At 41.8% G+C, this 57,671-nt stretch carries 54 protein-coding genes and 3 tRNA genes; 27 read left to right on the top strand and 30 right to left on the bottom strand.

What is annotated here, in order from left to right; all coding sequences use genetic code 11:
* Positions 1-284: 284 nt before the first annotated feature.
* Positions 285-1,466, top strand: coding sequence for a hypothetical protein (locus AOB57_RS09165; RefSeq protein ID WP_054298336.1), 1,182 nt, complete (start codon positions 285-287; stop codon positions 1,464-1,466).
* Between the two features lie 61 nt (positions 1,467-1,527).
* Here the strand turns inward: AOB57_RS09165 and AOB57_RS09170 are convergent, their stop codons facing one another.
* The 4 genes from AOB57_RS09170 to AOB57_RS09185 form a co-directional block, all read right to left on the bottom strand.
* Positions 1,528-2,655, bottom strand: coding sequence for an isocitrate/isopropylmalate dehydrogenase family protein (locus AOB57_RS09170; RefSeq protein WP_054298335.1), 1,128 nt, complete (start codon positions 2,653-2,655; stop codon positions 1,528-1,530).
* 73 nt (positions 2,656-2,728) lie between these two features.
* Positions 2,729-3,238 carry a 3-isopropylmalate dehydratase small subunit gene (locus tag AOB57_RS09175; protein ID WP_054298377.1) on the bottom strand — a complete coding sequence of 170 codons (510 nt, stop codon included), beginning with the start codon at positions 3,236-3,238 and terminating at the stop codon, positions 2,729-2,731.
* Positions 3,239-3,432: 194 nt separating this feature from the next.
* Positions 3,433-4,764: an ATP-binding protein gene (locus AOB57_RS09180; protein WP_054298334.1), complete on the bottom strand. Its 1,332-nt coding sequence runs from the start codon at positions 4,762-4,764 to the stop codon at positions 3,433-3,435.
* Between the two features lie 382 nt (positions 4,765-5,146).
* A complete protein-coding gene (locus AOB57_RS09185) occupies positions 5,147-6,217 on the bottom strand; it encodes a formate--phosphoribosylaminoimidazolecarboxamide ligase (protein ID WP_054298333.1) in 1,071 nt (356 codons plus the stop codon).
* A 189-nt stretch (positions 6,218-6,406) separates the two neighbouring features.
* On the opposite strand from AOB57_RS09185, the gene AOB57_RS09190 reads away from it, so the two are divergent.
* Both AOB57_RS09190 and truA read left to right on the top strand, forming a co-directional pair.
* A complete protein-coding gene (locus tag AOB57_RS09190; RefSeq protein ID WP_054298332.1) occupies positions 6,407-7,327 on the top strand; it encodes an ArsR/SmtB family transcription factor in 921 nt (306 codons plus the stop codon).
* Between the two features lie 8 nt (positions 7,328-7,335).
* The gene (truA, locus tag AOB57_RS09195; RefSeq protein WP_054298331.1) at positions 7,336-8,145 is read left to right on the top strand and encodes a tRNA pseudouridine(38-40) synthase TruA; all 810 of its coding nucleotides are present in this window, start codon (positions 7,336-7,338) and stop codon (positions 8,143-8,145) included.
* 173 nt (positions 8,146-8,318) lie between these two features.
* On the opposite strand, the gene AOB57_RS09200 is transcribed toward truA, so the two are convergent.
* The 9 genes from AOB57_RS09200 to AOB57_RS09240 form a co-directional block, all read right to left on the bottom strand.
* Positions 8,319-9,401, bottom strand: a complete 1,083-nt coding sequence (locus AOB57_RS09200; RefSeq protein ID WP_054298330.1) for a TRM11 family SAM-dependent methyltransferase — start codon at positions 9,399-9,401, stop codon at positions 8,319-8,321.
* Positions 9,402-9,689: 288 nt separating this feature from the next.
* Positions 9,690-9,977, bottom strand: a complete 288-nt coding sequence (locus tag AOB57_RS09205; protein WP_054298329.1) for a YunC family protein — start codon at positions 9,975-9,977, stop codon at positions 9,690-9,692.
* Between the two features lie 27 nt (positions 9,978-10,004).
* A complete protein-coding gene (locus tag AOB57_RS09210) occupies positions 10,005-10,799 on the bottom strand; it encodes a hypothetical protein (protein ID WP_167829588.1) in 795 nt (264 codons plus the stop codon).
* Between the two features lie 176 nt (positions 10,800-10,975).
* Entirely contained in the window at positions 10,976-11,866 is an 891-nt protein-coding gene (gene map, locus AOB57_RS09215; protein WP_054298327.1) for a type II methionyl aminopeptidase, read from the bottom strand.
* Between the two features lie 274 nt (positions 11,867-12,140).
* Positions 12,141-13,310: a M24 family metallopeptidase gene (locus AOB57_RS09220; protein ID WP_054298326.1), complete on the bottom strand. Its 1,170-nt coding sequence runs from the start codon at positions 13,308-13,310 to the stop codon at positions 12,141-12,143.
* 11 nt (positions 13,311-13,321) lie between these two features.
* Positions 13,322-13,981 carry a hypothetical protein gene (locus tag AOB57_RS09225; RefSeq protein ID WP_054298376.1) on the bottom strand — a complete coding sequence of 220 codons (660 nt, stop codon included), beginning with the start codon at positions 13,979-13,981 and terminating at the stop codon, positions 13,322-13,324.
* Positions 13,982-14,232: 251 nt separating this feature from the next.
* Positions 14,233-14,305, bottom strand: a tRNA-Asp gene (locus AOB57_RS09230).
* Positions 14,306-14,417: 112 nt separating this feature from the next.
* Positions 14,418-14,533: transfer RNA gene (locus AOB57_RS09235), tRNA-Tyr, on the bottom strand.
* Positions 14,534-14,879: 346 nt separating this feature from the next.
* Positions 14,880-16,076, bottom strand: coding sequence for a methionine adenosyltransferase (locus AOB57_RS09240; protein ID WP_054298325.1), 1,197 nt, complete (start codon positions 16,074-16,076; stop codon positions 14,880-14,882).
* A gap of 479 nt (positions 16,077-16,555) precedes the next feature.
* On the opposite strand from AOB57_RS09240, the gene hisG reads away from it, so the two are divergent.
* From hisG to AOB57_RS09260, 4 genes are all read left to right on the top strand, one after another.
* Positions 16,556-17,425, top strand: coding sequence for an ATP phosphoribosyltransferase (gene hisG, locus AOB57_RS09245; protein ID WP_054298324.1), 870 nt, complete (start codon positions 16,556-16,558; stop codon positions 17,423-17,425).
* 83 nt (positions 17,426-17,508) lie between these two features.
* Positions 17,509-18,246, top strand: a complete 738-nt coding sequence (gene hisA / locus AOB57_RS09250) for a 1-(5-phosphoribosyl)-5-[(5-phosphoribosylamino)methylideneamino]imidazole-4-carboxamide isomerase (protein WP_054298375.1) — start codon at positions 17,509-17,511, stop codon at positions 18,244-18,246.
* Positions 18,247-18,292: 46 nt separating this feature from the next.
* Positions 18,293-18,868, top strand: coding sequence for an imidazoleglycerol-phosphate dehydratase HisB (gene hisB / locus AOB57_RS09255; protein ID WP_054298323.1), 576 nt, complete (start codon positions 18,293-18,295; stop codon positions 18,866-18,868).
* A 362-nt stretch (positions 18,869-19,230) separates the two neighbouring features.
* Entirely contained in the window at positions 19,231-19,872 is a 642-nt protein-coding gene (locus tag AOB57_RS09260) for an NAD(P)H-dependent oxidoreductase (protein ID WP_054298322.1), read from the top strand.
* Between the two features lie 154 nt (positions 19,873-20,026).
* On the opposite strand, the gene AOB57_RS09265 is transcribed toward AOB57_RS09260, so the two are convergent.
* The 3 genes from AOB57_RS09265 to AOB57_RS09275 all read right to left on the bottom strand — a co-directional run bounded on the left by AOB57_RS09265 (position 20,027) and on the right by AOB57_RS09275 (position 22,140).
* Entirely contained in the window at positions 20,027-20,710 is a 684-nt protein-coding gene (locus tag AOB57_RS09265) for a type IV pilin (protein WP_054298321.1), read from the bottom strand.
* Positions 20,711-20,806: 96 nt separating this feature from the next.
* On the bottom strand, positions 20,807-21,670 hold the full coding sequence (locus AOB57_RS09270; protein ID WP_054298320.1) for a DUF5803 family protein: 864 nt from the start codon (positions 21,668-21,670) through the stop codon (positions 20,807-20,809).
* A 212-nt stretch (positions 21,671-21,882) separates the two neighbouring features.
* Positions 21,883-22,140: a hypothetical protein gene (locus AOB57_RS09275; RefSeq protein ID WP_054298319.1), complete on the bottom strand. Its 258-nt coding sequence runs from the start codon at positions 22,138-22,140 to the stop codon at positions 21,883-21,885.
* A gap of 183 nt (positions 22,141-22,323) precedes the next feature.
* On the opposite strand from AOB57_RS09275, the gene AOB57_RS09280 reads away from it, so the two are divergent.
* A complete protein-coding gene (locus AOB57_RS09280; protein WP_054298374.1) occupies positions 22,324-22,629 on the top strand; it encodes a signal recognition particle protein Srp19 in 306 nt (101 codons plus the stop codon).
* Positions 22,630-22,763: 134 nt separating this feature from the next.
* Here the strand turns inward: AOB57_RS09280 and AOB57_RS09285 are convergent, their stop codons facing one another.
* The 3 genes from AOB57_RS09285 to AOB57_RS09295 form a co-directional block, all read right to left on the bottom strand.
* Entirely contained in the window at positions 22,764-23,096 is a 333-nt protein-coding gene (locus AOB57_RS09285; protein WP_054298318.1) for a ribonuclease P protein component 4, read from the bottom strand.
* A 64-nt stretch (positions 23,097-23,160) separates the two neighbouring features.
* Complete coding sequence (locus tag AOB57_RS09290) at positions 23,161-23,823, bottom strand: MBL fold metallo-hydrolase (RefSeq protein WP_054298373.1); 663 nt, start codon at positions 23,821-23,823, stop codon at positions 23,161-23,163.
* A gap of 202 nt (positions 23,824-24,025) precedes the next feature.
* Complete coding sequence (locus AOB57_RS09295; RefSeq protein ID WP_054298317.1) at positions 24,026-24,796, bottom strand: TrmB family transcriptional regulator; 771 nt, start codon at positions 24,794-24,796, stop codon at positions 24,026-24,028.
* A gap of 239 nt (positions 24,797-25,035) precedes the next feature.
* Between AOB57_RS09295 and AOB57_RS09300 the strand changes: the two genes are divergently transcribed.
* From AOB57_RS09300 to AOB57_RS09315, 4 genes are all read left to right on the top strand, one after another.
* Positions 25,036-27,396: an efflux RND transporter permease subunit gene (locus tag AOB57_RS09300; RefSeq protein WP_054298316.1), complete on the top strand. Its 2,361-nt coding sequence runs from the start codon at positions 25,036-25,038 to the stop codon at positions 27,394-27,396.
* Positions 27,397-27,425: 29 nt separating this feature from the next.
* Entirely contained in the window at positions 27,426-28,532 is a 1,107-nt protein-coding gene (locus AOB57_RS09305; protein ID WP_226999461.1) for a COG1361 S-layer family protein, read from the top strand.
* Positions 28,525-29,583, top strand: coding sequence for a COG1361 S-layer family protein (locus AOB57_RS09310; protein ID WP_054298314.1), 1,059 nt, complete (start codon positions 28,525-28,527; stop codon positions 29,581-29,583). Before AOB57_RS09305 ends, AOB57_RS09310 begins: the two co-directional genes overlap by 8 nt.
* A gap of 256 nt (positions 29,584-29,839) precedes the next feature.
* Positions 29,840-30,304: a universal stress protein gene (locus AOB57_RS09315; RefSeq protein WP_054298313.1), complete on the top strand. Its 465-nt coding sequence runs from the start codon at positions 29,840-29,842 to the stop codon at positions 30,302-30,304.
* Positions 30,305-30,319: 15 nt separating this feature from the next.
* Here the strand turns inward: AOB57_RS09315 and AOB57_RS09320 are convergent, their stop codons facing one another.
* Complete coding sequence (locus tag AOB57_RS09320; RefSeq protein WP_054298312.1) at positions 30,320-30,907, bottom strand: molybdenum-dependent transcriptional regulator; 588 nt, start codon at positions 30,905-30,907, stop codon at positions 30,320-30,322.
* Between the two features lie 419 nt (positions 30,908-31,326).
* A complete protein-coding gene (wtpA, locus tag AOB57_RS09325) occupies positions 31,327-32,415 on the bottom strand; it encodes a tungstate ABC transporter substrate-binding protein WtpA (protein ID WP_054298372.1) in 1,089 nt (362 codons plus the stop codon).
* Between the two features lie 442 nt (positions 32,416-32,857).
* Between wtpA and AOB57_RS09330 the strand changes: the two genes are divergently transcribed.
* Complete coding sequence (locus tag AOB57_RS09330) at positions 32,858-34,777, top strand: sodium:solute symporter family protein (RefSeq protein ID WP_054298311.1); 1,920 nt, start codon at positions 32,858-32,860, stop codon at positions 34,775-34,777.
* On the opposite strand, the gene AOB57_RS09335 is transcribed toward AOB57_RS09330, so the two are convergent.
* Positions 34,713-35,633 (bottom strand): sugar phosphate isomerase/epimerase family protein, encoded by a 921-nt coding sequence (locus AOB57_RS09335; RefSeq protein ID WP_082384147.1) that lies wholly within the window; start codon positions 35,631-35,633, stop codon positions 34,713-34,715. The two genes, AOB57_RS09330 and AOB57_RS09335, sit on opposite strands and share 65 nt — an antisense overlap.
* Before the next feature lie 778 nt (positions 35,634-36,411).
* Between AOB57_RS09335 and mtrE the strand changes: the two genes are divergently transcribed.
* From mtrE to AOB57_RS09380, 9 genes are all read left to right on the top strand, one after another.
* On the top strand, positions 36,412-37,326 hold the full coding sequence (mtrE, locus tag AOB57_RS09340; RefSeq protein WP_054298310.1) for a tetrahydromethanopterin S-methyltransferase subunit E: 915 nt from the start codon (positions 36,412-36,414) through the stop codon (positions 37,324-37,326).
* The gene (mtrD, locus tag AOB57_RS09345) at positions 37,323-38,075 is read left to right on the top strand and encodes a tetrahydromethanopterin S-methyltransferase subunit D (protein ID WP_054298309.1); all 753 of its coding nucleotides are present in this window, start codon (positions 37,323-37,325) and stop codon (positions 38,073-38,075) included. Before mtrE ends, mtrD begins: the two co-directional genes overlap by 4 nt.
* Position 38,076: 1 nt before the next feature.
* Entirely contained in the window at positions 38,077-38,880 is an 804-nt protein-coding gene (gene mtrC, locus AOB57_RS09350) for a tetrahydromethanopterin S-methyltransferase subunit MtrC (protein ID WP_054298308.1), read from the top strand.
* Entirely contained in the window at positions 38,877-39,203 is a 327-nt protein-coding gene (locus tag AOB57_RS09355; RefSeq protein ID WP_054298307.1) for a tetrahydromethanopterin S-methyltransferase subunit B, read from the top strand. Before mtrC ends, AOB57_RS09355 begins: the two co-directional genes overlap by 4 nt.
* Position 39,204: 1 nt before the next feature.
* Complete coding sequence (gene mtrA, locus AOB57_RS09360; RefSeq protein WP_054298306.1) at positions 39,205-39,927, top strand: tetrahydromethanopterin S-methyltransferase subunit A; 723 nt, start codon at positions 39,205-39,207, stop codon at positions 39,925-39,927.
* Between the two features lie 5 nt (positions 39,928-39,932).
* Positions 39,933-40,148, top strand: a complete 216-nt coding sequence (locus tag AOB57_RS09365; protein ID WP_054298305.1) for a tetrahydromethanopterin S-methyltransferase subunit F — start codon at positions 39,933-39,935, stop codon at positions 40,146-40,148.
* Between the two features lie 11 nt (positions 40,149-40,159).
* A complete protein-coding gene (mtrG, locus tag AOB57_RS09370; RefSeq protein WP_054298304.1) occupies positions 40,160-40,378 on the top strand; it encodes a tetrahydromethanopterin S-methyltransferase subunit MtrG in 219 nt (72 codons plus the stop codon).
* A 13-nt stretch (positions 40,379-40,391) separates the two neighbouring features.
* Positions 40,392-41,342 carry a tetrahydromethanopterin S-methyltransferase subunit H gene (gene mtrH / locus AOB57_RS09375; RefSeq protein ID WP_054298303.1) on the top strand — a complete coding sequence of 317 codons (951 nt, stop codon included), beginning with the start codon at positions 40,392-40,394 and terminating at the stop codon, positions 41,340-41,342.
* Positions 41,343-42,450: 1,108 nt separating this feature from the next.
* Entirely contained in the window at positions 42,451-43,560 is a 1,110-nt protein-coding gene (locus AOB57_RS09380) for a hypothetical protein (RefSeq protein WP_054298302.1), read from the top strand.
* A 214-nt stretch (positions 43,561-43,774) separates the two neighbouring features.
* On the opposite strand, the gene AOB57_RS09385 is transcribed toward AOB57_RS09380, so the two are convergent.
* From AOB57_RS09385 to AOB57_RS09400, 4 genes are all read right to left on the bottom strand, one after another.
* Positions 43,775-45,277, bottom strand: a complete 1,503-nt coding sequence (locus AOB57_RS09385) for an RtcB family protein (RefSeq protein WP_054298301.1) — start codon at positions 45,275-45,277, stop codon at positions 43,775-43,777.
* 345 nt (positions 45,278-45,622) lie between these two features.
* Positions 45,623-46,063: an archease gene (locus AOB57_RS09390; protein ID WP_054298300.1), complete on the bottom strand. Its 441-nt coding sequence runs from the start codon at positions 46,061-46,063 to the stop codon at positions 45,623-45,625.
* A 116-nt stretch (positions 46,064-46,179) separates the two neighbouring features.
* Complete coding sequence (locus AOB57_RS09395) at positions 46,180-46,791, bottom strand: CDP-alcohol phosphatidyltransferase family protein (RefSeq protein WP_054298299.1); 612 nt, start codon at positions 46,789-46,791, stop codon at positions 46,180-46,182.
* A 208-nt stretch (positions 46,792-46,999) separates the two neighbouring features.
* Positions 47,000-47,692: an aldolase gene (locus tag AOB57_RS09400; protein WP_319592642.1), complete on the bottom strand. Its 693-nt coding sequence runs from the start codon at positions 47,690-47,692 to the stop codon at positions 47,000-47,002.
* Positions 47,693-47,785: 93 nt separating this feature from the next.
* On the opposite strand from AOB57_RS09400, the gene AOB57_RS09405 reads away from it, so the two are divergent.
* Together AOB57_RS09405 and AOB57_RS09410 are read left to right on the top strand one after the other, a co-directional pair.
* Positions 47,786-47,859: transfer RNA gene (locus tag AOB57_RS09405), tRNA-Thr, on the top strand.
* A gap of 292 nt (positions 47,860-48,151) precedes the next feature.
* Positions 48,152-48,610, top strand: coding sequence for a peroxiredoxin (locus AOB57_RS09410; protein WP_054298298.1), 459 nt, complete (start codon positions 48,152-48,154; stop codon positions 48,608-48,610).
* A 196-nt stretch (positions 48,611-48,806) separates the two neighbouring features.
* On the opposite strand, the gene AOB57_RS09415 is transcribed toward AOB57_RS09410, so the two are convergent.
* Together AOB57_RS09415 and AOB57_RS09420 are read right to left on the bottom strand one after the other, a co-directional pair.
* Positions 48,807-49,751, bottom strand: coding sequence for a hypothetical protein (locus AOB57_RS09415; protein WP_054298297.1), 945 nt, complete (start codon positions 49,749-49,751; stop codon positions 48,807-48,809).
* A gap of 118 nt (positions 49,752-49,869) precedes the next feature.
* Positions 49,870-50,613, bottom strand: coding sequence for a HesA/MoeB/ThiF family protein (locus AOB57_RS09420; RefSeq protein WP_054298296.1), 744 nt, complete (start codon positions 50,611-50,613; stop codon positions 49,870-49,872).
* A gap of 625 nt (positions 50,614-51,238) precedes the next feature.
* On the opposite strand from AOB57_RS09420, the gene AOB57_RS09425 reads away from it, so the two are divergent.
* Together AOB57_RS09425 and AOB57_RS09430 are read left to right on the top strand one after the other, a co-directional pair.
* Positions 51,239-52,753 (top strand): AAA family ATPase, encoded by a 1,515-nt coding sequence (locus tag AOB57_RS09425; RefSeq protein WP_054298295.1) that lies wholly within the window; start codon positions 51,239-51,241, stop codon positions 52,751-52,753.
* A gap of 218 nt (positions 52,754-52,971) precedes the next feature.
* Entirely contained in the window at positions 52,972-54,618 is a 1,647-nt protein-coding gene (locus tag AOB57_RS09430; protein WP_226999462.1) for a vWA domain-containing protein, read from the top strand.
* A 96-nt stretch (positions 54,619-54,714) separates the two neighbouring features.
* Here the strand turns inward: AOB57_RS09430 and AOB57_RS14555 are convergent, their stop codons facing one another.
* Positions 54,715-54,990 carry a hypothetical protein gene (locus tag AOB57_RS14555; RefSeq protein ID WP_054298293.1) on the bottom strand — a complete coding sequence of 92 codons (276 nt, stop codon included), beginning with the start codon at positions 54,988-54,990 and terminating at the stop codon, positions 54,715-54,717.
* A complete protein-coding gene (locus tag AOB57_RS09435; RefSeq protein ID WP_054298292.1) occupies positions 54,968-55,444 on the bottom strand; it encodes a hypothetical protein in 477 nt (158 codons plus the stop codon). The genes AOB57_RS14555 and AOB57_RS09435 overlap by 23 nt, the downstream gene beginning before the upstream one ends.
* Positions 55,445-55,867: 423 nt before the next feature.
* Here AOB57_RS09435 and AOB57_RS09440 point away from each other — a divergent pair, with 423 nt between their 5' ends.
* Positions 55,868-57,241 (top strand): COG1470 family protein, encoded by a 1,374-nt coding sequence (locus tag AOB57_RS09440; protein WP_054298291.1) that lies wholly within the window; start codon positions 55,868-55,870, stop codon positions 57,239-57,241.
* Positions 57,242-57,671: the final 430 nt, after the last annotated feature.

A 57,671-nucleotide genomic window follows, 5' to 3' on the forward strand; every position in this document is an offset into this window, starting at 1 on the left:
CTTTACATACGAAATTCCTCCATGCAGGAGTTTTCCCAGGAATATATTACCTAGAAAATAAAGTTATAGGTTTTGTAGAAGTGCTGTGAAATAACAAATCTACATTAATTGGAAAATTGTATGATCTGTATTTATTTGCTCAGCCACAGCCTCCGAATACTGATTTAAATGAGTTTCCTATAAAACCAGATTTTCAGTTTAGAGACTTTTGGAATAAATTCCTCGGCAAAAGTATTTTAATTTAAGCTATAATTACTTTTAAAAACTTTTCGTGGTTGTTAATTATGTACTTTAATATTTTACACATTTCCATTCTAATTTTTTCAATTGCAACGATCATATTCTATAAACTTGAGGTAAAAAGACCTTTTAAAAAATTATACCAATCGCTAACGAGAGACGAATTAATTGATGACAATCAAGCTTTAAGTGATCTCTTTAAGATTTTATACAGTAAAACAAATATGGAGCTTGCGATATTTAATTCAAAAATTGGAAGGATGTTATATTCAATCTCTTTTTTAGTGGCAGGCATCTGCCCATTTATTCTAAAAGAATATGTTGGCAAAATAATTTCTTATTTCTTAGCCGGATTTTTTTTATTCTTACCTGATATTTACGTGTATTCAAAAAGGATATACAATCGTAAACTCCTCAAAGAAATATCTCTCCAAAATTGGATGGATTTTCTTTTAGTTTTATGTCAAAAATATCTTAAGCTTGCATTCTACTTACTCTACTGTTTGTCATCTTTGATCTTTGTAATGCTCCTTCTTCTCCTTTTGGATCAATATTTACAGTTAGATAAAGGATTAAATCCCAATATTTTGTTATCAGGTGCAGTTAATAGTACAATTAATACAACTCTGTTTTATGAGAGTAAACCATTGGATGTAATTTCTGGGAATAAGTTATCATTCTCTGGTATTTTATTTACGCTAGGTATTGGTGGAACGGTTATTTTCTCATTGATTGACTATTATAATAAACAAAACGAAATAATTAACAGGGATGCAATAGAAATAAAAAACTATTATCAAAAATGGTTTCAATTGAATCAAAGTAATCTTGATTTTAACCCAAATAAATATACTGAATTTAACTCTGCAGTTGATCGTATTCGTGACGAATTCAACCCTTATATAAAAATAAATAACAGTATAAAACGATATCAATTTGCTCGGATGTTGATTATTTTAATTTATATTATGGGAATCTTTACAATAATAGGCTCCGATTTAATAATCGAAATAATCTTTAAACTTTTCCCATTTATTTCAATTTTTTTTATTTTCGTGATTTTTTCCCTTTTTAATAATTCCTACAATCTCATCCCTTCTTCAGCAGAAAAAATAAATCTCTATTCGGAAAAAGATAGTACCTTAAGTAAATCTACAAGCAGTATTCAGGATAGTTACAGAGATGTGATATCTGAGAAAGATAGAAAAGCAAAACTTCTAAAATAAGATAAGTTTTTACAGTTATGTTTTCAAAAATTGGATTAAATGGATAGAAAGCTCTATCCAGTTATTCTCCCTTTATTATTCTTGCAATGTCATCCCCGACATCCGAGGTGCCACTCCTGCCGCCCATGTCGTAGGTTTTAACTTTGCCGTCCAGGATATTTTTCTGGATTGCGCTTACTATCATATCTGAAGCTTCTTTCTCTCCAAGTTGTTCTATGAGCATGGCACCTGCCCAGATTGTGGCAATCGGGTTGACTTTATTCTGGCCCTTATATTTCGGGGCTGAACCGTGAATAGGCTCAAACATGCTTGTGCCTGTCGGGTTGATATTTCCGCCGGGAGCAAGCCCGAGGCCGCCCTGGATCATGGCTCCAAGGTCTGTAATGATATCTCCGAACATATTAGGGGTTACGACCACATCAAACCATTCCGGATTTTTCACAAACCACATGGTTATGGCGTCAACAAAGTTGAAATCCGTGGTAAAATCGGGATATTTTGCGGAAACCTTATTGAACTCCTCTCTCCAGAAGCCGTAAATGTCGGAAAGTACGTTTGCCTTGTCAACGGACGAAACATGTTTTTTACGGTTTCCAGCAAGGTCGAAGGCGTACTCGATAACTCTTCTCGTGCCTTCTTTGGAGATCATACCTATCTGGTATCCTATTTCTTCGCTATCTGTCTCGATATCAAGCCCGAATTTTGCGGAATAGAGTGTTCGCCTGACTTCAAGGAGATCTTTGCTCTCTCCTTTTTTTGCCCTGCCGCCAATTCCTATGTAGAAGTCTTCGGTGTTTTCCCTGACAACCACGAAGTCGATATCTTTTGAAGTTTTATCCTTGATAGGTGTCCAGACTCCATCAAGGAGTTTTATGGGGCGGAGGTTAATGTACTGGTCAAAGTAGAAGCGTGCAGCTAATAAGATTCCCTTCTCAAGAATTCCAGGGGCAATCCTAGGGTCTCCGATGGAACCAAGGTAAATGGCAGGGTATCCGGATAATTCCTTTAAGGTCTCTTCCGAAATCAGTTCACCCGTTTCAAGGTAGTGATCTGCCCCATGCGGGTATTCAATCCATTCCACATCAAAACCGAATCTTTCACCAGCGGCATCTATAACTTTTCTGCCTTCGGCGATAATTTCTGGGCCTATACCGTCTCCCGGGAGAACCGGAATCTTATACTGCGTCATACTTATACTCCTTTAAAATTTTCAGGTAAAACTGCCATTTTACTGCGAGTTGTCAAGCGCGGACAGGTGTATCTCAGGACAAATTTTCTGTTTCTGAGCGCTCAGAGACCAGCTTCCTGGCATATTCTATAAGTCCTCCTTCATCTACGATTTCGCGCACGAAATCAGGGAGAGGGGTCGCCTGGTAAGTCTCACCTTTTGTTTTGTTTACAATGACTCCTGTCGCAAGATCTACTTCAAGTTCGTCTCCGTCATCGATTCTGTCAGTGTCAGGGCATTCTAGGACAGGGACCCCAATATTTATTGCATTCCTGAAAAATATCCTTGCAAAAGATTTTGCAATTACACAGGCTACCTTTGCTCCTTTCAGGGCAAGGGGTGCGTGTTCGCGTGACGAGCCGCAACCAAAATTGCTTCCTGCGACCACGATATCATTTTCGTGTACGTTTTTTGCAAATTCGGGGCGTACGCCTTCAAACGTGTACTTTGCAAGCTCTTCAGGGGTATTGTAAATCAGGTACCTTCCAGGAATTACTGCATCGGTATCCACGTCATCTCCGAACTTCCAGGCTCTTCCTTTCATATCATCACCGATCTTTTGCTGCAATTAAATGCTGCTATTATTAGAATTCTTACAGCCTGCACTTAGCTGTATTCACAGGGTTGAAGTATCACAAGTAATATTTAAATTATTTTCTGACATTATATAAAAGTTGGTTAACACTTTTCATCCTTTCACTCCTGAGTTTCCCGAAAAACCTGCAGAAACTAGTATCTTTATGGCTGGTTTGAATTTTCACTGCTTTCTTCCTCATCATAAGGCTCAAGAGCATTCGGTTCTCCTCCTCCGTGCCAGCTTAACCTCGGGCGGATGCGTACAAGATGAACTGACTCGGAATGGTCATCCACAATCAGGGCAGCCCCTCTTTCGCTCCCCATCTTCTTAAGGTAAGCCTGAATGCTTTCCTGCATATAAAGAGGACGCGACGCCTCAAGAGCCAGAATATCATCACTTGCCGTGAGTCTGTGGCAGATAAGAAGATCACTCTGGGAAACGACATCAGGATGCAGGCTTGCAGGTCTCTGCGTTGCCAGAACCAGGGAGAGTCCAGGCTGCCTGCCCTGCCTGAGACAGCGGTTAATAAGTACTCTCGAGGCAAGCCCTTCAGTCTTTGCAGGTACGAAAATATGAGCCTCATCTATAAAGAGCCAGACCATGGGAAATTCTTCCTCAAAGAATTTCTCCCCCATGAGCTTCTTTTCGTAGACCCTTCTTGCCTCAAGTCTTGCTTCATACAGCTTACCCGCAAGAATTGACACTGTTGCTGCACAGACGTTTTCATTTTCAAGTGTATTCACATCAAGAATAGTTGTTCTCCCGCCTGATATGAGTTCTGTCAGAGATATCCCTTCTTTTGAGAAGAGCCCCCAGGAATTCACTGCCCTGAAGTAATTCTCTACAGCCCCTTTCGAAGCCTCATCCGAGCGTGTGTCCCTGGCTATCTCGCTGAGGATTTCCTCAAAAGAGTATGTATCCCCTCTTTCTCTGAGAGATTCGATTGCCCTTACCAGAAGAATTCCAGGGGGAGAAACCTCCTCTATATTAAAAATCCTGCACCACTGGTTTCCTGAAAGTTCTCTCATCGGAATGGAAAAGGGCTTTACATTGATATTCCGTTTCCTGTAAGCCTCAACCATCCCCTCAGGCACAAAAATCTCAGCCTCAAACCCAACTGGAGCAAGGTTCCAGCTTTTCAGCGTCGGAGCTTCAAACGTATTTGGGTAGTTCATTGTCCAGAAAATTCCCATGGTATCAATAACAAAGGACGCAAGCCTTTTCTTAATATCCGGCTCAAGAAGAGAAAGTTCTTCAAGTAAGCAGCCCATAGTGTAGGATTTCCCATACCCTCTTTTACCGCAGATCAAAACAGCATGAGGCTTCAAGGCATCGAGATAAACGGCAGCCCCTCTGGAATGATCCAGTGCCATGTAATTTCCAATGGAGAGTAAACCTTTTCTAGGATTTTCTTCATTTCCAAGCACATGCAAAGTCCTGGTAACCTTTCCCCCAAAAGCAGGTCTGGGTTGTTTGTTTTCGACTTTCTGCATCTGATAGTATCGGACTGAAAACTATTTAAAATAATTTATTTACAAGCAATAAAATAAAACTAAACTTTTGAATCCTTAAAGCCTGGTTAAAAACCATTGAACTGAAACCATTGCGCTGCAACCCTTTTACGAAAAGGCTTGACCGAAACCGTTGCGCTACAACCCTTTTCAAAAAAGGCTTGACCGAAAATGCTGTTTTTGATCAAACTTTTTCTTAAAAAGTTTGTGTTTATCACCAAGCATTGTGCCGCTTGACCACGCCGTCACGCCGTTTTCGATAAAACCTTCTCAAAAGGTTTTCGCTCAAGCCTTTTTTGAAAAGGCTTGCGATAAAGCCTATTCTCAAAAGGTTTTTGAGAAGGTTTGTGAAAAACTCTTGTGTTCAGGATATTATCTGATCCAGCTGGTTGGTCTGGGCAGCTACTTTGATTTCCCGAGCGATTCTCCTTCCAGTTGAGAGGTTTTCTTCCATCAGATCCGAATAAGGTGAGCCTGAAATGTAAAGGTTTGTTCCTGCAACAATTCTGGCCGAGATCTCAAAGACCTTAATCTCAAGTTCATCTGTAAAGACCGTCTCAAGGCAGAAAGCTCCTATCATCCCTCCAAAAAGATCCAGGGATTCTTCAACTACCCGTTCTCCGAGAGAGAAGATAAGGGGCAGTAAGGACTCTCTTGCTACAAGGGGTACGTTTCCTGTGACCACGTATGTCGGGCGAATGCCTGCTTCTATGAGCTCTTTGGGCGAGCCCAGCCTGAAGATCTCATCGGCATTGGATTCTACCCTGCGGTCCATGCTAAGCAGTTCAAGGCTGCCCTTGCTTAAAGTGTATCCATCGTTTTTGATAGGTGAGTAGAAATAATGCAGGTAATAACGGGTTCCAGTAATGAATTCCTGAATTGTATATTTCTGGGATCGGTCTACGAGTTCATTGAATTCCTCATAAGTTTTTGCGACGAAGAAACCTTTTCCGCCCTTTGCTCCGTCATACTTAACCATTACAGGTCCATTGATATCGCGAGGGTCGTCAATTTTCCCGGGCATGTGGATACCTGCTCCAAGTAGCCACTCCCGCTCTTTGTTCCTATCCGACTCCCATTCGAGCACAGCCCGGTTTCCGAAAGTAGGCACAGTCAGCTCTGCAAAATTTTCCGTGCCAAGATAAGCGACAAATGAGCCATGTGGAATAATAATAGTGTTTTTCTCTCTGAGCTCCTCAGCCTTATTCATTATATCGGCATAGCTATCGACAATAAGGTACTCATCAGGTTTTGCTTTGGGAAAAGCTTCATAAAACTTGGGAGGTTTGCCAACGCAGATTCCCAGAGTTCTGAAGCCTTCTTTTCGAGCTCCATCAAAGATTTGAAGGCTTGAGTGAGAACAGACTGTCGCAATTGTAATGTTTTCTAAATCGTAATTTTTCAGAAATTCCAGAACCTGCTGTTTTGTGATCATGATTGGTACCAGCGGAAAATTTAGATTAGAATATACAATGTTATATTTAAGTTTAAGGTCTGGATTCTATATATAAACATAGTGGCGCATGTATAATTATATACAAAATAAAAGTTTATATTAAGATTCACGTAAACTAGAGTATGTACTGATTAAAAAATAGGCAAGTTTTTAATCAAGGAAGTAATTATGGACGGGTTTGAAAATCAAAACGATTTAACGGATGCGAGGAAACCCCCACAGGGGTTAGATACGGTTGAGCAGGGAGGCAGGATACTTGTTCTCCCAGTAAATGGGGAATCTAGAAAAATAACTCAAGTTCTTTCCAATGAAACATCATTAAAAATCCTAGAGTTACTCGGGAAAGAAAGCATGTCTGCAACCAGTATTGCAGAGGAATTGAAGCTTCCCCTTACTACTGTCAAGTATAATCTTGACTCTCTTGTTGAATCCGGTCTTATAAAAGTAAAACAAATAAAATGGAGTAAGAAAGGACGACAAATAAAGATATATGAATCAGTGGAAAAACTGATTGTGCTCGTCCCTTCGAAAAGCCCTATTGACAGGCTCTCTATAATAAGCCTGCTTCAAAAGTACATCGGGGTAGTAGGAGCTGCCTTTTTTGCAGCTGCAGGGATAGAATATTTTTCAGCGTATATGCAGGCAAAGAGGGTCATTGATGCGACTGCACCTCTGATAATGGGGACAATGGAAATACCCGATGAACCTTCTCTGAATCACACAGCTATGGAAGTAAATGAAAGTAGCAATATAAGCCCTAATATAGCTCTCGACCAGCAAATCTCCGAAAACGGAGCCTTGAATGCAAGTTCAAGGGCTCTGGAATCTGGAACAGGAAATATCTCTTCCGGACTGGAAACCAGCCCAATTCAGGAAGTTGCTGAAGTTCCCGTATCCATGCCAGATGGCTCGGATTCTGTCCAGGGAATTCCCTCTATCCTGCCTGAAGGGTTAACTCACGCAGGCGGGATTCACGGGCTTTATGACGCGCTTTCTCTTCACCCAGGAATCTGGTTCCTTTTTGGATGTCTTTTTATAGTAGTCGTGCTGATTGTAAGAGAAGTCTATTATAAGAAGAAAGCCAGGTAGAGATTCTTATGAGAGTCGCTTTAAAACTTGCATACATAGGCACCGAGTTTCACGGCTCCCAGATCCAGCCCAACGTCGAGACCATAGAGGGAGAACTCTTCAAGGCTCTCCGGAATCTCGGGATTATAGAAAGCCCTAAATCTGCAAATTACACCTGCGCTGGCAGGACTGATGCCGGGGTTCATGCCCTTGAACAGGTTGTTGCTTTTGATACGGACAAGCCGGGTCTGGCAATTCCAAGGATCATAAATTCCGAGCTCCCTCCGGCAATCTGGGCCTGGGCTCACGCGGAAGTACCTCGGAGCTTTGATGCCAGGAGAGATGCGGTTTCCAGACATTACCGATATGTGATGGCTGGGAAAGAGTACGATATTTCCAGAATTCGGGAAGCTTCGAAATTGCTGCTGGGCACTCATGATTTTGAAAATTTTTCTCGAACCAACGGAGAAAAAAGTACAATTCGAACCATAGAAAGAATCAATGTCCGCGTAGACGGAGATCTTACAAAGATTGATGTTGTTGGAAATAGTTTTCTCTGGAATATGGTCCGGAAAATCGTAACCGCCCTTTCCATGATAGGAAAGGGGGTACGTGACAACGACTGGCTTCTCCAGATGCTTAATCCGGATATTTATGAAGAAGGGATTGAACCGGCTCCTGCCTATGGATTGACTCTTCTAAAAGTGAACTATGATGAGAAAATGGGATGGATTGAAGACAATTATTCTATCAGAAGAGCAAGCAATCTGAACCAGAAGCATATCCTCCGGCACAGGGTTATGGCAGAAGTACTGGAAGAACTGAACTCTCACGAGTAAATTTCTATTTTAAATTTTTTAGGATTTGCGCGGTTGGATCGATAAATCGATATGCTTTTAACCTTCAACATTTTTAAAACGAATTAGACTGTAATGCCTAATGTGCTTGATTTTGTATTTCAAGTGCGTAATTCCTGTTTTTTACTTTAATCATTTATTCTCACTTCTCGTTTTCACTCTCGGTTCTTATTTTCATTCTTCAATTCTTTCTGAAAATTGTCTTTCTTAAAAATAGTTATTGTTCGGGTAAGGCTTCTGTGAACTCTCTGGGCATAGATATTAAGAACTTTAAGCCCTGCTTTTTTCCCATATTCCGATGCAGGTTTATCCGAGACTACAACTGCAATGCCTCCAGGCTTAAGAACACGCTCGATTTCTTCAAGGGCGCAGGAATAAAGCCCTTCCAGAGATTCGGCAAGGATTGCTGCCGATCTGCCGTATGGAGGGTCTGTAACAACCGCATCTATTGTGGCTTCTTTAAGCGGCATCCTGCAGGCATCTCCTTTCATCAGGGCGTAATCCAGCTTGAAGGCTTCAAGGTTCATACGGGCACCCATAACCAGTTTTTCCTGGGCATCGATTCCTATAACCCTTGCTCCCACAAACCCTGCTTCAACAAGAATCCCTGCAGTGCCGCAAAAGGGATCCAGTATAAGTTCACCGGGCTTTATTCCTGACAGGTTTATGAGGGCACGTGCGACCCTCGGCATAAGCACACCAGGATGGAAAAAAGGTTTATTTTGGGGAGTTCTGGCTTCATAGGCACTCCTATCGATAGAGGACAGAAGGGTTCCGAGCACAGCCTTTTCACTCAGAATTACCCTGAATTCCACATCAGGATTTTTCAGGTTTGCCCTGAAGCCTTTCCTGTAAATGCATCCTCCGATCTTCTGTTCCAGAAACTCTCCCGGAAAATCCACATGATGTTTGATTCGCTTCGCTCTGACCACAAAGCTCTGTCCCTCTTTTATATAGTCTGACGAATCAAAGGCTTCTGCAAGTTTCAGGATTGCGTCCGGAGTATTTTCAGTAACTCCTACAACTTTCAGGATATGGTGGGTCATTGCCAGCCTGTCGGTTATCGGGCCTATAAGGATTTTTTCCACATTCTTCTCTTCGCCGGTTATCTCCACCACCAGGCACTGGTCAACCATAGTATGGAGCCTGAAATCAAGCCCCTCAGTTTTAAGGCAAGCTAAAACTTCGGCAGCAGGCAGTTCTTCATGTTCTCCAGAGAGTTCAAAAGCGTATAACATTGGTGATCCGGAATATGTTGATAATTATAATTCGAATAGCATTAGCAACATGCAGTGATGGCATAAATGTAAATGCCCTGCGTGAAATGTGAAGGTAGTTATTAAAAGTAATTGCAATAAAGTGAATTATAATAAGTTTCAAGATTTTTGAAAGTACTAAAACAGTACAAATATTTACGTTTAGAATATATTCTGTGAAATGAAGTAGTAGCTCTTGAAACTCTACCTGAATGAGTTGAGTCAAAAGCAATCTTTCTTAAAACATATTTTCCTTAAAACATATTTTCCTTAAAACATTCTCTCCAGAGCTTCTCTGCCAGTCATTCCGGGTTCTACACCAAGTTCTCTGGCAAACCGGGTTACTTCAACGACCTCGGCTTTAAGCATATCTTCAAAACTCTGTACGCCTTTTACTTTCGCTGCCGTGTCCCCAAGTGTCTCTGCAGCATCTATATTCAGGTATCCGCACATCAGGAAGCCTTTTTCTGCCCTTATAACCAGAAGAGGATATTTTTGCATCTCAAAGCTGAGGCCAAGAGCGCACCCATTATCAAGCCGAATTTGTTCGATAAGCATAATTTTCAGAATAAATTTCAAGCCAGATTAACTTTTTGGACTTGAACAAGACCGCGCAAAGCTGTCTTTGAAAGATCCAAAGAGTTTCCAGGGTTTTATGGTTTCTCCAGCAGCTCCGGTCTTATTTTTACTGTCCTCTTTTCCTATACTTTGCTCTGCGCTTCCTTTTCTGTCCTCTAATATGGCTTTAGAGCTTTCATCCGAAACCCAGAGGGTTATATTCTTTTGTGGGCTGAAGTTGCCTTTAAGCACTGTATGGTTATTTTCGAAATCCTGACTTTTGTTATCCAGCCCCTCGGTCCTTTCTACTTTGAGACCCGCAGGCAAAGTGATTGTAACACTGGAGTTTGGAGTGCCCATAAACCAGATGCGTGTGCCCTTCCCTACCTCTTTCTCGAAAATATAACTTACAAGGGCAGAATTAGTAATTGACGAGTTTTTTTCAACTTTGCCCAGAGCTTCTTCTGAAAGCCAGAAATCAACATCTGTAACTTTAACCAGTTCTGAACTATCGTTAAGTTTCACACTAGGTTTGGTTTTTAATGCCTCTTTTGTCCGATTTCTGAGAATATTTTCTGCTTTCTGGATTTCCCATGCATTGACAAAGTTATCATTATCTCCAGCTTGCATGTCTATGAAATTTCTGAAAAGGATGGCTTTATTGCCTGTAATTTGTTCATGGTATTCCCAGGTCATTCCATTCCTTTCCAGTGTGATGTTATTACCGAGTACAAAAGCAGCAGCACAGGGTTCTGCCAGAAAAGCTGATATAAAGGAAGATATTAACAGAAAAGTGGTTAGAGAAAGAATATATGCTTTCAAGGCTTTCAACTCATCTCTTCTTTAGTCTTTTACTTTTTAACCTTTATATCCTTTCTCTTCTTTCTCATTTTTATAAATTTTTTCTTTTTATCCCATTTTTTCTTTACTTTCAGATTCTATTTTATTTTATCTTCAATTTTATTTTATCTTCAATTTTACTTTTTATCTTTAGGGTTTTACTTTGTTGTGACTTCGCAGCCATCCTGGGTTATTATTATAGTATGTTCAGCCTGGGCTACAAGCCCACCTGCGCTCTCAAGAAGCACGGGATAGGAGTGAAGGATTCCTGCCCTTTCAAGCTGGATCAAGGCGAATTCCAGTCTATCAGATTCAAGCCAGCGCTTTGCAAAAGGTAATTCCCTGTATTCTTCAGCCTGTTTCAGGACATTCCTGACTGCGGGCATACGGACCGGCTTTTTTCTTACCAGGCTGTATATCTCAGCCCAGTTTCCGTCATGGACAGAGCCTGCTCCATTCGTTGCAAAGGGCTCAATTGCAAGCACGTCTCCTTCTTTTAAAACTGTTCCTCCTTCCACACGCCGGTTAGGTACAGCAGGCTCGTCGTGAGCCTCATACTGGGAAAGCCCGTGACCTGTCAGGTTCGTTATCGGGTTCAGGTTATAACTGCGAATACTTTCCTCGATTGCAGCCCCGAGTTCTCCTGTTGTAACCCCTGGCTTTGCAAGGTCGATAGCTGCGGCAAGAGCATCCTCTGCAGCTTTTAAGATATCGGAATTTCCTGATAGGTCGACAGTTACAGCCGAGTCTGCAATATACCCGTCAACATGGACTCCTAGGTCCAGTTTGACCATATCTTTTCCAAAAATATCGGTATCTCCTGCCTTAGGGGTCGCATGTGCAGCCTCCTGATTTCTTGAGATATTACAGGGAAAAGCAGGCCTGCCCCCAAGCTCTATAGTCCGGTTTTCAACAAATTCCGCAACTTGCAGCAGAGCGTTTCCTACCCTGATCATTTCTACGGCTTCATCCCTGACAATTTTCAGGATCCTGCCTGCTTCCCTGTATTTCTCAAGAATCTCTTGTCTATTGTGCACATTATCGGTCATATTAACCCCTTATAGGATAATTTATTGGAATTTTACTGGATTTACTGGATTTTACTGAATTTTACTGATTTTACTGAAATTATTGGAATTATTAAGTGATCTTATTACAACCTTATTAGAACGTACAGGAAGTACTTGGATCACTGAAATTATTGCAACCTTACTGAACCTTACTGAGACCTTATAAATGGTCCTGTTTGAGCTGGTTCAATATTCTCAAACGGATATAAATGGAATATAAGCAAAATATAATACTCTTTAAATTGTAAATTTGTTATAATACAAATCTCTTTTCCAGCCCTGTAAGATTCTGACATCCATTCTCAGTAACCAGAACCATATCTTCGAGTCGTATTCCTCCGATTTCAGGATAATACAACCCAGGTTCGATAGTAATTACATTGCCTGCCTCAAGTAGAGCCTCGTTTTCTCCTACTGATGGAAGCTCATGTATATCGAGCCCAACCCCATGTCCTGTCGAGTGGATAAACCCGGCTTTTGATCCGCTTCTGTATGTATCGTAACCATGCTCTTCAAAGAGGTCGCAGATGGCATTATGCACATCGGCTGCCTTCACTCCCGGTTTGACCATCCCAAACGCTTTCTTCTGTGCTGCAAGCACGGTTTCGTACATTTTTTTGAGTTCTTCTGAGGCTTCTCCATACAAAACTGTACGGGTCATATCTGCAAAATAGCGTTTTTTCTTGCTTCGAGGGAAAATATCAAGGATAATCGGGGCATTTGCTTTCAACGGACCGTCTGTATTACCGTGCGGGTTTGCCGTATCCTTGCCGCACGAGACAATGGTTTCTTCGGCTTCACATCCGTAATCAAGCAGGGTATGATCTATGACTGAGAGCACTTTAACCCCTGTCAGCACCTCACCTTGGTGATAGAGTAAACCTTCTCTCTCTTCTGCTCCTGCTATCAGGACTATTGCAGCTTCCATAGCCTTTTCTCCGGCCATCTGGGTATACTTTATGGCTTCAACCTCTTCCGGTTTTTTCAAGCTCCTCATTTTTCTGAATGGGCTTTTTATAGGCACTATGGTAAAACCTGCTTCAGCCAGGGAATTTGCGTAGAATATCGGAAAATCGTAAGGTACTGCAACTTTCTTAATTCCTTCTCCTGCAAGCAGTTCAGATATACAGGCTGCATAAGCAATAGAAGAATCTTTCTTTTCCTTCATCTTCTCCCGATAGCCCAGATCCTGCAAAGTTTTTATTACCGAAACTCTCGATTCGATTTCTGCTCTTCCTTTTTCCATATCCGAGATAAAAAGTATCTCTTCACCTGATTCTGTTTGCAGGTACGTGAAATCGTCGGAAGCCAGGAAATGGGTCACGTAGTAAATATCGGAATTATGAAAGTTCCCTGTCATAAGATACGCATCAGTTCCTGCTTCTTCAAGGGCATTTTTTATGCTGAATTCTGGCTCTGTCATGCAAGGTATTTCTAGCTTCTGTGCATAAAGGTCTTGTCGTCAGGGTTTTTTCCTTCTATCTTTAACATTTCCTGCTTCATTTCATGATTCAGAATAAAAAACTCCTCACACAACTTTAAATAGCGGTCAAGGGAAGCTGTCATTTCATCCGATAACCTGAGAAAACATACATACTTTCTTTTTCCCCTCTCTTTTACCCATCCTTTCTGCTCAGGTTCCCCTTCTTCCAGTTCCCAGAAAACTTCGGTGGTGCAACCAATTATTATCCGAACGCTCGAGGTTAGCTCCTTTTGGATCTTTTCCTTTTTAAACTCAACATAGTCTCTGGATATGTCCGGCTGAAAAAGTGCTTTTCTATGAATCCAGTAATTGTCGCGGTTGAGATGTGTTTCCACAATATCTGAAACTTTGAGGGACAGCTCGTTCGGACCTAATTTTGATTTGTCGGGTTTCCCGCTATCGAATCTTATATTCTCAGGAAAAGCTGAGCTCTCAGGAGAGCACACAGCCATTTCAATTTCTCTTTGAATCCACTCAGAGACAAACTGTTTGGTAGCTTCAATAAAAGCGAGAGCTTCCACCTCCATTTTTTCTCGGGTGGCTTCTAACCTTTCACGTATACGGTTTAATTTTTCCTTGGAACTGTCAGAAGTAGCAACTTTAATTCTCATCCTGCATTCTCTCACTTTTACTTTCTTTGCTTGCAAAATATAGTTAATCCTTGCCGCTGCAGAATTATGAATTTATTGATCTCAACGGAAAAACAATAAGTTTAGAAGCATAACTTTGACTTTGACCTGAATTCGACTGAATGAGTTGGAAGGATGATTATGTCAGGGATATTTTAATACTTAATTTTAAAATTAGTAATTTTAAATAGATTTATAAAAATATATAAAGAGTTGGCAAAGCGAAAAAAAAACGCCCGGACCGGGATTCGAACCCGGGTCGGAGCCTCGACAGGGCTCCATGATAGGCCTCTACACTATCCGGACATTTTGGTTTCTTTTGCTACTGTTTTTGCCCACGTTGCGAGCAAATCTTAAATGCTTTTTTAATATATAAATGTTCCCGTCGAAGTCTTTCTATTCTGGTAAATGTTTCAGGTCCCGCCTCCCAGACTCGAACCGGGGACATCGCGGTGCCTGCGCGGAGATGTACGGGTAAATTTACCCGCACGAGCCGAACTACAGCCGCGCACTCTACCACTGAGTTAAGGCGGGACAATGTATGTTGATCCAGTGCTGCACTGCTAGAGTGCACCATTTCATATATGATGATGATATATATGTTTTTCGCTAGGTGAGGGCTATAGCCTCAATTTTGTACAATTTCTATAAGTGAACTAATGCCATAACCCTCGACTCTAAAAAATGGTTTCCCGCCAGAATAAGTATTTTTATCAAATACCAACGTTTAGCATTAAAAAATAGGAGTTTCTCTTTAAAACCAAACAACTTCTCGTTAAAAATAAATGATTCCTTACTGGAGTAAACTAAGGTCAAAAACAGTTATAACGAGAATTTATGAGAAGAACCTGAAGGTTCTTCTCGGTAGCATATGCTTTACTTAGAAAGTGCTCAGTTCTCCTTTAATTACCATTTCGGTAATCTTTGTCACATTGGAAAGCCAGTCATCCATGACAACTTCGGCTTCGGCTTTGACCTTAGCAAAAGAAGTGCCTTCCTTCGGGATGATCTGTGCGCTTGCAACAAGCGGCTGGTCAATTGGTTTTCCTATCTGGGAAAGTAGCCTGATATGAACATCCTGGACTTCCGGAACATGCTTTACAATATCATTGGCCATCTGGGTAGAGAGGAGGTTGTAGATCTTACCTATATGGTTAATAGGGTTCTTCCCGCTAGTTGCTTCCATGCTCATAGGCCTGTTTGGTGTGATCAGCCCGTTACAGCGGTTTCCGCGTCCGACAGAACCGTCATCTCCCATTTCAGCTGAGGTACCTGTAACTGTGAGGAAGATACATTTCGTTTTCAGATTATCTCCGGTATTAATAAAAACCTTTACATCACGCTCAGTATACCTAGTTGCGAGTTCCTCTACATATGTTTTCATCTCCTGGGTCATGCTTATATAGCTATCCAGGTCGTCAATGTATCTCCCGATCATGCCGCTGCAAATTGTAAGGGTTATATCCTCTCCATCCCTGAGCCCCATAACTTTCGTATCTTCTCCGATTGCAGGCATGCGTGATTTAAGGTCTGTGAGCAGTTGTCTTTCGGTATTGTATACGATATTTTCAAGCTCAGAAAACGGAGCATGTCCGACCCCGAACGAGGTGTCATTCGCAACTGGAACTCTGTCCCTTTTGAAGACGTCCCTGAGGTCTGATGACCCTGTCCCGAGTTTGCAGTCCATGATAACATCTCTTTCGAGATCCATGTTTGCAAGGGTATTCTTAAGATATCTTCTGGCAGCTTGAAGGGCGACAGACTCGGTAGCAAGCTCGATCCCTTCGAATTCCTTTGTTGCCCTGCCCACAAGCAGTATGTATATTGGCTGCAGGATTTCTCCGCCCCCGAACCTGGGGCTAGACCTCCCGGCTACAATTTGGGTTTCGTCGGTGTTATGGTGAAGTACAGCTCCACATTTATCTATATATTCTCTGCATAGTGCGCGGCTCACGGCTTCAGCCAGTCCGTCCGATATGCTGTCAGGATGCCCTATCCCTTTGCGTTCTACAAGCTCTATCCGCTGCTTCTCAATCGGGGTCTGGAAGAGCTCCTCCACTTTAATATTTCGGGCCATTTGAATCCTCTTTTTTCAAAATCGGTAATAGTTTTATTAGGTAAAAGTCGATGTCATTGGTTTACTATTTTTCGGTCAGTTATGTCATCAGTATGCTATATCAGCACTCTGTTTAAATTGATTCCTACTCTGTTATGAAACTAATAATATTATATATAATATTATATATGACTCGAAAGCTAGCTTCTATTAAATTACTAGGACTATATAATTTTTCCCATATTCTAATTACTGAAAGTAATATATCCCCTAAAACTACTTTTTTATTTTTCAAGTTAAAAGTTACCAGTTTTGCTCTTTGAATTAATTAACAATGAACAGGCTTTTTATCTATGAATCTGCCTTTCTCAATGGAAAACTTCCATTTGATATTACCGTGAAGTCTATATTATACTGAAGTATTCTGGATAAACGTTTTTACTTGGAAAAGTTCGCCCGGGAAAAGTTTCCCGGCAGATTACCTATAGAGGACATAATAGATGATTCGCATTGCAATACCCAATAAAGGGCGCCTTTACGAACCCACAATCTCCATTTTCAAAGATGCAGGACTCCCAATCAGTGGGGGAGCCGAAAGTCGAAAACTCTTTGCAAAAACTACAGATCCGGATATCCATATCCTCTTTGCCAGGGCTGCTGACATACCTGAATACGTACAGGACGGAGCTGCAGATGTCGGTATTACAGGATTGGATCTTATTATGGAGAGGGGAGCCAGGGTTGAAACCCTTCTGGATCTGAAATTTGGAAAGGCGAGCCTTGTTCTGGCTGTCCCTGAAGATTCGGATTTCCAGAAAGCTCAGGATCTTGAAGGCAAAAAGATTGCAACCGAGTTTCCGGAAATCACAAGTCAGTATTTTGAAAGGCTTGGAGTTAACGTTGAAGTCATAAAGGTCAGCGGAGCCTGTGAGATGACTCCTCATGTCGGAATTGCCGATGCAATTGTGGACATCTCAAGCTCAGGAACAACTCTGTTGATAAACCACTTAAAGGCTATTGATACAGTCTTTTCTTCCACAGTCTACATGATCGCAAATAAGGAAAGCCTCAAAGCAAAAGACAAAATCCTGGATATAAAAACTGCACTGGAAAGTGTGCTCAATGCTAAACAGCGGCGTTATCTTATGATGAATGTTCCTGAGGCTTCCCTTGAGGTAGTAAAAGAGGTTCTGCCAGGGATGTCAGGCCCAACAGTTATGAAGGTTGAGTCCGGCAAATTGTCCGAAGAATCTATTCTTGCAGTTCACGCTGTTGTGGACGCAGACCTTATTTTTACTGTTGTAAATAAGTTAAAGAAAATTGGTGCACGGGACATCCTTGTCGTACCTATCGAGAGGATAATGCCCTGAAAAAGGAATAGACGTGGAAAAATAATATAAGAAAAGATAAGCAAAGGAGATTTCCTCAAAACTTGCCGGAGATGCTGGTTTATATGATTTTTGAAGTGATTCCTGCGGTAGATATGCGGGGTGGAAAGTGCGTTCAACTTGTCCAGGGAGTGCCGGGCAGTGAGATTGTATCCCTCGATGATCCTCTTGAAGTTGCCCTTGACTGGGTCCGAAAAGGAGCAAAGACCTTGCACCTTGTAGATCTGGATGGAGCAATTGAAGGAAAACGCAAAAACGCTCCTATAATTGAGAAAATAGTCAGCGCATGCCGGGAGAAAGGAGTGCGGATTCAGGTTGGAGGAGGTATTAGAAGCTTTGAGGATGCATCTGCTCTTCTTAAACTGGGGGTTTCGCGGGTTATTCTCGGAACTGCTGCGCTTCAGAACCCGGAACTTGTAAAAAGGCTCTCCAATGCCTTTGGAAGTGAATGCATAACTGTTGCCCTGGATGCAAAAAATGGTAAAATCTCGATCAAAGGCTGGACTGAAGAATGCGCACATACTCCTGTGGAAATGGGCAGAAAGTTTGAAGAACTGGGCGCAGGCAGCTTGCTTTTTACAAATATAGATACTGAAGGCCTTATGCAGGGAATAAATCCTGCTCCTACAAAAGAGCTTGTCGATTCTGTTAGTATCCCCGTAATCGCATCAGGAGGGGTAAGTTCTTTGCAAGATCTGAAGGTTCTAAAGAAGACCAGGGCGGCAGGAGTTGTTATAGGCAGTGCTCTCTATACAGGCAGGTTCACGCTTGAGGCTGCAATTGACGCAATTCTGCATGATTGAGACAAGATACAAAGCTTTTATAAATTTAAAGAGAATGTGATGCTGTATGAGAACAGGCAGAATGTCCCGCAAGACAAAAGAAACCGATATCCAGCTTGAATTGAACCTTGATGGCACAGGAATTGCCGATGTCAACACAGGGATCGGGTTTTTTGACCATATGCTTATCTCTTTTGCCAGGCATGCGGAATTTGACCTTAAGGTGCATGCGGATGGCGACCTGTATGTGGATGAGCATCACCTGATAGAAGACACAGCGATAGTCCTCGGAAAAGTGCTTGCAGATGCGCTTGGAGATATGGCAGGAATTGCCCGCTTCGGGGAAGCCAGAATCCCAATGGACGAAGCCCTTGCCGAGGTTGTCCTGGATATAGGTGGGCGCAGCTATCTTGTCCTGAAAGCCGAGTTTGCAGCGCCTAGGGTTGGACAATTCAGTACCCAGCTTGTAAAACACTTCTTCGAAACGTTTGCCTCAAATGCGAAAATTACCATCCATGCAAGTGTCTATGGCGATAATGACCATCACAAGATCGAAGCTCTCTTCAAAGCTTTTGCCTATGCTATGAAACGGGCTGTAAAGGTCGAGGGTCAAGAGGTAAAGAGCACCAAAGGGCTTCTGTAACGGCAGAGTTGCGGCTCTGCAGTGCGCTGCCCTTTTCGCTTCGCTCAAGAGGGCTAATTTAGAGGTAAGTAATAGTAAATCTTTGCCCAGGCGAACTGGTTTATGATAGGTACTTTGCTGTCTCAGGAAGGTTGATTTACAAATGTGGGGCAGCTTTTTCCGTGCTTTTTGTGGTTTTCTGCAGTTTTTTGTGGATTGAGTCAGTGTAAGTATCTACGTTCAAATCCTGTTTTAATGCATAATTTAGCAGATTCTATAGGTTTAAGCGCATATTTTTTCGTTGTTGCTGGCTCAAAGGAGAGGGAAACCGTAAATTTTTATTCTGGGAAATTAATTTTATAGATAGAATTTGGGGGGATGAAATGAAAATTCTTTATGTTTATGCACATCCGGAACCGAAATCTTTTAACGGCGCTTTAAAGGATACAGCCCTTGCTGCCTTGCAGGAAAAGGGGCATGAAGTAAAGCTATCTGACCTGTATGCAATGAAGTTTCACCCTGTCCTGAAAGCTTCGGATTTTCCGGAGAGGAAAAATCTTGAGATTTTCAACCCTTTCTTAGAGGCTATAAAAGCAATAAAGACAGGAGCCTTTTCATCTGATATAAAGGAGGAGATGGAAAAAGTAAAATGGGCTGACCTTTTGATTTTTCAGTTTCCTATTTATTTTACGGCTATGCCTGCCATTATGAAAGGCTGGATAGACCGTGTTCTGGCACCTGGGTTCGGGTTTGACCCGGTTACCAATAGTGCTTATGATACCGGTCTCTTCAAGGGGAAGTCTGCAATGCTTGTTACGACAACAGGGGCTCCGAAGGAAATATATTCCGAAGGAGGCGCGCATGGCGACCTTAACAGACATCTCGAACCAGTAACACACTGTGTTTTTGAATATATGGGAATGAAGGTGCTCCCATCATACATAATTTACGAAGCCAGTGCTATGAAATGGGAAAGAGGGGCTGAAGAGCTGGAAAAGTATAAACAGAGGCTGCTTGAACTTTGATTCAGGTGAAGAGTCCTCAAGTTTAAATATTCAATTTTGATTAATTTTAAATGAGAAAATTAACGTTTCTTGTTTTTCCCTGTTTACTTCCTTCTGTTTACTCTTTAACTTTTTAATTTTATCCTTTATTTCCTGCTGGCGATTTTATATCATTTTATTTGCCTGCATGTTGTACAATAATTCTTTTTTCAACAAGAATATTCCTACTTTTGCTGTCAATAACTCTAAAAAGGATTTCAGAATCCGCTTTGAAACCATAATTATCGGAGGTGTTGCTGTCTCCATCCACACTTACTTTCACACTGGAATTAACATATTTTGAACTATCTTGCCCACACAGGATCAATTTCTCTCCAATAGTCCAGAAGCCGTCTTCAAGAGTTGCACTGTTTCGGGTAACGTATGTATTGTTTTTCTTTTCAGGGCTCAAATTCTCGTAAAAAACCTCCGTATCTCCTTCAGCACGAGTTCCTCCTTTTCCAACATCACCCTGGTAAGAGTTTCCATATCCCGAAATCCTTATGGAAATGGTGCTGAAAGGAAGAGCATCGCCTCCTTCGTGCATAAGCACAATCCTGTTTTCCTCAAGCCTGACCCGATCCGTCATCGAACCTACCCCGTAAAGCCCTCCTTCACAGGATTCAATAGTAATTTTCGCTATCAAAGGTTGAGAATTTGCGTCTTCTCCAACACTGTTAAAGATAATGCCAGAAATTGCACCCGCAAGTACAACCAGAATAAGCAGCGTAAGGAGAGAACCTACAATAGGAGTTACAGCTTCGGATGCTGATTCTGATGAGAAGAGACCTTTATCTCGAAACTTTCTGCAGGCTTTCATCAATGAGAAAATAGGTAACACTGTAATAAATACTTTATTAAGAGCTCTGGGAAAAAGGAATTTACTAAGAAAAGTTTGGAGGGAATTTCTCCTGAATTATTTCCTCCTCCGGTGTCTCTGGTCATATTCCTTTTCGAGCTCGAAAATCCCTCGAACCGATTCAAGTTCTTTTCTGCTTCTGGCATAATGCAAAAGCACAAGACCAACTCCGCAGAGCAGAGCTATAATCGCAGCAGAGAAAAGCAGGGGTGCTGATTTGGTATAGTACTTAACCTGGATAGCTTCCTCCCGCTCTCCCATCTTCGAGGAAATCCACAGGAGGTTTTGCCTTCCTTTTTCATCAACGGTTACATTCGCAGGCTCCGGCCTGGCTATCCCGAATACCCTGTTGCCAGTGACATATCCTTCTGGAAGTACCACACGGATAAATTCAGAATTGGGTTTAAGGAACGCAAAGCCCTGGGTTCCCGGAATTTCAAGCGTATATGCAATAAAACCTGTTACGGGCTCTTTGAACTCCAAGTTTATAACTTTCATATTCCGGCTGATTTCCTGAGTCAGGGTATAATTCAGATCTGAAGTTTCGTTTCTGCGTGATAGCTCTTCAAAAGTTTGCGGGGCTGCTGTGGTTTCATTAGCAGGCTCTACAAGCAGTACAAAATTCTGAATCGGATTCTCTTCGCGACCACCGCCCAGGGTTTCAGGGGGATAAATCTCAAGCTTGCTGGTATTTACTGCGATATTTACAACCTGCACCTTCGTATTATCTTCCAGCAGATAGTACGTGGTTGTATTTGCAAGTGTTTGATTGCTTGATTCATTTAGAAAAACCTCAAATTCGTAATTAGAAATATTGCCAGGCTCATCCACGACAATTTCCTTTTTTTGGTCCATACAGCCCGATACTAAGACCACCAGCAGGGCAAGGAACATAAACACAATTTTCGTTCTTATTCTCACAAACAAGTTCTCCCTTGAGCTTGAAGCGACCTCTTTACAGCCTGCAGCAAATTACTCTTCTTCCAGATAAAACCTGTGCAGGGTCAGGGACAGGTTAATATTTACCCTATGCTTCCTATTCTTAATAAACAACACGGATAGACATCTCTAATAAATATGATTGAAAGCTCACTTTCCTGAATAATAAGATAGACCTGGCAAGTAGCAAAAATTCAAATATCAGATTTTCCGGAAGAGTTAAGGAATCTTTCCACCATAGCCCAGTCAACTTTCTTTATATACTTTGCCTGAAGCTTGGAAACATAAAGAATATTGCTACCAATCAGGATTTTAAGGTCTGAAGGCTTGGGATCGGCTGTACCCAGTGGAAGAAGTACAGGTCCCTCAGGGGATGTAGATAGCCTGAAATCCTGCCCGCTCTTTCTTATATAGGCTCTCACCTTTTCATCAATTGCAAACGATGGAATCATATTAACACCATTCAAAACTTGTCCGGGGAAGATAAATAATTACAGGTTACAGATACAATAAAACTAAAGATCTGGTAAGCAGGAAAACTATCCTGGCAGACAGGAAAACTGTCCTGACCATAGGAGGTTTCCGGGGCAGTTTTAAATCGCATGAAAGCAATTTAGGACGAAGATAATATGATGATGAGAGATAAGGGAAAACTTGTAATCTGGCCAGTATATCTGGATCAGACGAAGTCAAGGAGCAGCGGTAGAATTATCTCCCGGAAAAATGCAATAAAGGAACCTCAACTTAGCGAGATAAAAGAGGCAGCCCAGCAGCTTGGTTTACATCCTGAAGTAGAGCCTGAAAAAGCCTATCCCAAATCCTGGTGGGAAGTAAGCGGGAGGGTGCTTGTAGATGATAAAGGTCCGAAATCTGTTATCGCAAAACAGATTGCCTTAGCTATAAAAAAGATGAGAGGCCAGGAGAGTCCTGCCAAAACCTGATATTAATATTGCTTCTTAATATATAAAAAAAGACTTTGAAAGCCCAGAGATGAATAGTTCGGGGTGTTTTGGAAATTCCCCTGTTTGTACTTCAGGTAGCCTCTATAAGTCCAAGTTAGTCTTTATAAGTCTAGTTAGTCTTTATTTTTTAGTCTTTTATAGGGATATCTCATTTCTTTTCCGCAGCGCTGGCAGGAAACAACAACATAACCTTCTTTCAGCCTGTAACGGACATTTTTCCCGGGCACGAGAAAAGCGTAGCAGTGTTTGCAGATCCTGCTTTTTATCTCCCTTGGAATACTCGTCCGGGTTCTCATAGAGATATTCCTGATAAGCTGCACATAACGCTCGCTGCGGTCAGGATGCTCGTCATGCTCCCTTCTTGCAAGCTCAAAAAGCCGCCACATGCGCTGGGTTGCAATAACCTGAATCAGGTTTTTCTGCTGTTTTCTTGCTATTCTGGACATTGGTAAACCAATCCTGCATTTTCGAATTGGATCTCGATTTTTGAAGCGTTTTTAAAAACCGAAATCAGGAATCAAGAATAATCACATTGATATCAGGATTCTTGCCGTGTACAAGGGTTTTAAACTTTTCGGGATCTCCGTCTGTAATTCCAGGTTTCCCATAGTGCATCGGAATTACATCTTTTGGGGAAATGGCTGCAGCCGCATTTGCTGCCTCCTCCTCATCCATTGTGTACGTCCCTCCTATGGGCAAAAGGGCGACATCTGCTCTGATATCTTTCATCTCAGGGAAAAAATCACAGTCTCCTGCATGATAAATCCGGATTCCTCCAAGCTCCACTATATATCCTACTCCGAATCCATGCGGATGATAGGGTTTATCGATATTATAAGCCGGAACCACCTCAATCCTGATTCCTTTTATTTCAAGTCCGTCGGCCAGCACATCTCCCTCCCCAATCCTTCTTGCATCCCCTTTGAATTGCAGGGATAAATTTTCAGGGATCAGAGTAGTTGAGTCTGACCTGCGGACCTTTCGGATATCATCAGGACTGCAGTGATCAGAGTGCTCATGGGTGATCAACAGGATGTCGGCCTTATCTTCAAAAGCAGGCTCTTCACCGAGATCATAAGGATCGATATAAATCTTTTTTCCATCCCCCTCAAGCAGAAAACCAGCGTGACCCAGCCATCGAATATTTACTCTTCCTATCTTTACACTGTTCATCTCATACACCTACGAACTCCGTAATTGAGCTTGTGAGAAAACCTTATAGAAAGATTATATCAGGACTATATTCATAGAAGAATTGTTTTGCGATTATATTAATAGTATCCGACAGTATCGACTCTATCTATCTTTTAAGAGGAAAATGTTCACAGAAGCATCACAAGGCTTAAAAAAGTTAAAACACCTGAAAAGCAACTGATTACCTATCCTTATTAACATAACCTGGCTCAAGTACCCTGTCATAGATCATCTTCTGCATATAACACACAATCGGGAGTTTGATTACCACTGCTTCTCTCTTGTTTCCTGCACTGTGAACTCCAATTGACTCTTTCCCATCAGCAATCAGGAAGAACTCTTCATTATACCTAACACCATCAATTACAATATTATCCAGAAAATCAATGAATTCCTCTGTGGCTTTTTTGAATTCAAAAGGCAGCAAACTGAACCTTTCCGGTTTATCAACGATAACAGTCAGTTTGCAGGTTTTTTCCAGTTTTTTTAGTTCCGGTTCAAACTCTTTTAGAAACTCAGGGCTGGACGAGAAAATAATAAGTTCTTCTTTTACTCTATCCAAGATTTCACGTATTCTATTCTTTATCCCCCAATCACTTTGGATGCACCATACAGGAGAAGTTTTTGGGAGTTCATAGCTCAGTTCATTGAGCTGGTCAAGCGTCTCGATTGCACAATTAATAAATTCGTCTTTTATCTTCCCGATTACCTGCCTTGGGTCGACTGCCCGGAAATAGGTAGGAGATCCCTGCCTTACTTCAAGAAAACCTTTTTTGGCAAGTGCTTTGAGAATTTCATATATTTTGGCTCTTGGCACATTTGTAAGCTCATGGATCTCACGGGCTGTAGCTTCTCTCAAACTTACAAGCCCGACATAGGCTTTTGCCTCATTTTCGGTTAGCCCGAGCTTTTCAAGGTTGCGAATTAACTGAGGATTAATTTGTGGAAACATTTGTTACCCCTAATGTAACAATAAACTTAAATCTTTTCTGTCTATATACGTCATAGACCTGGGCTACTAAAAAAATTTGCCGCACATTGCAATAATTATAAGAACGTCTATTTGAATACAGGTTAATAGACCCTGAATGGGTAAGTAAGCCTCCAGCTCAAAAAGAAAAAAACATATTGAAGGCGTGGCTCAAAGTCCTTAAATTGACTTCATATTAAAAATTATGAGAGGAATCTACTATTAAAAATGCCTTTGAAAAACTGGGGTTTTTTATCCAGAATAACCGCTTTTCCGTACTCCTGATAGCTTTCCTGTTCATAATAATATCAACACAGGGAGCACAGCTTATTGAGATGAAATCAGGAACGGAAACCTTTGTCGGGAAAGACTCTCCTCTCTACCAGGATTATGATCACCTTTATCAGAATATTTTTCAGACACAATCTATTGTTATAATGGTAGAGGGCAATGAGGTAAAAAGTGCTGATCTGATGAAAGCCGTAGACAGGTTAGAGCATCAGCTACAGGCTACGGATGGGGTGATCGAAACTACAAGCCCTGCCTCCCTTATCAAACAGGTTAATTACCAGATGATAGGAAGGTACACGCTTCCTGAAACCGATAAAGAAATAAAAGCCATTATAGATGAAAACCCTGCAATTTTCGGTCAGATCATCCCTGACAATACTCATATGCTGATTTCTGTAGTTATGGCAGGTTCAGCTACCGATAGGGTACAGGAAGACATTCTTACAGCAACTGAAGATGCCGTCTCATTTGCAGATTTTCCGCCATCTTACAACATTATTGTTACTGGCGATCCGGCATTCATGGTTTCCATGAACTATGAGATGAATTCCAGTATGGGCGTACTTTTAGGGCTTTCAGCCGTCTTCATGGTAATTGTCCTGCTCCTCGTATTCAGGCATGTCCGCTGGTCTCTTCTCCCTCTGCCTGTAGTTCTTCTGGGCATCGTTTATACCTTCGGAGCTATGGGCTATTTAAAGATTCCAATGTCCATGGTCTCTATGTCTGCGTTCCCGATCCTTATAGGTGTGGGGATTGATTATGCTATTCAGTTCCACAACAGACTTGAGGAAGAATTGCAGGAAAAAGGAAACAAAACAAAAGCAGTTATAGAAACTATAAAGCATACCGGTCCTGCAGTTCTCATAGCTCTGGCAATGACAGCTCTTGGATTTTTCTCCCTTTTTACATCTACTGTGCCAATGATCCAGGATTTTGGGCAACTGCTTATGATAGGCATTTTAATGTGTTACTTCTCTTCCATTTTCGTAGGCGTTGCAACGATTTCTCTATTTGACGAGTATTCGGAGAGAAATCCACTGAAGAAAGTAGTAAATAAGATAAAACCTTCAAATTCGGAAAAGAAGCAAAAATCTGAGGAAGAAAGTCAAAGCAATCGCCTGATAGGAAGAATCCTCCAGAAAACTACGAATACGACCCTCAAATACGACGTTCTTGTACTGGGAATCGCATGCATACTCTGTTTTGGTGGCTTCTATCTCGATCAGTCTGTACCTATTGAGACTGATGTTCAAACCTTTGTGCCCCAGGATATGCCTTCTCTTGTTGATCTCAAGCACATGGGAGATATCATGGGGGGAAGCGATGAATTGAATCTCATCATCAAGGTAAAAGACACAGCGAACCCGGATGTTCTGAAATGGATAGACCGTTTTTCTGAACATGAGGTAGCATCCAATGGACATATTTACAGCGCTACTAGCATAGTGCCTCTCGTAAAGGAAAAAAATGGAGGAGTAATCCCCGATACCAGCCAGGAAATAGAGAACATCTATTCCCAGATCCCCGAGGCACAGAAGAATCGCTACATGTATGGGAAGAACATGCTTCTCCTGAACTTCAATATTGGAAATGCGGTTTCGGACATCAAGCTGGTAGGGATTGAGGAGCTTACAAACATTGTAAAGCAGGATATACAGTGGATGCCAGCTCCACCTGGAACCACAGTTACAATTACTGGAAACTCGGTCGTGTTTATGGAGGTTCTTACTGCTCTTACTACTGGAAGAGTTGCGATGACATTCTTAGGCCTTATTCTTGTGCTTGCAGGGCTTCTTGTCGTCTACCGCGACTGGGTGAAAGCGCTCGTTCCTGTAATCCCGATGTTCATAGTTATCGGCTGGTCAGGAGGGGTCATGAACTACCTTAATATCGACTACACTCCCATGACAGCAACCCTGGGAGCCCTGATTTTAGGGGTAGGGTCTGAATACGCAATCCTCATGATGGAACGTTATTTTGAAGAAAAGGACAAAGGAAAAAGCCCTATTGAAGCAATTCGGACGGCTAGTTCCAAAATAGGAAGCGCAATTCTCGCTTCAGGAGCTACAACAGTATTCGGGTTTATGGCCCTGCTGGTTTCCCCCTTCCCAATGATTTCAGACTTCGGTATGGTTACGGTTATCGATATCGTGCTGGCTCTCCTGGCAACCTTTGTAGTCTTTCCGCCACTTATGATTTCCCTTGATACCTGGCGGGATAGAAGAAAAGGTCTCAGGACGGCAGAAAAAGGGACTGAAATACAGAAACAAACTCAGGGAGCCGAAATATGAGGCTAGTGACCATAAAATTAAGGCAAAAAATGATTAAAAAATTCACTATAATCACGTTAATACTATCAATATTATCTATTACTGCATTCCCAGCCCTCGGAAATAACGATGAGACAAACTACCTTATTCCAGGGCATGGATATACCGTGGACTATTACAAGAGTTTTGGGGAGCCGGTCATCCGTGCGTCAATTACAGGGAACCCCGAACTCAGCAGGGGGGAAACAGTAGACCTGCAGATAATAATTGCTAATTGTGGAGTGATAGAAGGTTTCAAGAGGCTTAACGTAAACCAGAATAGAATTCCAGACTCAGCAGAGGAGAAGCTTGCAGAGGCTGAAATGGAAGAAGAAAAAGAGTGCACGACAGCAAAAGATATTAAAGCCGTCCTTGTGTCTGAAACTGAGTATATTGAAGTCGAACCTACAGCCAGTTTGCAGATTGTGGAGGAACTTGAAACAGGTTATACGGCAAACCTCCGCTATACAATAAAAATAGATAGTGAGGCACCTGCTGGAAGTTACGAGCTCCTCCTGCCTTTAAATTATCAGTATCAAGCAAACGTTCGGACTACAACTGCAGACATAATAAATCTGGGCTTAACGGATACGCGGTATGTAAGAGAGTACAGAACTAAAGCCGAAACTCTCAAAATACCTATCTCTATAGAAAATAAACCTAAATTAAAAGTGACCAATGTCTCCGGAAATTTAGCTCAGGGAGAGAGTAAAGCCATTGAAATCACCTATAAGAACACCGGGGAGGGTGTAGCAAAAGACGCTTTAGCCCGAATTATCGTTATGAGCCCATTGAGTACTGAGAAATCCATAGTGAGGCTTGGAGACATAGAACCAGGGGAGGAAAAAATTGCCAGGTTCGTGATTTCTGCAGATCAGGATGCCCTTGTGAAGAATTACGGCATAAATAGTGAAATAAAATATATTGACGAAGATGGGGAAACCTCCTTTTCAGAAAACATGAAAGTAAGTATACACCTTGAAGCTTCAGAAAAAAAATTTAGCATAACGGGTGTAGCAGTCATACTGATTGTCCTTATCGCTCTTTATCAGATCATAAATGTGTACCGGAAAAGAAACAAGAATAATGAGAATGTATCAGGTGATTTAAATGAATAAAAATGGATTTTCTATTGCTGTTACAACCCTTCTAGTCCTCTGCTGGGTGATCCTTCCAGCGCAAGCAGCTCTACCTGAAAATTTTGATATCAGTGAGAATTATTACAGCGTATATGGAGGGCCTGACCTTAGTGCAACACTCATCGGAGATAATGAATTTTCGAGAGGAGATACTGTAACCCTTAATATAGAGATGATGAATAAAGGCAAAATTACCGGTTTTAAAGTTGAAAACGAAGTAGATCTCGGGAATTATGTAGATGAAATGCTTCAGCAGTCAGAAATGCAGTATGAAGCTCAGGCTACGACAGCAGTAGGCATCCTTGCAACCCTCAAATCCGAAAACCCTAATATTAAGGTTAAATCAGGGTCACAGCAAGCAGGCACTCTCAGACAGGGTAAACAGAGTTCAAGCCCAACAAAATTTACGATTGAGATTAACAAAAATACCCCTGCAGGCACCTATCCATTAATCCTTGAACTTTCATACCAGTACCAGCACAATGTCCAGGTAGGAGGAGACGAATTTGACACCACAACAGGTGTTGTAACTAACAAGGAAGTAGGCATGTGGTATGAAAACAAAACTCAGACACAGACTATCAATATAAAGGTCAAAAAAGAGCCTTACTTTGAAGTCACAAACGTGACAGGTGACCTTTACCCTGAAGAAGGCGGAATGCTCCGTGTTACCTATAAAAACAGTGGCGAAGAACCAGCAAAAGATGCCACTGTCAGGGTCAGTGCAGCCGATCCTTTCAGCACAACTGACGACCAGGCTTATCTCGGAACTCTGAACCCGGGAGAAAGTGCTGTTGCCGTTTTCGATATGGATGTAGACGAAACTGCAACCCCGAAGCCTTATTCTCTCAACAGTGAAATTCTCTATGAAGATGCTGACGGGCACAATCAGGTCTCAGATAGTATCAAGATTAACACTGAGGTCCTGCCTGCTAAGGAGAGCCTTCCTGGATATCAGACGGTAACAGGCGTGGCATTTATGGCTCTTGCAGCATTTTTCGTCATGTTAAGGAAGAAAAGACAGGACTGAAATTAACCACCAAAATATTAAAAAGGTTTGAGCTAAAAGCGTATCCAAAGAAAGATATCTAGATAGTCTTTTAAAAGGGTTATAACTCTTTATTTTTAGAAATACGCATATCCGGCTTTATAAGTTTGAATTTTTTACTCGAACAGCAAAGCAATCACCTGAATAATTCTGAAAATCAAACCTTTCTGAGTATAACCGAATTAATTTTTTTCCGTCACGCCGGTGCATTGTGCTTAAAGAGAATGGAGTATAAGATATGAATGGAGAACTGTATAAAAATATAGTGATTGCAACAGATGGATCCAGAAACACCCGGAGAGCTATTTCTTATGGTGTTGAGCTTGCGAAACTTAGTGGGGCTACCGTCTATGCCCTTTATGTAGTTGATACCATGTCCACGATTTCCGAGAACTGGACTATTGGCAGGGATACAATATATAACATCATGAAAAGTGATGGAGAGAAGGCGGTATCCGAAGTTAGGACTATTGGAGAAGCTTCAGGGGTAGAGGTAAGAGAGGTTGTTTTAGACGGTTGCCCGAGTAATGAGATTATCAAATTTGCAGAAAGTAATAATGCTGACCTGATAGTAATGGGTACCCTTGGAGTATCCGGGCTCGAAAAATTTCTGATTGGAAGCGTTGCAGAAAAAGTAGTAAGAGGCTCAAAAGTTCCGGTTCTGGTCGTCCGGGGGAAGAGCAGATCTGAAACCTCCTGTTAAATTTTGATTATAAATTCAGTCGGAACGATCTGGCTCTTTGGAACTGGCTTCGGTTTGCCTTTTTTCACTGACATGTTTTGCAATCATTACTTCGGTGGATTTAATAACTGCGTAAACCCTGTCTCCAGGATTTATATCCAGTTTTTCTACAGCTTCTTCGGTAACGACTGAGGTTATAATTGAAGGTTCTACCTCAATTGTAATTTTGCAAACAAGCCCGTCTTTTTCCACTTCAAGAACTTTACCTGACAACTGATTTCTGGCTGATAACTTAAAACTAATGTTTTCCCAGGCTGTTTCATCCTCTATTGTTTCATTAATAAGCTGTTTACCTGCCTCATACTCAGCCAGCAACTTTCTACCAAGATCGGTCAGGAAGGTACCCTGCTCCTTTCCCCCACGTACTGTGATGACAGCGGGTTCGCCAAGAGCTTCATTCATTTTTTTAAGCATGGTCCAGGCATGTTTATACGAAATTCCGAGTTTCTTGCAGGCTTTCCGAAGTGAGCGTTCTTCTTCTATTGTCTTCAATAACTCAGCTCTTCCAGCACCCATAACCGTTTTTCCGCCTTCCGTAAACCAGAGCTTTGTTTTTGCTTTCATAGATTCTCACCTTTTACCGGAGCACGTGGACAGAACTTGCCTTGAACTGGGCATAGGCCGGAATCCCGAGAAGAATATTCATTTCTTCCGCCGATTGCCGGATTACAGGGCATTAAGGGAATGCCGCTGTCAAGCTTCACCCTGACAAGAGCTCCCAGCATCCAGACTTAAGTACCCCTACCCTGCAGGGAGTTTCAGACTCTGGATTGTGTGGAAGTTTTACTTAAAGCTATGTTCTCAGGTCTCAGGAAGGTGTGTACCTGGTTCCCATCCTCAATATTCCCTGAAGCGTTAATAAATATCTACCCGGCTTCAATTCTCAGAAATCTGCGGCCCGAAGATATAACCCTGCCACTCAGCATATTCTCAAACCCTGCGAAACTGGCTACACGGCTGTTTTTTATTTATTTTATCTGTCTTTATTCTACAAGCGGCTGCAACTCTTCAGGCATTTTATCTCTTCCTTCAGCAATCGCAGGGACGATAGGCGGCTGTCCGTTTTCTATGAATATCTGCTGACCTGGCTCTTCGAGGAGTAATTTTATAAACTCAGCAGCAAGCTCCGGATTTTCAGCATTTTTAGGAATGGTTACACCATACACGATTGGGGATCCTGTAACTACTTCTCCGTTTTCCATTTGAACCTGGACCTTTGAGTAATTGTCAGCATAGTCGAGTGAACTCAGGTCAATCTCAGGTGGAAATTCTACATATCTAAATCCATGTTGCTCGGCAACGCTCCGGTAGATATAGAGATAATCTATTTCCCCGGTCTCAAGGGCAGAAGAAAGTTCTACTTCCATGCTTCTGAGCATGATTTTATCAGGGTTCAGAGCAATTTCTTCGGATGCAGGAACCTGTACGAGGGCTGTCCCGTTTTTCTGGATAGTAAAAGTTATGCCTGTATTATTCAGGATAAGATCGTCATAGATCTGACTGTCATTATAATATGATTCTGCTAACACAGTTACCATCTGTGACCTGTAGCCTGCAGGGTCGTCATTAGGATTGGAGAAACCAAATCGGACATCAGGTCGCCTGAGAATATCATACCAGTTATTTCCATTGATTGCCTTACTGTACTTACTTTCATTTGTATAAGCAAGGATCATCTGGTTCCTTGCAAAAGCGGAAGACCAGTCGGCATATTCAGGCATCATCATGGACGGGATCAGGGCATAATCTGCAGATGCGAGCACATCAGCATTTTTCCCTAGTTCAGTGATCTTTCTTATACTCTGTGCACTGCCTGCGGCTTCCCTCTGAACATCTACACCCGGATGCTGGTTTTCGAATTCAGCTTCAAGTTCCTCAAACGGTATACTCAGGCTTCCTGCATGGAAAATCGTCAGAGTCTCTCCTCCACCTGCAGCAGCATTTCCAGAGGCGTTTTCCATAGAGTCCGCACTCTTGTTCTCACCCTGATCTCCAACACAACCTGAGCTGGCAAATACAACCAGGATCAGGAGAATTGATATCAATCTGAAAATTCTGGTTTTAACCTTCATGGTTATGTCGTTTTGAATATAACGGATATAAACTTTTTGAGGCAGAATAACTGCTTTTTTACAATAAAAAAGTAATATTTGAGTAGAAAGTGTGCTAAATGCCACAAAAATTACTTTAAAACTGCAAGGGGTCTCCAGGCATTCTTATTTTCGATAATTATGGAGTCTGGAGCGGTTAAATGAAAATATTCTTCTTTTTGACTGATGGAAGTTAAGAGCAGTTTGAATCCAAGTTAACTTGCTTAATATGAGGGAAATAAGTCCATCCCCCAGCAAAGATATTAATAAATGATTGGATTTAAGTAAAAAATCATTTACTCAAATATTAATACAATGAGAATATATAAAAGATAAAATTTAAGAAAATGAATTAATATCTCAGATATTTCAATAAAAAAAGTTGTGCTTGCTTACAATACTAAAGCATTTTGAAGGTTTCTTTATGGACGGTTACAATATTTTCCTTATATTGCTTGCGGTCTACATAGCCGGGCTTGTATCGGTCGGCTGGTATTTTAATAAAAAACAGAAATCTATTACTGACTTCTGGCTTGCAGGAAGGGGAATAGGGCCCTCTCCCCTTGGTTTTTCAGCTGCAGCTTCCTGGCTAACAGCAGGCGGAGTTCTTGCAGTTATCGGGTATTTCATGCTTCAGGGAATGGGATCTATATGGGCTTTTGTAGCTCCGAATATCATTGCCCTGCTCGTAATCGCAGTGCTTGTGAAAAAGATTAAGAACTTGCCAGCAATTACACAACCCGAACTTTTAGAACAGCGCTATGGCAGTATAGTCAGATGGCCTATTGCCCTGATTATCACGGTTGTAATGATTCTCTTTGCAGTTGCCGATGTTACAGGGCTTTCCCTGGTATTGCAGACATTCTACGGTCTTGATCCCTTTTATGCCGCAGCCATTGTTGCAATTGCAGTTTCGATTTACGTGACGCTTGGAGGACTATCTGCAGTTGTCTGGACGGATGTTATCCAGTTTGGCTTCCTCTCCCTTTTCATAATAGTAATGGCTTTTGTTGCAGTAGGGACTGTGACAGATGGAGGGCTTCAGGTGCCTGCAATAAGCAGTTCCGAACTTTTCGGAAGCGTGTCAGGAGACTGGTGGAATCCTCTTTCAATCGGTCTTCCCATGGTACTAATTTTCTGCTTTGCTATCATTCCTGGCTGGATTATTGAGCAGGACCCCTGGCAGAAAGTCTGGGCAGCAAGGGATGCAAAATCTGCCAGTCTTGGAATGATTATAGGGTCACTTATGATCGCTGTGGTTTTCGCGGCATGTGCCGTAATTGCAATAGCCCTCAGTTACATTTTTCCTGATATAGCAGGTATGGGTTTCCCTGCAGGCATGTCCCTTGCAGAACCCGCACTTTTAGCCTTTGTAAGTGAACGTTTTGCCTCTGCACCAGCAGTGATAGCCCTCAGTGCAATAGGACTTGCAGCTGCTTCCATGTCCTGTGCGGATACATTTTCAACCTCAGGAGCCTCCTGTATCTCAAGGGACATCTACCAGAGGTACATAAAGCCAGATGCTACAATGAAAGAAATGATGCTGGTAAACAGGGTCAGCGTACTGTTTATTATACTCGCTGCAACAGCAGGCTCATTCGTAATCCCCAATATCATAGATGCTATTCACATTGCAACTTTCATTGCAAGCTCTTCTTACTTCTTCCCGCTCATGGGAGGGCTGTACTGGAAGCGGGCCACCAAGGAAGGAGCCTTTGCAGGCATGGTAGTTGGTTTTACAGTTCAGGTAGCCCTTGTAGCTCTGGACCTTATAAAGACTCCACCTCTTGCTCCCAGCTATTTGGAAAGCATTCATCCCGTTCTGATGAACCACGGAGTTATCGTGGGAATGTCTCTCAGTGCAATCACTTTCTTCTTAGTATCTCTCATGACAAAACCTTCTAGCAGAGTAAATCTCGCACCCTTTTTTGAAGAGGAAGCAGAAGAGCTTGCCCGCTATGAGGCAAAAGATATCAATGAAAATGATCCTGAGTACAGTGTTTTCCTCAAAAACCTGAATGAAAAAGTTACAGGAGAACGTGCTCATCTCCAGCTTAATCTCCGGGTCTCAGGAAGCCTTAGCTGGCACGAACTGGTAGATAAACTTAAAGCGAGTTCTCCAGCCTGGGTTACGCCTACAGGACTTGACACCATATACAGGCTAACTCATGGGGACATGCTTGCCTGTGTAGCAGTTTCCAGGGGAAGCGGAGAGCAAGATATCTGGCTCAAAGCCGAGCCAAGGCTTGAAACCGTGGGAAGGCAGAAAAGAGAGCTTTTCACTGCCTATGAAGAGCTGAAAAAAGTGCTTGGTCAGAAGAGTGTAAGTCTGGACTTTTATTAAAACGGGGTTCTAATTGAACCTTGTTTATTTTTTGTAATTTTAGCTTTTTAAAGTTTAAGAGCGTTTTTAAGAGTTTTTTTCCGAAATAGAGATCATCGAGTGAGAATACCTCAAAATTATAGACTCCTTTGTATCCTGAAAGCAGTTTCAGGACTGTAAAGTCTGCACAGCCCTTTCCTGGAGCCATGTGCTCATCCCCATCGTATCTTTGTGTCCACTCTCCGCTGTTATCGTGCAGGTGGAGATGAACTATGTACTTTTGCAGGATCCTAACAAATTCTCTGAGTTTTTCAGGATTACCTCCGCAGGTAAGGTTTGCATGCCCTATATCAAAGGTAGCCTTCAAGTATCCGGAATTCACAGTTTCTATTGTCCGGGAAAGCTCCTCTGCCTTACAGCAAAAATTCGAAGGATCTGTATCTTCTTTGTTCTCAAGGCCCAGGATAACCCCGTAATCTTCAGCTACTGAGGCAAGCCTGCTCAGGTTTTCTATCATAGACGAGAACGATTTTTCCCTATCAGTCCCAATTCTGCCCGGATGCAGTACCATAACAGGGGCTCCAGTCCGGTTTGCAAGTGCAATTGATTCTTCCATAAGGGCAAATTCCCTCTTGTCCATCTGTGCAGTATCTATCTGGAGAGCAGATGGATATTTTGAATCTGCAGCCCAGTAAGGAGCATGAATTGTAACTGCAAGATTATAGACTGAAATTTCATCCAGTACCCTGTCAAGCTTTTCCTTTTCAAGTGTCAAATCGTCATAGACCCCAAGCTTGGGAATGTACAGCTCTATGGAATCAACATGTTCCTTTAAATTCCCAGGTGCACCGGCAAAAGATGAAGCTCCTAATATCACGCATTAAGCAAGGAAACTAAATATAAAAATTCTTTTCTGATCCCTGCAGTACTCAAACTGCGAGAAATCCTAAGAATAATTGTTCTGATTGAAGCCAGAATTAAAAGCCTGTGAAAATTCCCTCTTAAAGCTTACTCAGGCAATTTCATGCTCATAATAGGTAAAAACTAGCCAACATATTTATATATAAAAAGATGTTATACGCATAACGATCTAAAATATTTCATAAATATTCTTTTAAAAAAGTATATAGTTTTCTTTAATGAAAATACTTTCTTCCAGCAAACAAACAGTATTAAATAATTTATTGTTTATGATACTGGTAATATATATATTTTATACAGTAAATAAATGAAGAAGTTTATACAACTTACTATTTATGAAAATTAATAATATAAAAACAACACCGGACGAATTTATTAATATAAAAATAACAAATATTTTTTTACTAATTGATAAAAAAATTCACTTGTTACAATCGGAATCTTTATATTATATTGAACGAAGTAAAATTTTTTTATTTATATAAATGTATGAATTTGTTTGTTTTACCCCACCCAACATGTCTTATAAAATTGATTGTATATTATATAGTCCTATAATAATATTTTAAAAGCCTACATATTTCGAAAGGTTTATGAATGATCCTCCCTAATCAAAAAATTAACGCGCGTCATAATCATATTTCTTTGTGATGATATGGCAGACGATTTCAAAAAAATGTACAGCGTTTTTTGAATCCAATTATTACATGTAATAATAAAAAGGAGGAAAATAAATGGAACCACTCGTAAGCATGGGAGTGCTTGCATTAATTGGAGTGGCTGCGACCATTGCAGGTGTATCAGAAGACCTGGAATCGGATATAGGATCGCAGAGTAACCCCAACTCTCAGGTGCAGCTAGCTCCCCAGATGGCATATCCACACAGAATTTTTAATAAAGCCATTTCAGGTGAACCACCATCCAATGCTTTAATGTGTTCAATTGGTGCAGCCGTTGCAACAGTATTAATAAGTGTATTTACGCTATCTCCGCTCTTTGCACTGGTATTCGGTTCTCTCATTGCAGCATGCGTACATGGTACCTTTGCGGTAACTGCTACAATGGGCAGATGTGCCAGTCAGAGTCGGTTCAAGCAGCCGATTTATCTTGATATGATAAGATCCCACGTTCCAGCAATTATGGGATTTGCGTTCATAACGACCTTCTGTGTACTAGTGGTGTCGTATTTAATGACCGTAGTACTCGGACATCCCTTCCCGCTAGCCATGCTGGCCTTTATCTGGGGTATTACTATAGGTGCGATAGGATCGTCAACAGGCGACGTTCACTACGGTGCAGAGCGTGAGTTTCAGCAGTTTGAATTCGGTTCAGGGCTGAACGCTTCAAACTCAGGAAACATTGTAAGATATGCTGAATCAGGGCTCAGGAATGGGTTTGATAACTCCTGGTTCTGTGCCAAGTTCGGAGGTCCTGTCACAGGGATTGCTTTTGGTATGACTGTATTCCTGGGAAGCTGGATAACCACTATTTTTGATCCTACACAGGGCCTGACAATAGGATGGCTCTCTGTTGCTGTAGGTGTTATTATTGTCCTTATTTTAATTATCTGGAACTGGAAGATCGAAGTTGCAGCCCGCAAAGCATTTGGGCCCTACAAAGAAGATAAAGCTGAGGAGGCTTCAGCATGATTGACGCTATCTTAGGAAATATCCTCTGGATAGCTTTCATTGTTATCGGTGGCGTTTTGGTCTCCTGGGGTGTCCACTTCGTGCCCGTAGGTGGTGCACCTGCAGCTATGGCTCAGGCGACAGGAGTCGGTACCGGTACAGTGCAGCTGGCAACAGGTGCAGGTCTTACAGGGCTTGTCAGTGCCGGGTTTATGATGAACGTAACGGACAACCTTGCCCTGATTGCTGCCTCAGGTGCAGTAGGAGCAATGATCATGATCGCTGTGACCATGATTATCGGTACCTGGGTCTATGTTTATGGTGTAGGTGTTGTGCCTTCTTCCGCAAAAGTAAAGACTGACCCTATAACAAAGTACAGACAGGATATTTACGTGTCTCAGGGTACAGAGGGTCACGGGATTCCTACTGTCAGTTTTGTGAGTGGAGTCATCGGGGCTGCTCTTGGTGGGCTCGGAGGATCCTTGGTTTATTATTCACTCATTGAAGTAGGTGTGAATGCTGGGCTGGAACGTGTCGGTGTTACCACTGCAGTCACAGGGAACTCACTTGTAGCACTTGCAGCAATATTTGCAATAGGCATTTTCTTAGTGAACGCTGTAATTCCATCCTATAACATAGGAGGTACAATTGAAGGGTTCCATGATCCGAAATTCAAGAAATGGCCGAAAGCGGTTATTTCTTCCCTCATAGCATCAATACTGTGTGCTATCGTGGCTGTAATTGCAATCGCAGAGCTTGGAGGTATTTAAAATGTCTGTAGGCGGAGCAGGAGGAGAAGCTAAAGGCGGATATCCTGCACAAACAATAATGGCTCTGGGTATAGTCGGTGGTCTAGTCGGAATTTACCTGGGTCACATTGCACCTTCGGCGTATTCCTTCTTCGGAGGCATTGGAGCAATCTGTGCAACTGTCTGGGGTGCTGATGCAGTTAGGCGTGTTGCAAGCTATGGGCTTGGTACAGGCGTTCCATCAATTGGTATGCTAGCTCTCGGTATGGGTATTGTAGCAGCTTTATTCGGGCTTTCCATAGGAGGCATTGCAGGGCCCATAGTTGCTTTCATTGTAGCAGCAATTATAGGTGCCGTTATTGGTGCCCTTGCAAACAAGGTAATCGGCATGGGTATCCCTATTATGGAACAGGCAATGGTAGAAATTGCAGGTGCTGGTACTCTTGTAATTCTCGGTTTGAGTGTAGTTATTGCCGGGTCGTTCGAGTATGCTGCAGTTATCGAAAGTGTTATTGCAACCGGATACATTGCACTGATCTTTATAATAGGCAGTATGGGAATACTTCATCCTTTCAATGCCAGCCTGGGACCTGATGAGAAACAGGACAGAACCCTCATGCTTGCTGTTGAAAAAGGAGCTATTGCGTTAGTTATTACAGGCTTTGCGTCTTCACTCCATGAAGGGCTGCTGACGGCTAGCGTAAACATGCTTGTAGGAATTATCATCTGGTATGTTGCCTTCAGCAAGCACTACGCGCTTATTAAAAGAGATGCGCATGCAGTGGTTGGAACCGGTCTGCTTCCAAGTGCGGAGGAATTGCAATGAGCATTGTTCGTATAGCTCCCGAGATAAACCTGGTCATGGATACGGATTCTGGAGCCGTCACACAAGAACGGAAAGACTCGATTCAGTATTCCATGGAACCCGTCTTTGAGAGAGTGGACAAACTGGATGCAATTGCAGATGACTTGGTGAATTCTCTTTCACCCAGCGAACCGCTCCTTAATTCCTGGCCAGGCCGTGAGAACACCTCCTACAAGGCAGGAATTTACTCTAATGCCTTCTACGGAATCGTTGTGGGTCTTGCCTTCAGCGGACTGCTGGTCCTAATCATATATATTACAAGATTGATGGAAGGGGTGGTGTAAAATGGTAGAGAAGAGAGAACCAGCCCCAGGATGGCCTATCCTGAAAGGTGAATATGAAGTAGGCGATGTTAAGAACTGTGTACTTGTAATTACCTGTGGTTCACACCTTCCAGGAAAGCCAATTCTTGATGCAGGAGCAGCCATTACCGGATCATGCAAAACTGAAAATCTTGGTATTGAAAAGGTAGTTGCTCACATTATCTCAAACCCTAACATCAGATACCTGCTTGTCACTGGTTCTGAGGTTAAAGGGCACGTTACCGGACAGTCGATGTTAGCCCTCCATGCAAACGGTGTAAAAGATAACAGGATTGAAGGAGCAGTAGGGGCAATTCCATATGTGGAAAACCTGAATGCTGAAGCAATTGCTCGCTTCCAGGAGCAGGTTGAGGCTGTCGATCTGATCGATACCGAAGATATGGGCGCTATCACCGCCAAGGTAAGAGAACTCGCCTCAAAAGATCCCGGTGCCTTTGACGCAGAACCAATGATTGTGGAAATCAGTGAGGAGGGCGAAGAAGAAGAAGAAGGCGGCGTTGTAAGACCGGTTTCCGGTGAAATTGCAGTTCTTCGCAGCAGGTTGAAGGCAATTGAAGCCCGAATGATGGATATAGGAAACTTGAATAAGTTCCACTCAGGAGTTCACGCAGGAAAGATTGAAGGCATCATGATAGGGTTGACAGTGACCATATCCCTGCTTGGATTATTACTGCTAGGGAGGTAACGTAAATGTCAGAAGAATATGATAAAGGCGTACCAATGGTGCTTGCTCCTCAGATGGGCGCAATTGATGCTACTGTTGAGAGCATTCGATATAGAGCACAATTGATTGCGAGAAACCAGAAGCTGGATTCCGGGGTTATGTCTACCGGAATAATTGGCTTTGCAGCAGGTTTCCTCTTTTCACTGCTGATGGTCGTTGTACTCCCAATACTGGTCTGGTGAGGTGAAGAAATATGGATGGAAAAGCACCAGCAGCGTTTGTAGAGCCAAGCGAGTTTAATGAAGTAATGAAAAGGCTCGACACGATTGATGAAAAGATTGAGTTTGTCAACAGTGAAATTGCGCAGAGAATTGGAAAGAAAGTAGGAAGAGATATCGGAATTCTGTACGGCGGAGTTATTGGCCTGCTGCTCTTCCTGATCTATGTCCAGATATCATCAATGTTCATATAAATGAGGGATCAAAATGTTCAAGTTTGACAAGAAACAGGAAGTTTTTGAAATCGGTGGAGTTAAGTTCGGCGGACAGCCGGGCGAATACCCAACCGTATTAGTCAGTACCATGTTCTATGCAAGACACAAGATTGTGACTGACGAGGACAAGGGTATTTTTGACAGAGCAGCCGCAGAAAATCTCTGGAACACCCAGGTCTCACTGAGCGATGAAACTGGGCTCCCCTATGTAAACCAGATTGTAGGAGAAACCCCTGAATCAATTAAGCGTTATATCGACTGGTTCGTCGAAATCGATGACAGGACACCTTTCCTGATTGACTCCTCAGCCGGAAACGTGCGTGCAGCAGCAGCTCAGTACTGTACTGAAATTGGTGTTGCAGACAGGGCAATCCACAACTCGATTAACGCAAGTATAGAACAGGAAGAAATCGATGCTCTCACAGATAGCGATGTAACAGCTGCAATCGTTCTGGCTTTCAACGCAACTGATCCGACCGTAAAAGGAAAGATAGATATCCTTGAAGTCGGCGGTTCCGGACAAACCAAGGGTATGCTCCAGGTCGCAAAGGAATGTGGAATAAAGTACCCAATTATCGACGTCGCAGCCATGCCTCTTGGTGCAGGTTCCGGTGCTACTATCCGCTCGGTACCCACACTGAAAGCAAGATTCGGGCTGCCAATCGGCGGTGGATACCACAACATGGCTTCTGCATGGGACTGGCTCCGCAAATTCAAGAAGACTCAGCCTGATCCAAAGGCAATCTACATGCCTTCAGACATTGGTACTAACCTGGTAGCTCAGATTGCAGGTTCGGACTATCTGCTCTACGGTCCTATCGAGAACGTCAACCAGATCTTCCCAGCTGTTGCGATGGTCGACATCATGCTCGGTGAAACTGCAAAGGAACTCGGCATCGAGATCGCAGATCTGGCAGACCACCCGGTAACCAAACTGACATAAACGAATTGGAAAAACTAAAAGAGTCTCAGGACTCAAAGCAGAGGAAATTTTCCTTTGCTTTTTCTTATTTTCTAAACTATTGTGGCTTTTTATCAAGCACTGGCATTTGTTCTCCTAACCCATCTGGCTTTAGTCTTCATGTATTTCTGCCGAATTTTTAGTTCTAATTAACTACTTTTAAATGTACTTTCAGGCAAATTGGGAAATTCTGATTTATGTGAGCCAGAAACTATGCTATAAATGAACATAAAGAAAAAGACTGAAAAGATAATGAAAAGAAAATGATACTAAAAGATCTACGTTATTTCTCAGGAGAAAGTCCCTGGCTGGCTAATTACTCCATCTGAACCTGCCAGGTACTTATGAATCCACTCCCAAACTCGCTTTCTGGGACTGTTATCGCCTTTGAAGATTGTGAGTTATCAGGGAAATCGTTATAACCTGTGAGTTTTTACTCCCGCACTCAGGCAGGAATTGTATCATCTACTCCCAAATCCACAGTTTTTGTAAATGTCAACCTATGTCTTTGAGATTAAATTAGAGTAAATAATCATAGGCTGGACAAACTGTAAGAAAAGGGCGAAATCAACAACACAATCTTCCAGGTTATAGCAGTCCGATTTATATACCAACCTTTTTAATGAACATGTTGTACACTGTCTTAACATATATATATAAAGAATTGTGAACCATTGTCATCTGTTTGCGGTTAGTTATCAAGTTTCTTGCCCGATATTAAAAGAAATCTTAATCTAAATTTGAAATTAAGACCATGTCTGAAAACTTGTGTCGAATTAACTCTTCAGTATTTATAATCACATAAATCATACGATACTCCGGGATTAATGGCTTCTCCTATGGAGTATGTTGGAACCTGTATTAACTCTAATTACTAAGAAATGATACTAAATAGAAAGGTTTAATATTTGGTAGCACTTACCAGTACCTAAACAGGGTTCTAAGTAAAAACTTTTAAGTTCACAGAATATCTCATTGTAAAAGCGTTTTTTCTAGCTTTTAAACCGGAAGCCATAAAAAGTCCTGAACTTGCGGTCACCAAAACGGATCATAGCATAAAGAACCAGGAAACCGGGTATCGGGTGGAAATATGCTGATCAGAAAAAATATATCCCTGGATGATAAGTACCTTAAAAAGTTACAGCCCCTTCTAGATGCCAATAATGGGAATTTGAGCGCTGCAGTCAGGGATACTATTGAGATTGCGGATACAGCTCTTACATATCATAAAAGTATTGATGAAGCAATCCAATTTTTAAAAGAAACTCCTGCAAAAGAGGAGTTAAACGATACAATTCAGAGCGGAGAAAATATCGTTATAAATAAAACAATGCTTGAATGGTTATTCAGGTGTACGAAAGGCAGGCTCACTGATGAAGAGCTTGTTAATGAACTCATCAATCCGTTTGAGATTCACGATATGAAGCAGCTTGAAGATCACCTTAATAGGGTTTCAAGAAGCTATCACTGGGCAATTCGGACTTCAATAAAGTGTGAAGATATTAATAATCCTGAGTCTGCACTGGTAATTATTTCCAATTCTACTGTACATAGCAGAGACTTTTTTGCCCAGCTGGTGGCTCATTTCCTTTCCAAGTGGAAACAGCTCGATGTTGAGCATGTTTTCAGAAGATCAAACTCGACCCAGATTTCTTTCAGAAGGAACTCCTCTACCTCCTCGAACGAGACTATGCCCGGAATTCTGAAGCACTTTGGGTACCTTGATATTTTATGCAGAGAGCTGGACGAAAATACCGAGTTCTGGACTCAGCTAATGTATACTTATAACGTTGAAAGGTTTAATCTCGTGACTCTTCATAGGAACCAGTTTGAAGTTTTTGCAACCGGGGAAGTTCCAAACCCTACAAAAATCCTTGAGCGCTTATGTAAGCAGTCTGTATGTGATATGGCCCTTCCGGATTTACTGGTTCATTTCAGGAGAATGTACCTGGCAACTCAACTTGCCAAGAATATAGAGATTTCCCTTGAACCCGGAAACGAGTCAGTAACCATCTACCATGACTTCAAAGATGAAAGGGTTATCCGCAATCTTGTTGCATACTTCTCGAACATATTCAGGGAAAACGGCACACCTTTTGAGACATCCTCCTATTCAAGCATGATCGAATTCCGATTCTTTCAGGAACGAAAACATGATAGTCTGGACCCCTATCTGATGGAGGATGACAGAAGACACTGAAAACCTTAAAAGAAAATATTAAGGAATATATACTGAAGAGATCTCTGAGAGAGCATTAATGGAAGAAATACCAATAGAGAGATATTAAATAGAGCATTAAAGAAATATTTGAAGAAATCAGAAAGTAAAAACTTCAGCCTGAGCTAAAGTTCTCCCTAAATTTTCGATGTCTAATGCCTGTCATTATATGGCTTACTGCTTTTCGTTATCTAATTCAGCCTTTTGTAACCCCTAAAGGAAGAACTCTTGCGACCTTACGGGCAATGCCAAGCTCATGTACGACATTTACCACCTCACTGCTGGATTTGTATACGCCTGGAGCTTCCTCTGCAATCACTGATGGATGCGCGGCTCTTATCGTAATGCCCTGAGCCTCAAGGTTGTCTTTTACGTTTTGTCCGCGGAATTCTTTCTTTGCTTGTGCTCTGCTCATTACTCTTCCTGCTCCGTGGCAGGCGCTGCCGAAAGAGATATCCATAGCCTCTTTCGAACCGCATAATATAAAGGATGGAGTTCCCATGCTTCCTGGAATCAAAACTGGTTGCCCTACATCCCTGTACACGGCAGGGACTTCAGGATGTCCTGGAGGAAATGCCCTTGTTGCCCCTTTTCTGTGTACATACACTTCTTTTTTCTTGCCGTCCACGGTATGTTCTTCAAGTTTTGCTACATTGTGAGCAACGTCATAAAGCAGGTTCATGCCCAGGTCTTCAGCGTCTCTCCCGAATACATTTTCAAATGATTCCCTCGTCCAGTGCGTGATCATCTGACGGTTTGCCCACGCATAATTTGCAGCGCAGAGCATAGCCTTAAAGTAGTTCTGAGCTTCCCTTGACTGGGCAGGGGCACAGGCAAGCTGTTTATCAGGAATCTCAATCTTATGGTCCTTTACAGCCTTAGAGAGTTCCTTTAGATAGTCAGTACATATCTGATGCCCTGCACCCCTTGACCCGCAGTGAATCATTACAGTGACCTGACCTTCTTCAAGCCCGAAGGTTGAAGCCATTTCTTGATCATAGATTTTATCGACATACTGAACCTCAAGGAAATGGTTGCCGCTTCCTAGCGTTCCTAGCTGAGGTTTACCCCGGTTTCTGGCTTTCGTACTTACATGGGAAGGGTCAGCACCTTCCATATACCCGTTTGCTTCACAATATTCAGTATCAGCTTCCACACCATATCCAGCTTCCACAGCCCATTTTGCACCCTCAAGAAAAGCACAGTCAAGCTCCTTATCTGAAGCCCTGAACCGACTTTTGGAACCAACACCTGCGGGAATATTCTTAAAAAGCTCGTCGGTTAATGTCTTTATGTTAGGAATTACCTCCTCCTTCTGAAGTTTGGTACGAATTAGCCTTACTCCGCAGTTGATATCAAAACCAACCCCTCCAGGGCTGATGATCCCTTCTTCCATGTCAAAAGCCGCTACTCCCCCAATGGCAAAACCATATCCAAGATGGGCGTCAGGCATTGCCATGGAATATTTCTGGATGCCAGGGAGAGTTGCCACATTTGCAATCTGGTCAATAGTCCCGGGTTCAATCCCATCGAGTAAGTTTTCGGATACAAACAGGCGGCCTGGAACCCGCATATTAGGGATATGTCCAATAGGGATTTCCCAGTTATTTTCGGAAAGCTTCCTGACCATATTCCTTACATCCCCCTTCGCATATTCTGTGCTTAAATCGTCAATAGCTATATCTTCGCTCTCTGCCATGATTGATACTCCCTGCTCCTCTATATTTTATGAATATAATTCTGGGACTATTAATTTACCTTCTGTTTCCTGAATTTCTGCAAGTTATTTCTGAAACGTAATCTGGATACATTGTGCAAGGCTGGATTAAGGCTACATTGATTTTTGAAAACGCAATGATATTATTATTTCAATATAACAAAATCGGTCTAAACACGATTGAATGAGCTCAGGACTAGATAACTAAACTTGAGACCTTGTAATGCAGAATAGGATAATTCACATACATGAAGCTATGCATAGTACAGAAGAACTGGAGGAAAAATAGCCAGTTACCGGCGGATAAGGGAGAAAGTTTCTGCTCGCTTAAATATCCACAACGACTTGAACCTTCCAGCCATCGTCGATTTTTGTTATTTCCAGCTGGTTATAAGTAACAGCCTTGATTTCGGTCTCAAAGGGATGGCTTTCGGGATAGTACTCTTCGCCAAGTGCTTGAGCTGTTATCGAGTATTCACCGGCTTCTTCCTTAATTTTCTCAACTTTAAATTCCCTGAAAACAATCTCATCAACTTCAAATACATATAAAAGTTCGGAAAGCCAGTCAACAAGCAGGGATTCCAGGTCAGGTGCTTTGAGAAAAATTTCTTTTTGGGTTTCTCCAGAGACCTGCCCTGTATCAATCATAACATTGAACATAGCGAGAGCCGAATTCTCAAACATTTCTTCCAGGGACTTCCCATAAGCTATGAACTTGATATCTGCGGTATGTTCCAGATATTCATATTGTTTTCCTTGAGATGGCATAGTCAAGTATTGTGCTTTTGTGTACCTTAAACTATTCGCTGCAAAAACCTGTGTAGATCAGAAGAAATTTATAAATCAGGAAAAATTGAGTTTACGAAATTTTTTAAAAAGTACTTTCAGTCTAATTTCTTCCAGATATAAAGAATTCTCTGAATAGCTGTTATGTGGCTGGTTACAGCAATCAGGATAACAGCCCAGCCAAGGATCGGAAAACCTGCAATCGGGGATGAAAAGGCAAAGTTTCCGAAAGCTGCAAGAATTACGACTACAAGCCGGTCTGCCCTGCCCATTATCCCTCCATAATATCTCCCTAGATTGAGCGCCTGAGCCTGGGTTCCTAGATAGCTGGTAAGCTGTACTCCCACAATTGCCACAACCCCAACCTGCCAGGGGACATAATCTGCAAAAAAAATGCTGCAGATTATAAAGACATCCGAGTAGCGGTCGATAACGTGATCCAGAAAATCGCCCCTGGGAGTAGCCCTATTTGCCTTTCGTGCAATTACCCCGTCAAGGGCATCAAAAATCGAGTTAAAGATTACCAGAAAGCCTGCCAGCAGGACGAATTCTCTGGATGCAGGTGAGTAGTAAAAACTAAGACCTGCAAAAAATGCACAGATTAGGGAAGCTATGGACACTGTATTGGGTGAGACCTCATATCTAACGAAAAATTCTGCCAGTGGTTCGATTACTTTTGAGGCAAAAGGTCTCAGGGTATTAAACGTCATGGTACTCGAGATTCTTCCTTTAGGTGATATCGTAATAGAAAACTGCCTGAAAAACAGGCATCTTATTTTGTTAAGTATCCCGGTTTGGATCTGCTTATTTATATTGTTTCTGTGTTTACCTGTTTTTTATATTTATACTTAAGGCTGTGTGGTTATCCGCTCATTCACTAGATAAGCTTACTTATTTTTTTCTTTTGCTCTTATGCAATCATAAATAGAAACGCGGATCAAACGAGCGCTCGTTTGGCTTACTTATTTTTTCCCCTGTTGCCGCACGATCGTACAGGTACTTAACTTTACAGGAGTGTTCAAGCTGCGTGGTTATGATATATGCATCTCCGAGTGTTCTCCCGATTGCAAATGTACCGTGACTGTAAACTATAGCGCCTCTGTATCTTGAGAGTGCGTTTGCAAGATTCCCTGCAAGCTCGCGGCTGCCTATGCCTCCTCCTACAATCGGGATCTCCCCGAGGAAATACTGCCCTTCGCTGTCCACAGGCGTAATTTTTCCCTCAGGGCCTGCGAGCAGGGATTCAACAACCGAATAAGCAGAATGGGCATGAATAATTGCAAGCGCTGAGGTCTGCCTGTAAATCTCCCTGTGTACGACAGCTTCGGAAGATGCAATTATATCAAGGGAGGAAGTGTCCTGAATATCAACTTCAACAACATTGTTTTCTGTAATTTCATCAAGTGCCGCCCCTGTCCGGGTAATAAGCATCCTGTTTCCAGCCCTGATACTTATATTTCCAAAGTTTGACTCGACAAGCCCGTGTTCGACCAGCTTGCGCCCATATTTTGCGATTTCCTGCCACATTTTAAGCGGTATATAGACCAAGAACGCCATAAGGCTTATGTACTTATTCTTCTGAAGTCCGGCAAAAAGAAGAAAATAACTCAACTTAAACATGACGGAAGGCTTTTGGAAAGGGAAACCTGCCATAAAGTTTATCTGTGAGTATTGTATTTAGATAAATCGCAGCATTTACAGTTTGCCTCGTTGGCTCAGCCCGGTAGAGCGAGTGACTTGTAATCACTAGGTCGCGTGTTCGAATCACGCACGAGGCTTCTTATTAACCTTATAATTCCTCTTTTTCTTATCCGATCTTGGTTTCTAACAATTTTTCTTTGTTTTCTTACGATCTGTGCCACTTTCTCATGTGACTTCTTTGCAATTTATGGCATCTCCCACATGACCTTTAAACCTGAATTATCTTTGAGCCTTTCTCGCAGTTCATATTCGCGTCCCATGCTGTAAAAAGTGTTAACAATTTGGTGGACAGACAATTTATTAAACATAAGTGATTTTATTTAATTGGGGAATCTACTATGAACAAAATTAAAATTGGGGAAATTCACTATGAACGAGATTAAAATCGGGGATAAAATTCAGGACTTCACATTAAAAGACCAGAGCCAAAAAAAAGTTCACCTTTACGACTTCGCTGGTAAGAAAGTACTTCTATCATTTCATCCGCTTGCCTGGACAAGTGTGTGTTCTGAACAGATGAAATTGCTTGAAGAAAACCACGAGATGTTCGACAGGTTGAACACAGTTGCCTTTGGCATAAGTGTCGATCCCGCGCCATCGAAAAAAGCCTGGGCACGGGAACTGGGAATTACGCACATCAAACTTCTTTCGGATTTCTGGCCTCATGGGGAGGTTGCCAGAAAATATGGAATCTTCAGGGAAAAAGAAGGAGTCTCTGAGAGGGCTAACATAGTTATCGATGAAAATCAGAAAATCATATTTCTCGAAGTATATCCTGTGCGTGAACTTCCTGATATGTCAAAGATCGCAAAAGTTCTGGAACAGTAAGATACAGGATCGGCTCTGAAGAATAAAACAGTAACAGGAAAAGTAAACAATAGATGACAGGGCAATAGCAGGAAAAATGAATAATATTGGGGTAGTCAGAAAACTAATCAGAAAACTAATTAGCTCAATATTCCTAAAAGGTTACATTTTCAATTTTATTTTAAACCTTATTATTTAATTTTCAATTCGATCTGAGTCAAGCATTCCTTAACTCTGTGTCGATTCCATCAAAGAGTTGTCTCAGTGCTATGCTAAGCCTGCGGACCTCCATCTGCCAGATTCTTTTGCTAACCTGTATATTTCCTCCAGCTTTGACAGCTGCCACCCATGCGTATTTTCTGGCAATTTTCTTGTTATCTGAAGGAGAACGGAAAGCTTTTCCGGTCTTCTCGTTGCTGTACTTCTCGTTAATAAGGAACTCGTATATCTCCTGAACCCTCTCAAGTAGCTCTTTTTCACTTTCAGTGCCCGATGCTCCAAATAAAACAAGGTTCCAGAGGCGGAACTGTACATTATGAAGTTCAGTGGAAAGTTTATTGGAGGTTGAGACTTCCAGTATCTTCCTGAATTCAAGATAAATGTCCGTATTTCCGAAACCTGAAGGCAGGATATTCCCAAGTGAGATCATAACATGAATGCACTCGTGAAAAAGAATTCTGGCTATCAGAAATTCAACTCTTTCCTGCAAGTTCCAGAATTTGCTTACGAGAGCCTCATCCCAGAGCTGATAAGGGTTAACAATGATTATGGACCTGTAGATAATCCTCTTTTCTTTCTTTGATACCAGGCGTTTGGGATAAAGAGTCATTCCCAGCATTTTTCCGAAAAACTGAACCCTGACAGCCAGGTCCCAGCAGTATTCCCATCCTCCTGAGTTTGTACACTTTACCCTGTAGTAGTTTCCATCAAAGTGAACTTTCTCAAGCAGCCGGTACATATCTTTACTGTGTACCCTGATTAATGATTTTACCCTGGATTCACGATAGATCCTAAGGTCAAAATAAGGCGCATTCGGGATAGAAGGAGAAGGTAAGTTACCGGTTGGCGTACTTAGATCCTGGAATCCGTAAGCCCATAGCAAATTTGAGTCGCTGTTCCAAACATTGACCTCATTCTCAACTGGTCTGGCCTTCCTTTTCATTGAATCCCCTCGCACAAGATACCCAATAGGATATTATAACTAAAGATATATAAAAATTGACCAATATGCAGCAAAGAATTGAAATAAAGGTTTACCCCGGCTCAGAAAGGTAAAACCCTCATTTATTTTCGCCTTTTTCATTGAGATATCCACAAATCGGACAATTATTTAGCTTTGAAAGTGAAATTTCAGTGAAATTCCCTGACAGCCCATTCCAGAATAGAAGACGACCTTCCAGAAGCTTCCCCTGCCCTGTCAGAAATTTAATTGCCTCATTTGCCTGTATGGAACCGATGATGCCTGGAGTAACTCCTAAAACCGGAAATACTTCCTTCCTGGAGATGCGTGGAAAAATACAGTAAAAGCAGGGGGTTTCCCCAGGTATTATCGTTGTTACCTGTCCGTCATAGCCTGTAACTGCTCCATGAATTAAAGGGATCCTTCTTTTTATGGCAAGCCTGTTAAGCATGTGTCTAGTTTCAAGGTTATCAAGTGCATCAACTATAACGTCACACTCAGGAACCAGGACTTCGAGATTTGATTCGGTAAGCATCTCTGCTATGGTTTCAACCTTAATATCCGGATTCATGGAAAGCAATTTTTCCTTTGCTGACTCTACCTTAAGCCTTCCAATGTCCTTCTCATGATGCAGGAACTGCCTGTTTAAATTGCTTGCCTCAACGAAATCAAAATCCGCAAGGATTATTTTTCCGACCCCGGCTATTGCGAGATAGGTGGAAATCGGACTTCCCAGCCCGCCTGCCCCGGCAACAAGTACTCTTGCATTCTTCAATCTTTCCTGCCCTTCTTCTCCAAAAAGAAGGATTTGCCGGCTGTATTTTTCACGTTCGAGATCATTCATGCAAGGACTTCCGGAGTATTTATTAATCTAAGTATTGATTACTTTAAATATTGATTAGTTTGAGTATTGATTAGTTTGAGTATTGATTAGTTTGAGTATTGATTAGTTTAAATATTAATTAGTTTAAATATTGATCAGTTTAAATATTGATCAGTTTAAATATTGATTAGTTTAAATATTGATTAATCTCTAAGTATGGAATAACTCAAGATTTTTCTATTTTATATATGACTTCCTGTTTTTCGTCAGCAGGAGTACTTTTATTTCAGGTAAATTTGAGTATTCATTGATGAACGACTTTCTAACGCATAACTTCTTCGGGTGGTAAAAGGAAGAACAGGAACTTTAATCTGTTGGGTACCAGAATGGCGCACGGAATCCAATAAAATCTGGACTTGAGGACTAAGGCAGAAAGATATATCACTGAGAAGAAACATAACCAGCAGGCATATTGGTGGCAGGGGCAATAATTTTAGAAAAATTAATTAAGGCACGGCCCATAAAAATAAAAAGTTCATTTTTAACATTATTTTGACCGGCTATCTCAATTCACTGTTGTAGCAGCTTTCTTGCATACTATAGACAAGATGCCGAAGAAGAAAAATCTACAAAGGTTCTGGAGTTTATGAGAGTTCTTGATTTAAAAAATACAATTATTAATATCAAACAGGAGTTTTCAGAATATTTTAAAGAACGGGATGCTGAAATCAATGGGTCTCTTCTTGCACTCCTCTCCGGTGAACACGTCCTCTTACTGGGGCCTCCTGGGACTGCAAAGACCCTGCTTGCAAATAAAATCTGTGAAACCATTGAAGGGGGGAACTTTTTCCATTATCTTCTGACCCGTTTTTCGACGCCTGAAGAGGTGTTTGGACCGCTTTCCCTTAAGGCGCTTGAGAGGGACGAATTCAGCAGGCGGATAGAGGGCTACCTTCCAACTGCCCATATAGCCCTGCTTGATGAGATCTTCAAGGCAAACAGCTCCATCTTAAACAGTCTGCTGACTGTGCTAAACGAGAGGAAGTACCATAACGGCAAGGAACTTGTGGAGGTGCCTCTTTTTTCCGTTTTCGGGGCTTCAAATGAGCTGCCTGAAGAAGACGAAAGCCTCGAAGCGCTTTACGACCGTTTTCTGTTCAGGTACAAGGTGGATTATATTCAGCATGAGGAGAACCTTGAAGATCTTATCTTTAAAAACACCGATGATTTCGTACCCTATACAAAACTCAGTATAGAAGACATAAGGGAAGTCCAGAGACGTGCAAGAGATCTACCGGTTGACACCGAAGTTCGGGCAGTTATAAAGGCACTCAGAAGAGAACTTAAGAACTCCAATATTTTTGTCTCAGATAGACGCTGGAAGAAAATTGTGAATATTCTCAGGGTAGCCTCAGTGGTAAACGGGCATTCCAGCGTAAACCGAATGACAGCAGTCCTGCTACAGCATATGCTCTGGGATGTGCCTGAACAGAAGGAAGCGATCAGGAAGATCATTCTGGATAGAGTTGTATCAGGGGGTACGGATACAGGCAAATTAAAACTTGATATTCTTGACCTGAAAAATTCCATCTACAGCTGCCTGCAGCAGGAACTCCCAGATCTCGTAACCTGTAACAAATGCTATGAAGAAGACCGCAAGACAACAGGCGGCCTGAAAAGTTCAAGGTTTTCAGGAGCCAAGATACCGAGAAACCTCACATTTGACAATGCCCTCGACCTGCTGAAGCATCATACCGAGTTCCCAACTCACACTTACAGCTTCGGGCTTGGCTACAGCAATCTGAACAGCTCTCTGAATTTCGAATCTCTGGCAGAGCAATTCCGCAGGAAATACGGATTTGAGTTTAAGATTAGCCTCGATTACGGTGATAAGAAACTCTATGAAAGAGAGTACGAAAATCTGGAAGAGAAGGTGAACTATTTCAGAAGGCAGATTCAGGAAGAGGAAAAAGTGCTTGAGAACACATTAAGGGAAAACATCTGGATCTCAGAGCAGGACAGCCAGGAAATTCTTATGAAATACCGCTCGAAAAACACGGATATTTACGAGATTGTAGGCACTTTGAACGAAATCCGGCTTCTGCTGGAAAAACCCAGGATATTTGATGTTGCCGTTGAAAAAGCAGGAGAAGTAGCCTGAAACTGATAATTCTCTGAGAAACAGAGATAACTGAAATAAAGTCTCTTAAAGCTCATGAAAATCTCTTAAGTATGGAGATTTTTCGGAAAAGGAGAAATATGCAGGAATTAAAAAGTCGAAAGGAAGGTTTCGAAGGCATCTCGGGGCAAAGCTCATCTTTATCATTCAGCCATGCTTTTAATCCTTCCACAATATTAAATATTGAGCTAAGGGGCGTTTTGGCAACTCCAAGAAAAATCCCGAGGCAAATTAGGGAGGAAATAGCTGAAATTCTTGTTTACGAGTTATTCTTAGAGGATGGATACAAGATAAAAGATGAAAAGCTATTTATTAGCAAATTCGGAGCTTTTTATCCGATCCTTCTAGGTTTGAGAGATTTCAGGGTCTGGAACGAAATAAAAGCTCTTGCTGGAACTAATCCCCTTGCAGGCGTTTTTATTCTTAGAGCCCTGCTTGAGGAACTTTTTACACTCCTGGATAATTATGGAACAAAAGAATCAAAGTTCTCAAAAAAGTCTGCAAAAACGCTCGAAAGAAGCCTTAATGCTCTAAGAAACCTGATCGATGAAACTCGAGCCGTATGGGAAAGAAACAGAATAACAAATGCGGAGAATAATTTCCGACTGCAGGAAAATCTGGATGTGCCCACTCGACAGGCAATTGAAAACGGAAAACAGGAGTACGCTTTCAAACAGGAAAAATCTATCAAACAGGATAACTCCTTCAAACATGAAAAATCCCTTGAAGACGCTGAGTACGAGATCAGAAAAAATCCATATCAACAGGCTGGAAAAGCTGCGGGGTCCGAGAAACTCGCCTCAACGACTCTGAAGTTCATGTCATCAGAACAGGCAGGAGAGGCACTGGAGTCTGTTATAGAAGAGAGCGTGGTTGCAAAGCTTGAAGAGCTTATTCCTGTTCTTGAAGACCATCTCGAAGTACTCGAGATTCTTTCAATGCTCTTTCCGGGCAGAACCTGGGATCACTCCTTGAGGGCTCTTCACAGGGAATATTTCGGAAACCTTGAGAAATATGCCTCAATTCTCAGGAAGAGTTCCGATCTTCACAAGATTCTTGAACAGGTAGGCAGGATAGAACTTGAATATGGCTCAAAAAAGATGAACCTCTCACCGTACAGTAGAAGCGAGGTTCACTCGGTTACCTTTTCAGGCGATATCCAGACCTTGCTACCGGCAGAAGCCGTAAAGCTGAAAAATCCTCTCCTGAGGCGTAAATTCTATGCTGATATGCTTGAAGGAAAACTTCTCACGTACCAGTTAAAAGGGGAAAACTGGAACTCGGATACTGCAGGAAAAAAGAGAAAAGGGCCTGTGATCGCTCTGGTAGATACCTCGGCATCAATGCGGGGAGGCCCCGAGCTTCTTGCAAAAGCCGTGCTTCTTGCAGTAGCAAAAAGAATGCTGAAGGAAAATAGAGACGTTAAAGTAATTCTCTTTTCCTCGAGGTGGCAGACTGTTGAAATCGAACTTACAAATAAAAAGCGTATGGGCAAAGAATTTTTGGAGTTCCTAAAATTTACTTTCGGCGGCGGCACCGATTTCAATACTGCACTTCACGCAGGTCTCAAAACTATGAAGAATGAAAAAGCCTTTGAGGGAGCTGATCTTCTTTTCCTTACCGATGGAATTTCCGAACTTTCAGAGAGACCACTTATCCGAGAATGGAATGAGATAAAAGCCACAAGAAGAGCCCGGATATTTTCCCTGATAATAGGAAACTGTGATGCTGGCGGACTGGAACAGGTTTCTGATCACACATATCTCGTAAAAAACGCCGAAAATTGGAATGTTGGAGAAAGCCCTGCAAGTTTTGTGAAAGCTATAAGTAAACCCTACAGGTTTTAATTTCTCTGAGTTTTAATTTTCCGAAAAATTTAATTTCATGAGATTTCGGGTTCCAGGGGATTTTTAGATATCCGTCCTTCGTATCTTTGTTATTATTCAGCGCCCTCGCTTGAGAATTTTCTGCAGACCTTCTGCGAAATCCTCCAGGTCTTTTCTTGCTGGGGTTTGATGCCTGGATATACTCGACATGACTGCAAAAGCTGCCCGTTTACTCCGGCTGGCTCCTTTGAGCAATCCGATTTCGATCATTGCAACTATCAGTTCGGAAATGATTTTGCGGTCTCTCGGACTCAGGGTATTCCACTTTTTATTGAGCTTTTTCGAAGAATCTATTGTTGACTCTTTTCCTTCAGACGCTATTGAAGAAGCCATTGAGGAAGCGGTTTTTGAGGCGCTTACTATGTGCTTCCTTCCGTAGGAAGCTGTTTCCAGAAAAATTTTGAGAGCATCCTTTGAGATTTTTTATTCTTGCTCTTTGATTTATAGGGGTCTCCTCTCCCGACGCATCCCGGAAATTACTTTCAGAACCTCTGCTTTCCAGAATTTTACGAACTTCCTCAAAGATCTCTGAAATTTCCTCACGCGATCTTGTTCTAAGGTACTCTATGAAATTTTTCAATGTCTCTGAATCAATTGATTCTGAACCCAGTTCCGAAGATGAATCCGGATTACGGGAAAAATCCTCATCTATCTCAACAAAATCAGCATCAATTATAGGGCTGGACCCAAAAGGAGATTCGTAGAATAAAGCCTTTCTGGATTCCGATTTCTTCCTTACTCTGAAACCTGCATCTGAAAGTCTGTAAAATACTTTCTCTTTAAGCAAGAAAAACGCACTCCTTCATGAAAACAAATGACTTCCTTCTTAAAACAAAAAATTTTGTTTGCTCGGAGTAATTCGTATTTCAAGTAACTTTAGTATCAACTCGCTGTTACATATATATTAATTTAATTATCTCGATCTTAATCCAGTTGATTATTAGTTACTTATAAAAAGCTTAACTTTGAGACATGACACATTTTCTGCTCCTCATTTTACTAAAGTTTAAACTTCCATATCTGGCAGGCAAAGCTAAAATCGAGATAATAATTAACCAGATTTTAAAAAAAATGTATTTTAAAGTATGGAAAATGAAAATAAAGCTTTTTAATCTCTTTATTTTCTTAAGATAACTTCAAATCAATTCGTAGTTTAGGAAATTATTTTATAAGTTCCATGCCTTAGTAAACAATATGCGAGGTAAAAAATATGAGTATACTGGATACTAAGGCATTAAAAGGAATAGTATGTGGGCTTCTTATTATAGCGGGAATTTCTATTGTCTGTGCAGGAGCAGGAAATGGAGATACTGCCGTGACTGCAAAAGAAGACGTACAGCCAAAAGTCGGGGCAAGCATTGAATCATCTTCGATTTATATCGCGGATTATTTCCCCGAATTTGAAAAGATCAAGATTGATCCGGCTTACAAATACCTGGAACTTGAACCCGGAGACAGTGATAACTTTACCGTAACTGTCGAGAACCGGGACAATAAGACAATTGAGTTAAAACCGGACCTTATAATTACTCCTTATACTGAAAATTTCATGGATGAAAACTGGACGATTATAAGTCCCTCTGAGAAGACCCTGAAGCCTGGTGAAAAGCAAGAGTTTCAGGTAAAAGTTAGCATACCTGAAGACGCCTACCTTGGAAACTATGCTGCACTCATTGCTTTTACGGAAAAGGTGCCTGATAGGGATGTAGCTGGCTATTATCCTAATTTCCCGGGCACGATGCAGCTGAATATACAGGTATGGGTCAGGCCTTCAGTCCAGATTCTTACACCTTATGTAAATGACCTTGTGGAAGCCGGGAAAACTTATACTTACGAAATAAAACTCAGGAATACAGGCGATAAAGACATTGCAATTTCTCCTGAGCTTACCAGAGAGGGAGGTATAATTTACGCTGAAGACGTGGTTTCCTCTACAGGAATGCCGAAGCAGACTTTTGGAGATGATGCAATAAGTGTGGAAGCTCCTGAAAAAATAAAAGCCGGACAGACAGCTGTCATCGAACTTACACTTGCGGTTCCGGCTGACGCAAAGGGCAGCTACAGCGGCAGTCTTGATCTAAATATTGACGACCCCGGGATTCGTGATTATGAGGAACTGGTTTCCCTGAACTTCCGCATCCTACCGGTTCCTGAAGAACCTTATGAGAAAATTTTTGAAGCCGAAACAGATGGACCCATCACCCTGGAAATTAAAGCTTATCAGTATGGGTACGGTCTTTATACAACCGGAGGAAACAGGGATCTCACGCCTTCTTTTAACGTGAGTCTGATTGATCCTTCAGGAAATGAGGTCACTCCTACCCTTGTAAACACAAAATACAGCGGCTCGATAAACATAGTGGATGACACATTTCCTCAGCCGCCGTATCCTATTCCGTACATATACTCAAGAGCTGCAGGCGGTATGGAGACCTATAACCAGGGGAATTATCAGGGAGGAGCTACAACCTTTGTGAATACCTATTCTGCTCCCGGAGCTGCGGGAGAATGGACACTCTCAATCCTTCCCAGAAATACTGAGAATTTTGAGTATACAGTGACAATCGGAGCTGCTGAAGAATAAGCAGCTTCTTGCTTTTTTCTTTTAATTTCAGGCACTATTGACAGGATAAGAGTCCAGATTTCTATTTAATTCCTGAAAACACGGAAGCCTCAAATGGTTTTAGGGGTTTTGATAATTTAAGAGTTCAGATCGATTGAGGATTCTAACAGTTTAGACTTTTGAGACTTTCTCAACCCTTTTTTTCTTAATCGTTTAATTATCCTTACCTCTTTTTACCGAACTTCTGTAATATATAGAAATATAGTTCAAGAGCAAATATAACTAGAGCCATAGTAACTGAAGCCATAATAACTGGAAGCCATAGTAAAACTCAACAACTATTATACTGGTTAATATATAATTTGATTAGGGCACAATATTCGGGATTCCGGAAAAAGTAGGGTGCAAAGTGTCAGTGCAGGCATACTTCATCATATAATAAAGATAGTAA

Origin of the sequence: Methanosarcina flavescens, from assembly GCF_001304615.2 — an archaeon.
GTDB classification, from domain to species: domain Archaea; phylum Halobacteriota; class Methanosarcinia; order Methanosarcinales; family Methanosarcinaceae; genus Methanosarcina; species Methanosarcina flavescens.

Excerpts from the sequence above, each read along its gene's own strand:
- AOB57_RS09390 (WP_054298300.1), bottom strand. The coding sequence starts at position 46,063 with ATGCCATCTCAAGGAAAACAATATGAATATCTGGAACATACCGCAGAT.
- AOB57_RS09175 (WP_054298377.1), bottom strand. The coding sequence starts at position 3,238 with ATGAAAGGAAGAGCCTGGAAGTTCGGAGATGACGTGGATACCGATGCA.
- hisG (WP_054298324.1), top strand. The coding sequence starts at position 16,556 with ATGATTCGCATTGCAATACCCAATAAAGGGCGCCTTTACGAACCCACA.
- map (WP_054298327.1), bottom strand. The coding sequence starts at position 11,866 with ATGACCGATAATGTGCACAATAGACAAGAGATTCTTGAGAAATACAGG.
- hisA (WP_054298375.1), top strand. The coding sequence starts at position 17,509 with ATGATTTTTGAAGTGATTCCTGCGGTAGATATGCGGGGTGGAAAGTGC.
- AOB57_RS09395 (WP_054298299.1), bottom strand. The coding sequence starts at position 46,791 with ATGACGTTTAATACCCTGAGACCTTTTGCCTCAAAAGTAATCGAACCA.
- AOB57_RS09275 (WP_054298319.1), bottom strand. The coding sequence starts at position 22,140 with ATGATTCCATCGTTTGCAATTGATGAAAAGGTGAGAGCCTATATAAGA.
- AOB57_RS09260 (WP_054298322.1), top strand. The coding sequence starts at position 19,231 with ATGAAAATTCTTTATGTTTATGCACATCCGGAACCGAAATCTTTTAAC.
- AOB57_RS09420 (WP_054298296.1), bottom strand. The coding sequence starts at position 50,613 with ATGAATGATCTCGAACGTGAAAAATACAGCCGGCAAATCCTTCTTTTT.
- AOB57_RS09180 (WP_054298334.1), bottom strand. The coding sequence starts at position 4,764 with ATGCAGAAAGTCGAAAACAAACAACCCAGACCTGCTTTTGGGGGAAAG.
- mtrE (WP_054298310.1), top strand. The coding sequence starts at position 36,412 with ATGGAACCACTCGTAAGCATGGGAGTGCTTGCATTAATTGGAGTGGCT.
- AOB57_RS09285 (WP_054298318.1), bottom strand. The coding sequence starts at position 23,096 with ATGTCCAGAATAGCAAGAAAACAGCAGAAAAACCTGATTCAGGTTATT.
- AOB57_RS09320 (WP_054298312.1), bottom strand. The coding sequence starts at position 30,907 with ATGAAAGCAAAAACAAAGCTCTGGTTTACGGAAGGCGGAAAAACGGTT.
- AOB57_RS09315 (WP_054298313.1), top strand. The coding sequence starts at position 29,840 with ATGAATGGAGAACTGTATAAAAATATAGTGATTGCAACAGATGGATCC.
- AOB57_RS09305 (WP_226999461.1), top strand. The coding sequence starts at position 27,426 with ATGATTAAAAAATTCACTATAATCACGTTAATACTATCAATATTATCT.
- mtrG (WP_054298304.1), top strand. The coding sequence starts at position 40,160 with ATGGATGGAAAAGCACCAGCAGCGTTTGTAGAGCCAAGCGAGTTTAAT.
- AOB57_RS09190 (WP_054298332.1), top strand. The coding sequence starts at position 6,407 with ATGGACGGGTTTGAAAATCAAAACGATTTAACGGATGCGAGGAAACCC.
- mtrH (WP_054298303.1), top strand. The coding sequence starts at position 40,392 with ATGTTCAAGTTTGACAAGAAACAGGAAGTTTTTGAAATCGGTGGAGTT.
- AOB57_RS09440 (WP_054298291.1), top strand. The coding sequence starts at position 55,868 with ATGAGTATACTGGATACTAAGGCATTAAAAGGAATAGTATGTGGGCTT.
- AOB57_RS09310 (WP_054298314.1), top strand. The coding sequence starts at position 28,525 with ATGAATAAAAATGGATTTTCTATTGCTGTTACAACCCTTCTAGTCCTC.
- mtrC (WP_054298308.1), top strand. The coding sequence starts at position 38,077 with ATGTCTGTAGGCGGAGCAGGAGGAGAAGCTAAAGGCGGATATCCTGCA.
- AOB57_RS09185 (WP_054298333.1), bottom strand. The coding sequence starts at position 6,217 with ATGATCACAAAACAGCAGGTTCTGGAATTTCTGAAAAATTACGATTTA.
- AOB57_RS09295 (WP_054298317.1), bottom strand. The coding sequence starts at position 24,796 with ATGTTTCCACAAATTAATCCTCAGTTAATTCGCAACCTTGAAAAGCTC.
- AOB57_RS09165 (WP_054298336.1), top strand. The coding sequence starts at position 285 with ATGTACTTTAATATTTTACACATTTCCATTCTAATTTTTTCAATTGCA.
- AOB57_RS09385 (WP_054298301.1), bottom strand. The coding sequence starts at position 45,277 with ATGGCAGAGAGCGAAGATATAGCTATTGACGATTTAAGCACAGAATAT.
- AOB57_RS09330 (WP_054298311.1), top strand. The coding sequence starts at position 32,858 with ATGGACGGTTACAATATTTTCCTTATATTGCTTGCGGTCTACATAGCC.
- AOB57_RS14555 (WP_054298293.1), bottom strand. The coding sequence starts at position 54,990 with ATGGCTTCTTCAATAGCGTCTGAAGGAAAAGAGTCAACAATAGATTCT.
- hisB (WP_054298323.1), top strand. The coding sequence starts at position 18,293 with ATGAGAACAGGCAGAATGTCCCGCAAGACAAAAGAAACCGATATCCAG.
- truA (WP_054298331.1), top strand. The coding sequence starts at position 7,336 with ATGAGAGTCGCTTTAAAACTTGCATACATAGGCACCGAGTTTCACGGC.
- AOB57_RS09290 (WP_054298373.1), bottom strand. The coding sequence starts at position 23,823 with ATGAACAGTGTAAAGATAGGAAGAGTAAATATTCGATGGCTGGGTCAC.
- AOB57_RS09170 (WP_054298335.1), bottom strand. The coding sequence starts at position 2,655 with ATGACGCAGTATAAGATTCCGGTTCTCCCGGGAGACGGTATAGGCCCA.
- AOB57_RS09225 (WP_054298376.1), bottom strand. The coding sequence starts at position 13,981 with ATGAGAATTAAAGTTGCTACTTCTGACAGTTCCAAGGAAAAATTAAAC.
- AOB57_RS09380 (WP_054298302.1), top strand. The coding sequence starts at position 42,451 with ATGCTGATCAGAAAAAATATATCCCTGGATGATAAGTACCTTAAAAAG.
- mtrD (WP_054298309.1), top strand. The coding sequence starts at position 37,323 with ATGATTGACGCTATCTTAGGAAATATCCTCTGGATAGCTTTCATTGTT.
- AOB57_RS09355 (WP_054298307.1), top strand. The coding sequence starts at position 38,877 with ATGAGCATTGTTCGTATAGCTCCCGAGATAAACCTGGTCATGGATACG.
- AOB57_RS09280 (WP_054298374.1), top strand. The coding sequence starts at position 22,324 with ATGAGAGATAAGGGAAAACTTGTAATCTGGCCAGTATATCTGGATCAG.
- AOB57_RS09415 (WP_054298297.1), bottom strand. The coding sequence starts at position 49,751 with ATGAAAAGGAAGGCCAGACCAGTTGAGAATGAGGTCAATGTTTGGAAC.
- AOB57_RS09410 (WP_054298298.1), top strand. The coding sequence starts at position 48,152 with ATGAACGAGATTAAAATCGGGGATAAAATTCAGGACTTCACATTAAAA.
- AOB57_RS09205 (WP_054298329.1), bottom strand. The coding sequence starts at position 9,977 with ATGCTTATCGAACAAATTCGGCTTGATAATGGGTGCGCTCTTGGCCTC.
- AOB57_RS09425 (WP_054298295.1), top strand. The coding sequence starts at position 51,239 with ATGAGAGTTCTTGATTTAAAAAATACAATTATTAATATCAAACAGGAG.
- wtpA (WP_054298372.1), bottom strand. The coding sequence starts at position 32,415 with ATGAAGGTTAAAACCAGAATTTTCAGATTGATATCAATTCTCCTGATC.
- mtrA (WP_054298306.1), top strand. The coding sequence starts at position 39,205 with ATGGTAGAGAAGAGAGAACCAGCCCCAGGATGGCCTATCCTGAAAGGT.
- AOB57_RS09200 (WP_054298330.1), bottom strand. The coding sequence starts at position 9,401 with ATGTTATACGCTTTTGAACTCTCTGGAGAACATGAAGAACTGCCTGCT.
- AOB57_RS09365 (WP_054298305.1), top strand. The coding sequence starts at position 39,933 with ATGTCAGAAGAATATGATAAAGGCGTACCAATGGTGCTTGCTCCTCAG.
- AOB57_RS09220 (WP_054298326.1), bottom strand. The coding sequence starts at position 13,310 with ATGACAGAGCCAGAATTCAGCATAAAAAATGCCCTTGAAGAAGCAGGA.
- AOB57_RS09240 (WP_054298325.1), bottom strand. The coding sequence starts at position 16,076 with ATGGCCCGAAATATTAAAGTGGAGGAGCTCTTCCAGACCCCGATTGAG.
- AOB57_RS09265 (WP_054298321.1), bottom strand. The coding sequence starts at position 20,710 with ATGAAAGCCTGCAGAAAGTTTCGAGATAAAGGTCTCTTCTCATCAGAA.